Origin of the sequence: Faecalibacterium sp. BIOML-A4, assembly GCF_009679665.1 — a bacterium.
GTDB classification, from domain to species: Bacteria; Bacillota; Clostridia; order Oscillospirales; family Ruminococcaceae; genus Faecalibacterium; species Faecalibacterium taiwanense.
The window spans coordinates 56,345-111,720 of record NZ_WKZG01000007.1; the positions used below are offsets into that span (position 1 = coordinate 56,345).

Annotated in this window: 61 protein-coding genes and 3 pseudogenes (2 of these 64 running past the window's edge); 46 read left to right on the forward strand and 18 right to left on the reverse strand. The window is 53.2% G+C overall.

From position 1 onward, the window contains the following. From GKG34_RS06300 to GKG34_RS06310, 3 genes are all read right to left on the reverse strand, one after another. Positions 1-94 carry the 5' portion of an FMN-binding protein gene (locus GKG34_RS06300; RefSeq protein WP_154255819.1) on the reverse strand. It extends 365 nt beyond the left edge of the window, so the window shows 94 of its 459 coding nt (coding positions 1-94); its start codon is at positions 92-94; its stop codon lies off the left edge, out of view. After that, complete coding sequence (locus GKG34_RS06305; RefSeq protein WP_154255820.1) at positions 91-1,200, reverse strand: FMN-binding protein; 1,110 nt, start codon at positions 1,198-1,200, stop codon at positions 91-93. Before GKG34_RS06305 ends, GKG34_RS06300 begins: the two co-directional genes overlap by 4 nt. Before the next feature lie 102 nt (positions 1,201-1,302). Further along, positions 1,303-2,139 (reverse strand): hypothetical protein, encoded by an 837-nt coding sequence (locus GKG34_RS06310; protein WP_154255821.1) that lies wholly within the window; start codon positions 2,137-2,139, stop codon positions 1,303-1,305. Between the two features lie 289 nt (positions 2,140-2,428). On the opposite strand from GKG34_RS06310, the gene GKG34_RS06315 reads away from it, so the two are divergent. From GKG34_RS06315 to GKG34_RS06325, 3 genes are all read left to right on the forward strand, one after another. Then, on the forward strand, positions 2,429-3,211 hold the full coding sequence (locus GKG34_RS06315) for a ZIP family metal transporter (RefSeq protein WP_154255822.1): 783 nt from the start codon (positions 2,429-2,431) through the stop codon (positions 3,209-3,211). A 246-nt stretch (positions 3,212-3,457) separates the two neighbouring features. Beyond that, positions 3,458-4,069, forward strand: a complete 612-nt coding sequence (locus tag GKG34_RS06320) for a class I SAM-dependent methyltransferase (protein ID WP_044953417.1) — start codon at positions 3,458-3,460, stop codon at positions 4,067-4,069. A gap of 22 nt (positions 4,070-4,091) precedes the next feature. Next, complete coding sequence (locus GKG34_RS06325) at positions 4,092-4,328, forward strand: hypothetical protein (protein ID WP_005939708.1); 237 nt, start codon at positions 4,092-4,094, stop codon at positions 4,326-4,328. A gap of 88 nt (positions 4,329-4,416) precedes the next feature. On the opposite strand, the gene GKG34_RS06330 is transcribed toward GKG34_RS06325, so the two are convergent. The 3 genes from GKG34_RS06330 to GKG34_RS06340 all read right to left on the reverse strand — a co-directional run bounded on the left by GKG34_RS06330 (position 4,417) and on the right by GKG34_RS06340 (position 6,896). Further along, positions 4,417-5,547 carry an SLC13 family permease gene (locus GKG34_RS06330; RefSeq protein ID WP_005939712.1) on the reverse strand — a complete coding sequence of 377 codons (1,131 nt, stop codon included), beginning with the start codon at positions 5,545-5,547 and terminating at the stop codon, positions 4,417-4,419. Positions 5,548-5,670: 123 nt separating this feature from the next. Next, positions 5,671-6,129: a threonine/serine exporter family protein gene (locus GKG34_RS06335; RefSeq protein WP_005939716.1), complete on the reverse strand. Its 459-nt coding sequence runs from the start codon at positions 6,127-6,129 to the stop codon at positions 5,671-5,673. Next, entirely contained in the window at positions 6,126-6,896 is a 771-nt protein-coding gene (locus GKG34_RS06340) for a threonine/serine exporter family protein (RefSeq protein ID WP_005939719.1), read from the reverse strand. Before GKG34_RS06340 ends, GKG34_RS06335 begins: the two co-directional genes overlap by 4 nt. A gap of 425 nt (positions 6,897-7,321) precedes the next feature. On the opposite strand from GKG34_RS06340, the gene GKG34_RS06345 reads away from it, so the two are divergent. Further along, positions 7,322-7,792, forward strand: coding sequence for an Hsp20/alpha crystallin family protein (locus GKG34_RS06345; protein WP_005939725.1), 471 nt, complete (start codon positions 7,322-7,324; stop codon positions 7,790-7,792). A gap of 342 nt (positions 7,793-8,134) precedes the next feature. Here GKG34_RS06345 and GKG34_RS06350 read toward each other — a convergent pair whose 3' ends face one another. Then, positions 8,135-8,263 carry an oxaloacetate decarboxylase gene (locus tag GKG34_RS06350; RefSeq protein WP_097782029.1) on the reverse strand — a complete coding sequence of 43 codons (129 nt, stop codon included), beginning with the start codon at positions 8,261-8,263 and terminating at the stop codon, positions 8,135-8,137. Positions 8,264-8,276: 13 nt separating this feature from the next. Then, on the reverse strand, positions 8,277-9,407 hold the full coding sequence (locus GKG34_RS06355) for a sodium ion-translocating decarboxylase subunit beta (protein WP_005939727.1): 1,131 nt from the start codon (positions 9,405-9,407) through the stop codon (positions 8,277-8,279). A gap of 464 nt (positions 9,408-9,871) precedes the next feature. Here GKG34_RS06355 and GKG34_RS06360 point away from each other — a divergent pair, with 464 nt between their 5' ends. Then, positions 9,872-10,354 (forward strand): peptide-methionine (S)-S-oxide reductase, encoded by a 483-nt coding sequence (locus tag GKG34_RS06360; protein ID WP_154255823.1) that lies wholly within the window; start codon positions 9,872-9,874, stop codon positions 10,352-10,354. A gap of 2 nt (positions 10,355-10,356) precedes the next feature. Continuing rightward, positions 10,357-10,497: a hypothetical protein gene (locus GKG34_RS06365; RefSeq protein ID WP_243139219.1), complete on the forward strand. Its 141-nt coding sequence runs from the start codon at positions 10,357-10,359 to the stop codon at positions 10,495-10,497. A 101-nt stretch (positions 10,498-10,598) separates the two neighbouring features. On the opposite strand, the gene fabZ is transcribed toward GKG34_RS06365, so the two are convergent. The 10 genes from fabZ to acpP form a co-directional block, all read right to left on the reverse strand. Next, the gene (fabZ, locus tag GKG34_RS06370) at positions 10,599-11,069 is read right to left on the reverse strand and encodes a 3-hydroxyacyl-ACP dehydratase FabZ (RefSeq protein ID WP_005939736.1); all 471 of its coding nucleotides are present in this window, start codon (positions 11,067-11,069) and stop codon (positions 10,599-10,601) included. Between the two features lie 3 nt (positions 11,070-11,072). Then, entirely contained in the window at positions 11,073-12,311 is a 1,239-nt protein-coding gene (gene fabF / locus GKG34_RS06375) for a beta-ketoacyl-ACP synthase II (protein WP_154255824.1), read from the reverse strand. 15 nt (positions 12,312-12,326) lie between these two features. Then, positions 12,327-13,076 (reverse strand): 3-oxoacyl-[acyl-carrier-protein] reductase, encoded by a 750-nt coding sequence (gene fabG / locus GKG34_RS06380; protein WP_154255825.1) that lies wholly within the window; start codon positions 13,074-13,076, stop codon positions 12,327-12,329. Continuing rightward, a complete protein-coding gene (fabD, locus tag GKG34_RS06385) occupies positions 13,073-14,005 on the reverse strand; it encodes an ACP S-malonyltransferase (RefSeq protein WP_120080693.1) in 933 nt (310 codons plus the stop codon). The genes fabG and fabD overlap by 4 nt, the downstream gene beginning before the upstream one ends. Continuing rightward, a complete protein-coding gene (locus GKG34_RS06390) occupies positions 14,002-15,069 on the reverse strand; it encodes a nitronate monooxygenase family protein (RefSeq protein ID WP_097774748.1) in 1,068 nt (355 codons plus the stop codon). Before GKG34_RS06390 ends, fabD begins: the two co-directional genes overlap by 4 nt. Next, positions 15,063-15,998 carry a DUF561 domain-containing protein gene (locus GKG34_RS06395; RefSeq protein ID WP_154255826.1) on the reverse strand — a complete coding sequence of 312 codons (936 nt, stop codon included), beginning with the start codon at positions 15,996-15,998 and terminating at the stop codon, positions 15,063-15,065. Before GKG34_RS06395 ends, GKG34_RS06390 begins: the two co-directional genes overlap by 7 nt. Positions 15,999-16,176: 178 nt before the next feature. Continuing rightward, positions 16,177-17,121: a beta-ketoacyl-ACP synthase III gene (locus GKG34_RS06400; protein ID WP_005939758.1), complete on the reverse strand. Its 945-nt coding sequence runs from the start codon at positions 17,119-17,121 to the stop codon at positions 16,177-16,179. Then, entirely contained in the window at positions 17,118-18,071 is a 954-nt protein-coding gene (locus tag GKG34_RS06405) for an acetyl-CoA carboxylase carboxyltransferase subunit alpha (protein ID WP_005939761.1), read from the reverse strand. The genes GKG34_RS06400 and GKG34_RS06405 overlap by 4 nt, the downstream gene beginning before the upstream one ends. Beyond that, the gene (gene accD / locus GKG34_RS06410; protein WP_097774750.1) at positions 18,068-18,940 is read right to left on the reverse strand and encodes an acetyl-CoA carboxylase, carboxyltransferase subunit beta; all 873 of its coding nucleotides are present in this window, start codon (positions 18,938-18,940) and stop codon (positions 18,068-18,070) included. The genes GKG34_RS06405 and accD overlap by 4 nt, the downstream gene beginning before the upstream one ends. A gap of 11 nt (positions 18,941-18,951) precedes the next feature. Beyond that, a complete protein-coding gene (gene acpP / locus GKG34_RS06415; RefSeq protein ID WP_005939770.1) occupies positions 18,952-19,179 on the reverse strand; it encodes an acyl carrier protein in 228 nt (75 codons plus the stop codon). Positions 19,180-19,422: 243 nt separating this feature from the next. Between acpP and GKG34_RS06420 the strand changes: the two genes are divergently transcribed. The 40 genes and pseudogenes from GKG34_RS06420 to GKG34_RS06620 all read left to right on the forward strand — a co-directional run. Then, the gene (locus GKG34_RS06420) at positions 19,423-20,103 is read left to right on the forward strand and encodes a GntR family transcriptional regulator (protein ID WP_097778254.1); all 681 of its coding nucleotides are present in this window, start codon (positions 19,423-19,425) and stop codon (positions 20,101-20,103) included. A gap of 173 nt (positions 20,104-20,276) precedes the next feature. Continuing rightward, positions 20,277-21,737, forward strand: a complete 1,461-nt coding sequence (locus tag GKG34_RS06425) for an NAD(P)/FAD-dependent oxidoreductase (RefSeq protein ID WP_154255827.1) — start codon at positions 20,277-20,279, stop codon at positions 21,735-21,737. Between the two features lie 3 nt (positions 21,738-21,740). Beyond that, the gene (locus GKG34_RS06430) at positions 21,741-22,973 is read left to right on the forward strand and encodes an FAD-dependent oxidoreductase (protein WP_005939784.1); all 1,233 of its coding nucleotides are present in this window, start codon (positions 21,741-21,743) and stop codon (positions 22,971-22,973) included. Then, a complete protein-coding gene (locus GKG34_RS06435; protein WP_005939786.1) occupies positions 22,970-23,332 on the forward strand; it encodes a DUF1667 domain-containing protein in 363 nt (120 codons plus the stop codon). The genes GKG34_RS06430 and GKG34_RS06435 overlap by 4 nt, the downstream gene beginning before the upstream one ends. A 350-nt stretch (positions 23,333-23,682) precedes the next feature. Then, complete coding sequence (locus tag GKG34_RS06440) at positions 23,683-24,162, forward strand: helix-turn-helix domain-containing protein (RefSeq protein WP_005939792.1); 480 nt, start codon at positions 23,683-23,685, stop codon at positions 24,160-24,162. Beyond that, positions 24,149-25,894, forward strand: a complete 1,746-nt coding sequence (locus tag GKG34_RS06445) for an ABC transporter ATP-binding protein (RefSeq protein ID WP_005939795.1) — start codon at positions 24,149-24,151, stop codon at positions 25,892-25,894. Before GKG34_RS06440 ends, GKG34_RS06445 begins: the two co-directional genes overlap by 14 nt. Then, entirely contained in the window at positions 25,884-27,530 is a 1,647-nt protein-coding gene (locus GKG34_RS06450) for an ABC transporter ATP-binding protein (RefSeq protein WP_005939798.1), read from the forward strand. The genes GKG34_RS06445 and GKG34_RS06450 overlap by 11 nt, the downstream gene beginning before the upstream one ends. 370 nt (positions 27,531-27,900) lie before the next feature. Next, entirely contained in the window at positions 27,901-28,812 is a 912-nt protein-coding gene (locus GKG34_RS06455) for a hypothetical protein (RefSeq protein ID WP_005939804.1), read from the forward strand. 121 nt (positions 28,813-28,933) lie between these two features. Further along, positions 28,934-29,182: a hypothetical protein gene (locus tag GKG34_RS06460; protein ID WP_044953420.1), complete on the forward strand. Its 249-nt coding sequence runs from the start codon at positions 28,934-28,936 to the stop codon at positions 29,180-29,182. 39 nt (positions 29,183-29,221) lie between these two features. Further along, positions 29,222-29,389, forward strand: a pseudogene (locus GKG34_RS15850) (TfoX/Sxy family protein); the annotation flags it as partial. Between the two features lie 11 nt (positions 29,390-29,400). After that, a pseudogene (locus tag GKG34_RS15855) lies at positions 29,401-29,631 on the forward strand (RNHCP domain-containing protein); the annotation flags it as partial. A 225-nt stretch (positions 29,632-29,856) separates the two neighbouring features. Further along, positions 29,857-30,597 (forward strand): N-acetyltransferase, encoded by a 741-nt coding sequence (locus tag GKG34_RS06470; RefSeq protein ID WP_005939813.1) that lies wholly within the window; start codon positions 29,857-29,859, stop codon positions 30,595-30,597. A 532-nt stretch (positions 30,598-31,129) separates the two neighbouring features. Further along, positions 31,130-31,318: an antitoxin VbhA family protein gene (locus tag GKG34_RS06475; RefSeq protein WP_005939815.1), complete on the forward strand. Its 189-nt coding sequence runs from the start codon at positions 31,130-31,132 to the stop codon at positions 31,316-31,318. A 2-nt stretch (positions 31,319-31,320) separates the two neighbouring features. After that, positions 31,321-31,791: a Fic family protein gene (locus tag GKG34_RS06480; protein WP_154255828.1), complete on the forward strand. Its 471-nt coding sequence runs from the start codon at positions 31,321-31,323 to the stop codon at positions 31,789-31,791. A 115-nt stretch (positions 31,792-31,906) separates the two neighbouring features. Then, entirely contained in the window at positions 31,907-32,428 is a 522-nt protein-coding gene (locus tag GKG34_RS06485; protein WP_097782017.1) for a DUF5720 family protein, read from the forward strand. Positions 32,429-32,457: 29 nt separating this feature from the next. Continuing rightward, on the forward strand, positions 32,458-33,330 hold the full coding sequence (locus tag GKG34_RS06490; RefSeq protein ID WP_097782016.1) for a DUF6017 domain-containing protein: 873 nt from the start codon (positions 32,458-32,460) through the stop codon (positions 33,328-33,330). 77 nt (positions 33,331-33,407) lie between these two features. Beyond that, on the forward strand, positions 33,408-34,388 hold the full coding sequence (locus tag GKG34_RS06495) for a DUF3991 domain-containing protein (RefSeq protein ID WP_097782015.1): 981 nt from the start codon (positions 33,408-33,410) through the stop codon (positions 34,386-34,388). A gap of 13 nt (positions 34,389-34,401) precedes the next feature. Further along, on the forward strand, positions 34,402-34,626 hold the full coding sequence (locus GKG34_RS06500) for a hypothetical protein (RefSeq protein WP_029731778.1): 225 nt from the start codon (positions 34,402-34,404) through the stop codon (positions 34,624-34,626). A gap of 32 nt (positions 34,627-34,658) precedes the next feature. Beyond that, positions 34,659-34,940, forward strand: coding sequence for an XRE family transcriptional regulator (locus tag GKG34_RS06505; protein WP_097782014.1), 282 nt, complete (start codon positions 34,659-34,661; stop codon positions 34,938-34,940). A 3-nt stretch (positions 34,941-34,943) separates the two neighbouring features. Then, the gene (locus GKG34_RS06510) at positions 34,944-35,714 is read left to right on the forward strand and encodes a DUF6674 family protein (protein WP_097782013.1); all 771 of its coding nucleotides are present in this window, start codon (positions 34,944-34,946) and stop codon (positions 35,712-35,714) included. Between the two features lie 31 nt (positions 35,715-35,745). Beyond that, positions 35,746-36,648 (forward strand): hypothetical protein, encoded by a 903-nt coding sequence (locus GKG34_RS06515; protein ID WP_154255829.1) that lies wholly within the window; start codon positions 35,746-35,748, stop codon positions 36,646-36,648. 126 nt (positions 36,649-36,774) lie between these two features. After that, positions 36,775-38,709 (forward strand): LPD1 domain-containing protein, encoded by a 1,935-nt coding sequence (locus GKG34_RS06520; RefSeq protein WP_243139221.1) that lies wholly within the window; start codon positions 36,775-36,777, stop codon positions 38,707-38,709. A gap of 18 nt (positions 38,710-38,727) precedes the next feature. Next, positions 38,728-39,558, forward strand: a complete 831-nt coding sequence (locus tag GKG34_RS06525) for a hypothetical protein (protein ID WP_097782010.1) — start codon at positions 38,728-38,730, stop codon at positions 39,556-39,558. Beyond that, positions 39,555-39,971, forward strand: a complete 417-nt coding sequence (locus GKG34_RS06530; RefSeq protein WP_029731783.1) for a DUF3846 domain-containing protein — start codon at positions 39,555-39,557, stop codon at positions 39,969-39,971. The genes GKG34_RS06525 and GKG34_RS06530 overlap by 4 nt, the downstream gene beginning before the upstream one ends. Before the next feature lie 17 nt (positions 39,972-39,988). Next, positions 39,989-40,804: a hypothetical protein gene (locus GKG34_RS06535; RefSeq protein WP_154255831.1), complete on the forward strand. Its 816-nt coding sequence runs from the start codon at positions 39,989-39,991 to the stop codon at positions 40,802-40,804. Positions 40,805-40,849: 45 nt separating this feature from the next. Next, a complete protein-coding gene (locus GKG34_RS06540) occupies positions 40,850-41,326 on the forward strand; it encodes a PcfB family protein (protein WP_227274987.1) in 477 nt (158 codons plus the stop codon). Then, entirely contained in the window at positions 41,323-44,316 is a 2,994-nt protein-coding gene (locus GKG34_RS06545; protein ID WP_154255832.1) for a DUF4368 domain-containing protein, read from the forward strand. Before GKG34_RS06540 ends, GKG34_RS06545 begins: the two co-directional genes overlap by 4 nt. Next, positions 44,313-44,657 carry a TnpV protein gene (locus tag GKG34_RS06550; protein ID WP_085533511.1) on the forward strand — a complete coding sequence of 115 codons (345 nt, stop codon included), beginning with the start codon at positions 44,313-44,315 and terminating at the stop codon, positions 44,655-44,657. Before GKG34_RS06545 ends, GKG34_RS06550 begins: the two co-directional genes overlap by 4 nt. Positions 44,658-44,872: 215 nt before the next feature. Beyond that, positions 44,873-46,837: a DUF1430 domain-containing protein gene (locus tag GKG34_RS06560; RefSeq protein ID WP_154255833.1), complete on the forward strand. Its 1,965-nt coding sequence runs from the start codon at positions 44,873-44,875 to the stop codon at positions 46,835-46,837. Continuing rightward, positions 46,834-47,442 carry an ATP-binding cassette domain-containing protein gene (locus tag GKG34_RS06565; protein ID WP_002593328.1) on the forward strand — a complete coding sequence of 203 codons (609 nt, stop codon included), beginning with the start codon at positions 46,834-46,836 and terminating at the stop codon, positions 47,440-47,442. Before GKG34_RS06560 ends, GKG34_RS06565 begins: the two co-directional genes overlap by 4 nt. Positions 47,443-47,824: 382 nt before the next feature. Continuing rightward, complete coding sequence (locus GKG34_RS06575) at positions 47,825-48,184, forward strand: DUF3847 domain-containing protein (RefSeq protein ID WP_002593329.1); 360 nt, start codon at positions 47,825-47,827, stop codon at positions 48,182-48,184. Next, a complete protein-coding gene (gene mobQ / locus GKG34_RS06580; protein ID WP_154255834.1) occupies positions 48,150-49,646 on the forward strand; it encodes a MobQ family relaxase in 1,497 nt (498 codons plus the stop codon). The genes GKG34_RS06575 and mobQ overlap by 35 nt, the downstream gene beginning before the upstream one ends. Further along, the gene (locus tag GKG34_RS06585) at positions 49,643-51,514 is read left to right on the forward strand and encodes an AAA family ATPase (protein ID WP_154255835.1); all 1,872 of its coding nucleotides are present in this window, start codon (positions 49,643-49,645) and stop codon (positions 51,512-51,514) included. Before mobQ ends, GKG34_RS06585 begins: the two co-directional genes overlap by 4 nt. A 142-nt stretch (positions 51,515-51,656) precedes the next feature. Further along, positions 51,657-51,818, forward strand: a complete 162-nt coding sequence (locus GKG34_RS06590) for a transposon-encoded TnpW family protein (RefSeq protein WP_148336321.1) — start codon at positions 51,657-51,659, stop codon at positions 51,816-51,818. 41 nt (positions 51,819-51,859) lie between these two features. Continuing rightward, a pseudogene (locus GKG34_RS06595) lies at positions 51,860-52,690 on the forward strand (TraM recognition domain-containing protein); the annotation flags it as partial. Positions 52,691-52,936: 246 nt separating this feature from the next. After that, a complete protein-coding gene (locus GKG34_RS06600; RefSeq protein ID WP_005361081.1) occupies positions 52,937-53,152 on the forward strand; it encodes a Maff2 family mobile element protein in 216 nt (71 codons plus the stop codon). Between the two features lie 10 nt (positions 53,153-53,162). Further along, a complete protein-coding gene (locus tag GKG34_RS06605; RefSeq protein ID WP_154255836.1) occupies positions 53,163-54,026 on the forward strand; it encodes a VirB6/TrbL-like conjugal transfer protein, CD1112 family in 864 nt (287 codons plus the stop codon). A gap of 38 nt (positions 54,027-54,064) precedes the next feature. Continuing rightward, complete coding sequence (locus tag GKG34_RS06610) at positions 54,065-54,517, forward strand: SpoVG family protein (protein ID WP_015542955.1); 453 nt, start codon at positions 54,065-54,067, stop codon at positions 54,515-54,517. After that, entirely contained in the window at positions 54,517-55,074 is a 558-nt protein-coding gene (locus GKG34_RS06615; RefSeq protein WP_029731790.1) for an MT-A70 family methyltransferase, read from the forward strand. Before GKG34_RS06610 ends, GKG34_RS06615 begins: the two co-directional genes overlap by 1 nt. Then, positions 55,071-55,376, forward strand: the 5' portion of a protein-coding gene (locus GKG34_RS06620; protein WP_265191433.1) for a hypothetical protein. It continues 441 nt past the right edge of the window; the window shows 306 of its 747 coding nt (coding positions 1-306); its start codon is at positions 55,071-55,073; its stop codon lies off the right edge, out of view. The genes GKG34_RS06615 and GKG34_RS06620 overlap by 4 nt, the downstream gene beginning before the upstream one ends.

The window sequence follows — 55,376 nt, forward strand, 5'->3', positions numbered from 1 at the left end:
CCGCCCGGATCAGCGCCACCTGCTGGTATTGCCACAGTACCCCCAAAATTAGCAGCAGGTTCACCGCCCGGAGGAGAAAATTTTTGTATTTCATTCTGCTGCTCCTTCCGTTTCAGATTCAATCCCGGTCTCTTCCGGCGGCAGTGCCGGCTCGGATGTCGGCAGCACTTCCTCAGAAGATGCCGGTTCCGGTTCAGAGGATGCCGGTGCATCTGCCGGGAAAAGCTGCTGCCATACTTCCTTGAGCCACACGGGAACGGCGCTCTTTTCCTCCGGCTGCACCACCTCCACGGTGGGCGCGGTGACCGGCGTTTCCCCAGGCTCTGCTGCTTCAGACGGTGCGGTTTCCTCTGCCGTCTCTTCCGATGCAGTCTGCTCCGGAGCGGTTTTCTCTGCCGGGGCAACAGCGGCCTTTGCCAGTGCCAGCTTGACTGCGTTCAGAATTCCGGTAGAGGAGTAGGTGGCGCCGGAAACAGTATCCACGTTGGGGCTTTGTCCCTTCAGAATGGCGGGGATGACCTGTTTTGCCCGGGAGAGATATTCCTCCTCGTCCTCGGCGCTCAGGATCGTGATATCGGTAATTTTATCCTCTGCCACCGTGACCTGCACTGTGATCTGCCCCTCAAAGCCCATGGCTTCGGCAGTGTAGATGCCGTCCAAGTAGATGGAGGGAGCCGTAAATTCTTCCACCACAAGCGTTGCAGCGGGCTTTGGCTGGGGCGGCAGGGGATTGTTGACCACCTCGCCGGTCAGGGCGTTCTGCACTGCGCCCAGAATGCCCCGGCTGGTGTAGGTGGCCTCGGAAACGGCATCCACCTCCCAGCTCTGAGTCTCCACCACGGTGGTCAAAAGCCGCTTGGCACGCCGCAGAAACTGCTTGGTCTCGTGGGATGCGTCCAAGATCTCCACCTCCGTGATGCTGCCGTTTTCCATGGTGACCTGTACTCGGACGGCACCGCCGTAGCCCCGGGAAGAGCCGACGTAAACGCCGTCGGCATAGGGCAGCTTGGGCAGGGTTTCTTCCTCCGCTTCGGAGGAAGCGGCTTCCACAGGCTGCTCCACCACGGTTGTCAGCTTTTCCGGCACGGCGGCCAGCACCGGAACGGTGCGGGGCAGGGCAAAAAGTACAGCTGCCGCTACCGCCACCGTCGGGAGCAGCTGCACCAGCGGCAGCAGTGTATGGCATCGTTTTTTGTTCATTCCAACTCCTCCTGACACGGAAAAACAAGGCCGCCTGATGCCAAGCGACCTTGCCGTTTTGTACTGTATTTGATTTGCTAAATCAGGCAGCTTTCCGCGACCTCACAGCGCCACATTGACCGGCAGGACATACACGCCGTCGGCGGCGTAGAAGGTGATCTGAGTAATCGTCTTGCCGATGATGGATGCAAAGTAAGAATCATCGGCATTGAAGCCCAGCTTGGTACCATGCCAGATGTTGGTCACATGATGCAGGCCGTACTCACTGCCATCAGCGGTGGTCAGAACTACGCCGTAGACCTTGTTGGCCTTGTAGTCCAGATCAAAACCGGAGATTTTCATCTCGTAGGTGGCGTGGTGACCGTTGGTATTCAGCTCCACAGTGGTGCCCTCTACGGTGGTCTCGGTGGCGTGGACCTTGCCAAACTCCCACTTGCCGCTCAGCAGGTTATACGATGCGGTGATGTAGTAGGCAGGGGTCTCACTGAGCTTGTAGTAAGCGTAGCTCTCGTTCTCAAACAAGGCATCTGCGCCGGTGTAGGTGGTGGTGGATTCCTTGCCCTTCAGGGTAACGGTAATGTCGTAGCTGTCGGCATCGGTGACCTGCTTTGCATTCTTCAGCGCCCACGGGGTCAGCACCTTGACCGGGAAGGAAACGCCGGTGATGTCGGTGCCATCTGCGTTGACGTGGTAGGAACCGGCGGCAAGGTTGCCTGCACGGGTCTTGTTCTTGGTGGCGCTGGTCACAGCGTCGATCTCAGATGCGTTGTCCACACCGGCGGCCTTGTAGAAGTCGGCGTAGGGGATGTTCATCTGGACATAGCTGGAGGTCAGGCAGTTTTCCTGTTCCACCTCTTCCGCAGCGAAGGCCGGGACTGCCACAGCGCATACCAGCATAGCGGCCGCAAGTGCACCTGCAAATACTTTTTTCAATCTCATGGTAACACACCTCTATCTCAGTTTTGAAAAAATAGTTAGCTTTGCCTAACAATTGGTACAAAAAATGCAGGGGAAAAACCCCTCAGATGGTTAGGCAAAACAAATTCGCGAAGTAAAAATAGCACTCCCACCGGGCGTTGTCAAGTAGAAACCGGAAAGTTTGCAGAGGTGAATTTTTCGATGCAGGAAACGATCTGCATCCTCTATACCGCAAAGCCCTTGACCTTTTTGCCGGAGCGCAGTATACTTTTTGCGGAGTTAGCCATGAATAACCACAAGGAGGTACTACATGATACAAGACGCATTCTGGGGGATCCTAATTCCCTTTCTAGGTACAAGCCTTGGGGCAGGCTGTGTGTTCTTTTTAAAAAAGTCCCTGAGCGACGACATCCAGCGGGCGTTGACCGGCTTTGCCGCCGGAGTGATGGTGGCGGCATCGGTATGGAGCTTGCTGATTCCGGCCATGGAACAGGCTGCAGATCTGGGCAAGTTGGCGTTTTTCCCGGCGGCAGCAGGCTTTTGGCTGGGCATCCTGTTTTTGCTGCTGCTGGACCATCTCATCCCACATCTGCACCAGAACAGCTTGCAGGCCGAAGGGCCAAAAAGCCAGCTCCAGCGCACCACTATGATGGTTCTGGCGGTGACGCTGCACAACATCCCGGAGGGTATGGCAGTGGGCGTAGTCTATGCCGGATACCTTGCCGGAACGGCTCAGATCACCGCCGCCGGGGCACTGGCACTTTCCCTTGGCATTGCCATCCAGAACTTTCCGGAGGGGGCCATCATCTCCATGCCCCTGCGGGCGGAAGGAATGAAAAAGGGCCGGGCGTTCTGGGGCGGCGTGCTGTCCGGCATCGTAGAGCCCATCGGGGCAGTGTTGACGATTCTGGCGGCAGGCATCGTGGTGCCCGCGTTGCCCTATCTGCTCAGCTTTGCCGCCGGAGCCATGCTGTATGTTGTGGTAGAGGAACTGATCCCGGAAATGTCGCAGGGGCAGCACTCCAACGTCGGCACGGTGTTTTTTGCGGTGGGCTTCAGCGTGATGATGGTGCTGGACGTAGCACTGGGGTGACGGTTGGAGCCCTCGAAGGCGAAATCTCTTTCGGAATACCCGAAAATGCCTAAACTCCTTGACAGAGGAGACGGCAGGGCGTATTATTTTGGCAGAAGAACCGCTGAGAAGCGGCTTTTTATAGAACAGAAAGTTAGATTTACCTAACTTGCAGCACGAGGAATTGCTGGCCTGTCATCCGGTGCAGTGGGCGCATCTGGTAAATAGTATTGCAATGTGAACGGTAAACAGAAAGAGGGTGGCGTTATGTCCTTTTTTGAAAACACCCGCAAGCCCGTAGGCCTTGGCGGGAAGATCATGGTTGCTATGATGAACCTTGGACACAGCGCAATGGCAGAATGGGGGCTGAGTTTTTTACAGCCTGCCCCGGATGCCATGGTGCTGGACTGCGGCTGCGGCGGTGGAGCGAACATTAAAACGCTGTTGAAACTGTGCCCCAAAGGCAGGGTGCAGGGCATCGACTACTCAGCCGTCAGCGTGGAAAAAGCGCGAAAAGTCAATGCCAGAGCCATTGCGGCAGGACGGTGTACCGTGCAACAGGCAAGTGTGGCAGAGCTTCCGTTTGAAGCGGAGCAGTTTGATGTGGTGACCGCCTTTGAAACGGTCTATTTCTGGCCGGAGCTTGCACAGAATTTCAGAGAGGTTTATCGAGTGCTGAAGCCCGGCGGAATCTTTTTCATCTGTAACGAAGCAAACGGCGAAACGACAAAAGACGACAAATGGACGCAGATCATTGATGGCATGACCATCTATACGGACACTGCACTGAAAGCGTATCTGGAACAAGCAGGATTCTGTCAGATCCAGAGCCACAAAAATAAAAAAGGCTGGCTGTGCGTTACGGCGCAAAAGCGATGAAATAGTGTAAGGAGGACGGAGCATGGAACGAAAAGAAGCAATCCGCAGTGCCTACCGGCTGACAGGCGGCAATAATTTTTATGATGGTATGATCACCTGCTCCACCCTGAGCGGGAAAGCGGTGTGCCGTCTGGTGTGGGACATGAACAAGGCAGAAAATGATGCCTATCTGGAAAAGGCACTGTCCGGCATCCCGAAGCATTTTTCCGGCAAGCTGCTGGAGGTGCCGGTGGGCACCGGCATTCTGACCATACGATAAAACCAAAGGGAGTTCTGCCCGGACCTTCGTCCGTGACGGAACTCCCCTTTTTTAGCTTTATAGAAAAACCATAAGTCATCTGCCACGCTCAGCGGAGCAAAAACCACACACCCAGCAGGATCGCAAGGAAGATCAGGTTGGACAGGGTGAACAGCCCAAAATACCGCTTCTTCCCCTGTGGCAGCTCCCGTGCGATCTGCCGGTAGGAAATAAGACTGGCCATGGATGCGATCAAAGTGCCAAGACCTCCGAGATTGGTGCCGATGATAAGGGCTTGTGTCTCTGCCGTGAACCCGGACAGCAGCAGGGCGGCGGGAACATTACTGGTGACCTGCGAAGCAAGAACCGCCACAAGAACTTCCCGGCCGGTCAGAAACTCCTGCAGCCAGCCGGAAAAGGCCGGAATGCGCCCCAGATTGCCAATGAAGATGAAAAAAGCCACAAAGGTCAGAAGCAGGGAATAGTCCACTGCCCGTAAGGTGTGCGGGTCTGCAAAAAGAACGCAGACGAGTACAGCGGCAAAGGCAATGCCATAGGGCAGTACCCGGATCACGGACAGCAGGCAGACGGCAAACAGAACCAGATACAGCAGGATGATCTTCTGATCTCCCTGAGATGCAGAAGAAGAAACAAGCTCGTCCACGGAAAGGGCGTCAGAGGCTTTCCGGCAGACCAGCGCTGCCCAAGCCAGCAGCAGGAGCAGAGAGACCAGAGTGTAGGGCAGCATAAGAAGAACAAATCCCCCGATGCTCATGCCGCTTTTTCCGTAAAGATAGAGGTTCTGCGGGTTGCCGATGGGGGTCAGCATACTGCCAAGGTTTGCCGCAATGGTCTGCATACAGACCACCGGGATCAGAAGGGAGCGGCGGACATCCGCTCCCAGACGGCTCAGGACCACGAACGTAAAGGGGACGAAGGTCAGCAGGGAAACATCGTTGGTGATGAACATGCTTCCGAAAAAGCACAGCCCGACCAGTACCAGCGTCAGCTGAAAGGTGCTGTGGGTACGGGACAGCAATGCCCGGCCCAGTCCATCAAAAAAGCCCTGCCGCCGCAGCCCGGCCATGACCGTCATCAGGGAAAATAAAATCGCCAGCGTGCGCAGGTCGATGTAGCCGAGATACTGCGCATCCGGCAGAACAAAAAAGGCGGAGACAACGGCCAGCACAGCGGCTGCGGTGAGGACCGTTTCCTGCTGAATGAATTGTTTGAGTTTCATAGAGACACATCCTTGTAATTGTAAAGGCAGCCCTGCTGCGGTGCCGGACGGCCTTTCTTCGTATTTCAGAGCAGCAGCTCAAACGACCCGATCATCAGCGGCATTCTTCAATGTGGAAGATCGCTACTTTCCCGAAGAACGGATTGCAAGTGCGTGCAGCTTCCGGCTCAAATCGGCCAGACACCATGCGATTGCCATACCGCCGGCAATTCCAAGAGCGGCCAGAAAGGTCTGCTCTCCGAAATGCTCTGCAGCAGACAAATCATTGGAGACGACTGCGTTCATGCAGTAGTAGAGGGTGCTTCCGGGAATGAGGGGAATGGCAGCGGTGATGAAGAAAGGCGTAGAGGGTGCATTGCAGCATCGGGCAAGAATTTCGGCATACAGAGCGGCACAGAAACCGGCCAACAGATTGGCAAGAAAGACGCTGTGCAGGGTGTTGGCGGCAAGAAGATAAGCCAGCCATGCCAGAAGTCCGCCTACACCGGCGGCGGGTAAGTAGCGCCGGTTCAGATTGAAGATCAGTCCGAAACCGACCGAACCAAGGGCAGCACTGAGCAACTGCGAAAAAACCTGTATCATGCGGAAATTCCTCCCATCAACCAGATGGCGGCCATCATGCCGAGTGCAAGGGTGGCGGCCATCAGAATGGCTTCCACCAGTCGAAGAGAGCCGGAAATAATGTCCCCAAGTAAGATGTCCCGGATGGAATTTGTCAGCATGATGCCGGGAATCAGCAGCATGATGATACCAATCAGAACTTTATCGGCATGAAACTGCATCCCAAAGCGGCAGAGCAGCAGAGTGGAGACACCGCTGAGAAATGATGCTATAAACTGAAATTCTACGCCATTCATACAAAAAGGCGAGAGATAGCGCTCCATCCAGCAAATCAGAACGGCAATGCCGCCGGCCAGCAGGCCGTCCCAGAGATTTCCACCAAAGAAGATGGCAAAACTGGAAGCAGCCAACACACTGCCGGCAAGATGCAGTCTTGGGTCCGGATGCTGTGCCAGAATGGCATTCAGCTGGCGCTGAAACTCTTCTATGGAAGGAGGTGCTGTGCAGATACGGCGGCTGAGCGCATTGAGCTTTTCCAATGTCAGCAGGTCATTGCTGGCAGCGTGACGCAGGCGGCGGGTCTCGGTCTGCGGCGGCAGCGAGGGCATGGTAAGCGTGACCACGATGCTGGATGTGATCACGAATACATTCACATCTTCTGCCCCATAGGCGATTGCGATCCGGTTCAAAGTGTCCTCAACGCGGAATACTTCTGCGCCGCTGTTTTGTAAAGCTTCGCCCATTCGGACCAGAATGTGGAGAAAATGACTGATCTCGGTCTCTTCCACAATATCACGCTCTTTTCATCTCGGTTTCCACATTATTATAGCGGGTGGATCGGCAGAACGCAAGACGCTGCAAGGACAGAGAGGCTTTTTGATAACTGCATTGTTTACGCGGGCAATGGATCGCCTGGTTCTGAAGAAACGGTTTGCATCCGTTCTGTCACAGCGAAAGACTACGATTGGAGAAGAAAAAATTGAATCCAGTGCAAACGATTTTGCCGAGAATTGCATGAAATATTATAAAAGTATTATTCTTTTATGAATTTTAGCACTCTACTATTGACACTGCTAATAAATGGTGTTATAACAGTGGCGTGCTCAGGAGAAAGGGGCATGAGGGAACCGCAAGGCTCCCGGGAAGACTCCGCTCCTGATGCACGATTTTGATTTTATGCCCGACCCGAACGCCGGGATTGGAGGGTTGTTTTATGTTTATGCCTGCTGTTTTCCATGAAAATCTGTTTGATGATTTCTTTGATCCGTTCTGGAACGACGGTGCGCTGGAGCGTGCAATGAATCGTGAAGAGCGTGAAACCTTCGGCAAGCGCGGCGCAAACATGATGAAAACCGATGTGAAGCAGACCGCCGATGGCAACTATGATGTGGCTGTTGACCTGCCCGGCTGCAAGAAGGAAGACGTTCAGATGGAGCTGAGCGACGGCTACCTGACCATTCAGGCCGTCCGCAACCACTCCAATGACGAGAAGGACAACAATGGCCGTTATCTGCGCCGTGAGACCTTCTCCGGTACCTGTGCCCGCAGCTTCTATGTGGGTGATGCCGTGAAGAAGGAGGACATCCACGCAAAGTTCGAGGATGGCATCCTGCACATCGTACTGCCCGCACCGCAGCAGCAGAAGGCTCTGCCTGCGAATCCCAATCTCATTGAAATCGAATAATGTTTGTGCATCGGTGTGAGGAACACCGGCGCATAGAACCAACCCCCGGAGAACCGCAAAAAGCTCTTCGGGGTTTTTTGTATTCTGACATCTTTTCGGAAGTGAAAAAGCGTGGTACCTACAACACCGACACGCAAGAGGACGCAGCAGTCAATCTTTTTGAAACCGCCGTCAAACACGCGTAAAAGCGAAAAGAACCCGCTTTCGACATCAAATTGAAGTGAAAGCGGGTTCTTTATTGAAGTGACACCAAGTTGTCACAAAATCACAGTTTTAGAAGGCCTGTGCATCATATTTATAGCGATATTTCGCCGTAAATTCGTTTCTACTTGATGGGGTGAATTATTTCCGACTTGTCAGCCGGTTGAGCAGCATCACAGCCAGGACAATGACACCAATGACGAGAAGAATGCCGACCATGCCGATGAGCATCATGGGCAGGGTGGTCATCCACGAAGAAAGATGAAGCATAAGTGTACCTCCGTTAAGCCATCAGGGTCAGAATCAGGCCGCCTGCAATGACGGATGCGATCTGCCCCGAAACGTTGACGCTGATGGAGTACATCAGCAGGAAATTCTGGTTATCTTCTTCCAATCCCATCTTGTTGACCACACGGCCGCTCATGGGGAAGGCGGAGATGCCGGCTGCACCGATCATCGGGTTCAGTTTTTTGCCTTCGGGCAGGAACAGGTTCAGCAGCTTTGCAAACAGCACGCCGCCTGCGGTATCAAAAACGAAGGCTACCAGACCCAGTGCAAGGATGAGCAGGGTATCGGGCCGGACAAACTTGTCAGCGGTCATCTGCCCGGCCACGGTCAGGCCCAGCACGATGGTGATGAGGTTTGCCAGCACATTCTGCGCGGTTTCGCTGAGGGCGTTCAGTACGCCGCACTCCCGCAGCAGGTTGCCGAACATCAGAAAACCAACTAGAGCTACGCTGGCAGGAGCTACCATACCGGCAATGATGGTTACAACAATGGGGAACAGAATCTTCGTCAGCTGGCTGACATTGCCCTTTTCATAGGGCATCCGGATGCGGCGGTCCTTCTGGGTGGTCAGCAGTTTAATGACCGGCGGCTGCACGATGGGCACCAGAGCCATGTAACTGTACGCTGCCACCATGATGGCACCAAGGTACTGGGAGTTGAGGGTGTTAGCTACAAAAATGGCGGTGGGACCGTCCGCTGCACCAATGACAGCGATGGAAGCAGCATCCTTCAAATCAAAGAAGAAGCCTGCCAGAAACAGGGTGAAGAAAATACCAAACTGCGCTGCGGCACCAAAGAGCATGAGCCACGGTTTTTCCAGCAGGGGGCCAAAGTCGATCATAGCACCAATGCCGATGAAAAGCAGCAGGGGAAACAGCTCGTTGGACATGCCTGCTTCAAACAGGGCAGAAATGGGGCCTACGGTATCGCCCTGCGTGATGGCACCGGACAGCGGCAGATTGACCAGAATGGCACCAAAGCCCATGGGTAAAAGCAGGCTCGGCTCCATTTTTTTGGCGATGGCAAGGTAGATGAGCAATGCACCAATGCCCCACATCACCACCATCTGCCAAGTCAGGTTTCCAAAATTGGAAAACAGACTTGCGAATGTGTTCAGAAAGTTCATAGTTTTCTTGCCTCCTATTGTGCTCCGGTACGGTGACAAGAAAAAGAGACTCCTGCCACAGCACCTTGTCTGTGACAAAAGTCTCAAGCGAACACATGACATCGGGCATTTCTGCCGTGATGACGCTGCCATGCAGCAGTCTCCCGAAGAATAAGCCGGAATACTGCCCTTTACTCCCTTTTATCAGATGTATTAAAACAGAATATGGGAAAACTGTCAAGAAAAATACAGAAATCTTTTCTGTATCTTATGAGGGTCCTTCCGCTGTGGTTCACGCAAGCTGATTACAGCAAAGCATTTCTGAAAGCCCATCGAGAGAAAATCACTCTGCACAAGGCGGCCCCGGAGAGCTGCGATAAGCCCTCCGGGGCCATTTTTGTTTTCTGATATCTTTCCGACAGTGGGAAAGCGTGGTAGAATAGGAGCAAAGCTGATATATGATCAACAGGAGGAGGAAAATCAAGATGGAAACGGTCTATATCGCAGGCGGATGCCTTTGGGGCGTACAGCATTTTTTTGACACAGTGCCTGGTGTACAGATGACTGAAGCCGGCAGAGCCAACGGAACAACGAGTTCTCTGGATGGCCCATACGATGGATATGCAGAATGCGTAAAAGTGGTCTATGATGAGAAAAACACAAACATTTCAGAACTGATGGCACACCTGTTTGAGATCATCGACCCCTACAGCCTGAACAAACAGGGCGTGGACGTTGGAAAAAAGTACCGGACAGGGCTGTACAGTACAGATCCCAGACATCTGGAAGAAGCAAGAGCTTTTATAAACGGCCGGGAGGACCGGGACAAGATCATGCTGGAAGTGCTGCCGCTGACAAATTATGTCCGGAGCGCTGAGGAGCATCAGCACCATCTGGAACGGCACCCTGAAGACTGCAGTTACTGCCATATCCCGGATGCTGTCCTGAATAGATACAGAAATCAGTAAATATGCGATCCTACCATTGCAGTAACACCAATGGAAAGTATCAGGAGCAGGAGAGTGCTCCGCTGGTGCGGAAATTTCTGGCGGATACCGGCATGACGGCGGCGCAGATCGAACGGGTGGCCTATCTGGTGGGGCACCACTGATGGTTCTGGATGTGGCGCTTGGCTGAGAGAGCGAAGCGGCTTCTCAATGGCAAAATAACGGAAAACACCCCTGTGAGCTTTTTAAACTCACAGGGGTGTTTTTAGGCGTTGGGGTCGGTCAGCACAAAGGTCAGCTCGGCGGTGGCGGCGCACTTGCCGTCCACCCACGCCGAGGCTTTGCCCACGCCCACCGGGCCGTGCTGCTCTACCAGTTCACAGTGCAGGGTGAGCACATCGCCGGGGGTGACCTGCTTGCGGAAGCGGGCATTCTTGATGCCGCCGAAGAGGGCCAGTTTGCCCTTATTCTCCGGCAGGCTGAGCGCCGCAACGGCACCGGTCTGGGCCAGTGCTTCCAGAATGAGCACTCCCGGCATCACCGGCTGGCCGGGAAAATGTCCGCAGAAAAATTCCTCGTTGCGGCTTACGCACTTGCGGCCGATGGCCCACTGGCCCGGCTCATAGTCCAGAATGCGGTCCACAAGGGCAAAGGGATAGCGGTGCGGCAGAAGCGCCGCGATCTCCTCACTGTTCAGGGCGTTTGCGTCTGCACGCACGGTGCGGGGTTCTGCCATGGGTCAGCCCTCCCATCTGCGCAGGGCGATGCAGGCGTTGTGCCCGCCAAAGCCCAGACTGTTGCTCAGTGCGTAGGTCATGGCCTGCGCACGGCCAGTGTTCGGCACATAGTTCAGATCACATTCGGGATCGGGCTGCTCATAGTGGATGGTGGGCGGCGCAAACTGGTCATGCAGGGCCAGCGCTGTAAATACGGCTTCGATGCCGCCCGCACCGCCCAGCAGATGGCCGGTCATGCTCTTGGTGCTCACCACAGTCAGCTGCTTTGCGTGTTCGCCGAACACCGCATGGATGGCGGCGGTCTCGCAGGCATCGTTCATGTGGGTGCCGGTGCCGTGGGCGTTGATGTGATCCACCTGCTCCGGTGCGATGCCTGCATCCGCCAGCGTCAGCGCCATGCAGTCGATGGCACCTGCGCCGCCGGGAGCGGGGGCGGTGAAGTGGTAGGCATCGCAGTTGGCACCGTAGCCCACCACCTCGGCGTAGATGTGCGCACCGCGGGCACGGGCATGTTCCAGCTCTTCCAGCACCAGCACACCGCTGCCTTCGCCCATCACGAAGCCGCCGCGCCGTGCGTCAAAGGGCAGGCTGGCTGCATCCGGATCGGTCGCGGTGGAAAGCGCTTTCATGCTGGTAAAGCCGCCGATGCCCAGAGGGCTGATGCAGCTCTCTGCACCGCCGCAGACCATGGCGGTCTCGTAGCCGTCACGGATGCGGTGGAAAGCATCGCCTACGGCATTGGTGCCGCCGGCGCAGGCCGTCACCGGGCAGGTGCACATTCCCTTCAGACCAAAGCGGATGGCCACCTGTGCCGCTGCCATGTTGGCAATGGACATGGGCACGAAATAGGGGCTTACCTTTTCCATGCCCTTCTCTTCACCACGGGTGTGCTGCTCCTCAATGGTGGGCAGACCGCCGATGCCGCTGGAAAGGATGACACCGATCTGTTTGGCTTCTACTTCGGTGTCCAGACCGCTGTCTGCAACCGCTTCAGCGGCGGCAGCAAGGGCCAGAACGGTAAAGCGGGCCATCTTGCGGGCTTCCTTTTTGTCCACGATGGTTTCCGGGTCAAAGCCCTTCACCTCGCCTGCCAGCTTACATTTAAAATCGGTGGTATCGAACTGGGTAATGGGGCCGATGCCGCATTTGCCCGCTTTGGCAGCGGCCCAGCTGTCGGCGGTGTTGTTGCCCAGCGGGTTCACGGTGCCAAGGCCGGTGATCACGACTCTGCGTTTTTCCATGAGAGTTTTCTCCTTTTACATTGCCATGCCGCCGTCTGCACAGAGCACCTGCCCGGTGAGATAGCTGCTTTGTTCTGCGGCAAAAAATGCCACTGCATTTGCCACATCCTCCGGCTTTCCTGCGCGGCCTGCGGGGATGCCCTTTGCCATTTCGGCACGGACGGCTTCTGGCAGGGCGGCGGTCATGTCGGTCTCGATAAAGCCCGGCGCGACCGCATTCACGGTCACATTGCGGCTTGCCAGCTCGCGGGCAAGGCTTTTGGTCAGGCCGATCAGGCCCGCCTTGCTGGCGGCGTAATTGGTCTGGCCGGCGTTGCCCCGCAGGGCCACCACACTGGAAAGGTTCACGATGCGGCCCCAGCGCTGGCGCACCATGCGGCGGGCGGCTTCCTTGCAGCAGAGGAACGCACCCTTAAGGTTTGCGTTCAGCACTGCATCGAAGTCCTCTTCGCTCATGCGCAGGATCAGATTATCGCGGGTAATGCCCGCGTTGTTCACAAGGATATCCACCCGGCCAAAGGCGTTCACCGCCTGTTCAAAGAGCGCTTTGCAGCCCTCGGCAGTGGAAACATCGGCCTGCACAGCCACGGCATCTGCGTTTTCGGCCTTGCACAGAGCCACCGTCTCGGCAGCTGCAGCTTCGCCGTGGCAGTAGTTCACCACCACATTGCAGCCCTGCTTTGCCAGCTGGACGCACACAGCCCGGCCAATGCCCCGGCTTCCGCCGGTGACAACGGCGGTGCGGATGATCGTTTCTTCGCTCATAGCTCTTCCTTCCATGCTGTCAGTGCGGCGTTCAGCTGCTCCGGGGTCTCCACCGAAGCGCAGACCACGCCGGGCAGGGTCTTTTTCACAAAGCCAGCCAGAGCACTGCCCGGGCCGACTTCCAGAATATGGTCTACGCCCAGCTCACCGAGGCGGTGGAGCGTATCTTCCATGTAAACGCTGCTCTGCACCTGCTTCACGAGCAGGGCGGGGATGTTGTCCTGCTCAGCTTTTTCACGGCCAAGGCAGTTGAACAGCACCGGCACCTGCATCTCGCCAAAGGGCTCAGACGAAAAACGCTTTGCCAGTGCATCCCCGGCGGGGGCCATGAGGCGGGTGTGGAACGGGCCGCTCACCTTGAGCGGGATGCAGCGGCGGGCACCGGCTTCTTTGGCCAGTGCGGCGGCTTTGTCCACAGCGGCTTTCTCGCCGCCGATGACCAGCTGACCCGGGCAGTTGTAGTTGCAGATCTGCACGCAGCCCAGCTCTGCAGCCTGCTCACAGCAGGCTGCAAGTGCCTGCCGGTCAAGGTTCAGCACGGCGGTCATGCCGCAGTCAATGCCCTTTGCAGCTTCGGCCATGGCTTTGCCGCGGTAAGCGGCCAGCTCGATAGCCTGCTTTGCGGTGAACACCCCGGCAGCTTCCAGCGCGGAGTATTCGCCCAGCGAAAGCCCGGCCACATAAGCGGGTTTCACGCCCTGCTGGGCCAGCACTGCGGTCACGCCGCAGGCAAAGGCCACCATGCAGGGCTGGGTGTATTCGGTCTGATTCAAAAGGCCGTCCGGGTCCTCAAAGCAGACGCGGTGCAGATCGAAGTCCAGCTCTGCACTGTCAAATGCCGCCCGGAACGCGGGAGAGCCTTCGTAAAATTCTTTGCCCATGCCGGGGTGCTGTGCCCCCTGACCGGCATATAAAACGGCAAGCTTCATTGATTTTGCCTCCATTCGGTCACAAGTTCATCCATCAGCTCCTGTACCGTGCGCATCCGGTCCAGCCTGCCCACGTTGGCCCCGCAGAAGAACAGGCCCTCCTCCACATTGCCCTTTACGGCTTCGATGAGCGCGTGGGTGATGCAGTAGGGCACCTTGGCGGGGTCGCAGGTCTTCAGGCAGCGGGCACAGTGCCGGGGAGGGAAGCGGGTCCCCTCTGCCAGCGCCTGCACCAGCGGGGTGTTCAGTGCACGGCCCGGCATTCCCACCGGGCTGTGGATGATCCGTACATCCTCGGGCCGGGCGTTCAGCAGAACGTCCTTGTAGCCCTGGGATGCGTCGCACTCGTAGGTGGTGATAAAGCGGGTGGCAAGCTGTACGCCTGCAGCGCCCATTGCGGTAAAGTGGGCCATGTCGGCACCGGTGTACACGCCGCCTGCCACAAATACAGGGATGCTGTGGCCAAACTGTGCTTCAAAGGGCTTTACCTCGGCCAGCACCTCAGGCAGGATGTCATCGAGGGTCTGGCATTTGCCTGCCAGCAGGTCATCTTCGGCAAAGCCGAGGTGTCCGCCTGCCTTGCAGCCTTCGATCACCACAAAATCAGCGGTGCGGCCAAACTCTTTGGCCCAGCGGCGCAGGATGAGCTTTGCGGCTCTTCCGCTGGAAACGATGGGCGCGATGGCAACATCCGTTGTGCCCACGATGCCGGGCAGCTCCAACGGCAGGCCCGCGCCGGACACCACCGCGTCCACGCCCGCTTCCACAGCGGTGCGGATCGCGGCCGCATAATCCTGCGTTGCCACCATGGCGTTGATGGCTACCATGCCCGCGCCCTTTGCAATCTGCTTTGCTTTTTTAATTTCCACTGTCAGTGCACGGTGGTTGGCGCTTGCCGGGTCGCGGGCAAAGTCCGGCTCCCGGTAGCCTGCATCGGCGGTGGAGATGCACCCCATGCCGCCGCAGGCTGCAACAGCACCGGCCAGCCCGCCGAGGGAAACGCCCACACCCATGCCGCCCTGTAGGATGGGCACAGACAGGGTCTTTCTGCCGAGGGTCAGCATTCGGTGCTCAGCGCGGCAATGCGCTGCCTCCCGCTGTTCCACAGGTCTGCAAGAATATCCGCCACCGGGCGCACCTCGTGCAGCATGCCTGCCACCTGACCGGCCATCAGGCTTCCGGTGGTGGTGTCGCCCTCAAACACGGCGCGGCGCAGGCTGCCAAGGGTGTACTTTTCCAGATCCATCTTGTCGGCACCGGCGTTTTCCTGCCGGACATATTCGCGGCTCATGCGGTTTTTCAGCACCCGCACCGGCGCACCCACGCTGCGGCCGGTCACGATGGTATCGCTGTCTTTGGCCTTGAGCAGGGCGGCTTTGTAGTTTTCATGGATGGGGCACTCCTCGCTCACCAGCAGGCAGGTGCCTACCTGCACGCCGCAGGCACCCAGAGCCAGAGCTGCTGCCAGCTGGCGGCCATCGGCGATGCCGCCAGCCGCAATGACGGGTACATTTACGGCATCCACCACCTGCGGCACCAGCGCCATGGTAGCCATTTCGCCCACATGGCCGCCGCTCTCGGTGCCCTCAGCAATGACAGCATCGATGCCCAGCGGCTCCAGATGCTTTGCCAGCACGGCGGCGGCGACAACCGGGATCACCTTGATGCCTGCCGCTTTCCACGCGGGGATATATTTGCCCGGGTTGCCTGCACCGGTGGTCACAACGGGCACGCCCTCTTCCACCACGATCTTGGCAAACTCATCTGCCTGCGGATGCATGAGCATGATGTTCACGCCAAAAGGCTTGTCGGTCAGCTCTTTACAGCGGCGGATGTTCTGGCGCAGGGTGTCGGCGTTCATGCCGCCCGCACCAATGATGCCCAGCGCACCCGCGTTGGAGCAGGCGGCGGCAAACTCGCCGGTGGCAATGTTGGCCATGCCGCCCTGAATGATGGGGTATTTTGTGCCTAGAATTTCATTTAAAAGTTTCATAGTTTTATCCTATCGGTAAGCGTCCTCGCCCTCTCAGTCTCGCTCTGCTCAACAGCTCTCCCAAGGGGAGAGCCCTTGGCAGTACGGTAAACTTTTCGGTTTTGCCAAAGGCTCCCACTTTGGGGGAGCTGTCACCGAAGGTGACTGAGAGGGCGAGCCCGTTTGCCGAACATGATTTTTACTCTTTGTATTGAAAAATTGCGCCGCCCCATGTCAGGCCGCCGCCAAAGCCGATGCAGGCCAGAAGCTGGCCCGGCTGCAGCTGCCCGTTCTCGGCAAGCTCGTTCAGGGCTACCGGGATGCTGGCGGCGCTGGTGTTGCCGTGGCGGTCCATGTTCTTGTAGAACTTTGCTGGGTCGGCCTTCAGCGCCCGCACGCAGTGGTCGATGATGCGGCTGTTGGCCTGATGGCAGACCACCCACTCAAGATCATCGAGGGTCAGCTGTGTTTCATCCAGCACAGTGTGCAGGCACTTGGGCAGGGCATCCACTGCAAAGCGGAATACGGCCTTGCCGTCCATGGTGATGGGCGCAGAACCTGTGCGGTTCGGCCCGCCCGCATGGAGAACATCGCTGCCGCGCGCGCCCAGCGTCAGAGCAAAGGGAGTGTCCGACAGCTGAAAAATGGCAGCACCGGCTCCATCCCCAAACAGTACACAGGTGGAGCGGTCGGCGGGGTCCATCAGGCGGGAAAGGGCTTCGCACCCAATGACGAGGGCATACTGTCCACCCAAAGTTGTCAGCAGTCCCCGCGCCACGGCTATGCCGTAGAGGAAGCCGGAACAGGCCGCGTTGACATCCAGCGCAGGCCGGTCCTCGGGAAGGCCCAGCGCCGCCTGCACCTGACAGGCTACACTGGGGGTCGCGTCTGGGGCGGACAGGGTGGCACAGATGCAGCACCCGATCTGCGCAGGGGCAAGGCCGCTGCGGGCCAAAGCCTGCTTTGCGGCGGAAATGGCCAGCGTGGCGGCAGATTCATCCTCCGTGCACCAGTGCCGGGTGCGGATGCCGGTGCGGCTGGTGATCCACTCGTCACTGGTATCCACCATGCGGCTCAGATCTTCGTTGGTGACCGTTCGGCCGGGGATGGCCCCGCCGGTGGCGATCAGCTGTAAACCACTCATGCGTTCCTCGTTTCTCCGATCTGGCGGTATTTTTTATAGCGCTGGTCGGCCAGCTGGCGGCCGCTCATGCGGCACAGCTCTTTCAGGTGCACCCGCAAAGCAACATCCAACTGTTCAAACAAGGCTGCGTGGCTGCGCTGTGCGCCGCCCAACGGTTCCGGGATCACCTGCTCCACGATGCCATCGCTGTACAGATCCTGCGCGGTCAGCTTCATCATCTCGCAGGCTTCGCCGCTGCGGGAAGCATCCTTCCACAGAATGCTGGCAAAGCCCTCGGGGCTGAGCACCGAGTAAACGGCATTTTCCAGCATGAGGATGTGGTTTGCCACACCCAGTGCCAGCGCACCGCCGGAAGAGCCTTCGCCGGTGACAACGGCAATGACCGGCACGGTCAGGCCGCTCATTTCCATCAGGTTGCGTGCAATGGCTTCGCCCTGACCGCGCTCCTCGGCATCCTTGCCGGGGTAAGCGCCCGGCGTGTCAATGAAGGTGATGATGGGCCGGCCAAACTTTTCGGCCTGCTTCATCAGGCGCAGGGCCTTGCGGTAGCCCTCCGGCCCCGGCATACCAAAGTTACAGGCCAGATTTTCTTCCAGTGTGCTGCCCTTGCGGTGGCCGATGACCGTCACCGGCAATCCGTGAAAACGGGCGATGCCGCCCAGAATGGCAGGGTCTTCCTTGCACTGACGGTCGCCGCGCTGCTCAAAGAAGTCGGTGAACAGGGCAGAAACGGTCTCATCAATGTGGGGGCGCTCCGGGTGCCGGGCCAGAAACACCCGATCCTCGGCGGTCAGCGGGCCGCAGGTGCGCAGGATCTCGTCCTCTTCCACAGCCAGCTCTGCCAGCTCGGAGGCATGGGCCGTGATGGCATCCATCTCGTTGCCGCTGCCTTTCAGCGCGGCAATCTGGGCATCCAGCGGAGCCAGCTGCTCTAAAATTTCCTTGATCATTCGTGTTTTCCTCCTGCATGGAGCTGCAAGACCTGGATCAGGGTATCCCGCAGCTGGCTGCGGGGCACCACCTGATCCACAAAGCCGTGCTCCATCTGGAACTCGCTGCGCTGGAATCCGGCAGGCAGCTTTTCGCCAATGGTCTGCTCAATGACCCGCGGACCTGCAAAGCCGATCAGCGCGCCAGGCTCTGCCAGCATGATGTCGCCAAGGCTTGCAAAGCTGGCCGTCACACCGCCGGTGGTGGGGTGGGTGAGCACACTGATGTACAACCCGCCCTTTGCCGAAAAGCGCTGGATGGCGGCACTGGTCTTTGCCATCTGCATCAGGCTGAAAATGCCCTCCTGCATCCGCGCGCCGCCGCTGGCCGAAAAAATAACCAGCGGCAGGTGCTTTGCGGCGGCGTACTCGATGGCGCGGGTGATCTTGTCGCCCACGGCAGTGCTCATGCTGCCCATGAAAAAGCGGCTGTCCAGCACGGCAGCCACGCAGGCCACCCCGCCGATGCGGCCGGTGGCCGTTACAGCGGCTTCGCGCAGGCCGGTCTTGTTCTGGGCGGCGGCAAGCTTTTCACGGTAGCCCGGAAAATGCAGCACATCCTGTGGAGCAAGGTCGGCATCCAGTTCCCGGAAGCTGCCGTGGTCCAGCACCAGACTGAGCCGGTAGTACCCGCCAATGGGCATGTGGTAGCCGCAGTTGGGGCAGACGTAAAGGCTTCTTGCCCACAGGGTGCGTGCGGCGCGGCGGCCGCACTGCTTGCACTCCACAAACTGCTGCTCGTGCCAGACGGCACCGGCATCCCGCTTGGCCTTCAGCTGGAAGGTGCGCTCCCGCATTCGGCCGGGGAAAAGATCTCGGATATCGTTCATTGCTTTTTGCCTCAGATATGTGCGGTGATGTAGTTGTAGATATCGCCCACGGTCTTGAGCTTTGCCAGCTCTTCGTCCGGGATGGACACGCCGCAGGCATCTTCCAGAGCCATGTTCAGCTCCACGGCATCCAGACTGTCGGCCTCCAGATCCTCGGTCAGGCTGGCCTCCATGGTCACCTTGTCCTCGTCGCAGTTCAGGGTATCAACAACGATCTTCTTCATTTCTTCAAACGTCATGGTAGTAGTCTCCTTTGATTTGTTTTGAATATCTAAATTTTTTGAAGTTTCTTGCGAACACGACCATTATAGCCGAATCGTTGGATAAGTCAAGAATAATAGTTAAAATATTTTATCTTTTACAATTCTGACACAGTTTCCTTCCTTTTATATATTGTCCTCTTTTACGCCGGTGTGCAGTGTGGTATACTTGACCCAGCAGTCTGAGAACAGTGTTTCCCTGTGAGGGAAAGGAGCCTTCCGATGATTACGATTTCAGAGCGCAGAGAGCATGAATCTGCAAAAAGTTTTGTTCTGCGGGTATTGATCGATAATATTATCAATACCCGTCTGGAGCCGGGTGAAAAACTGAACGAGCCGGAATTGTGCGAACAGCTGGGGGTGAGCCGCACCCCCTTCCGGGAAGCAGAGCTGGAGCTGGCGCAGCGGCGGCTCATTGAGATCCGGCCCAAGATCGGCACCTATGTTTCTCTCATCGATGCAGAGCTGGTGGAAGAAGTGCGCCATCTGCGCGCTGTGCTGGAAGCAGAGATCGCCCGCATGGCGTGCGAAAAGCTGACCCCGGCGGATATCGACCAGCTGTGGGAGAACGTGGCGCTCTGGCGCATGTACATTGAGCGTGCACAGGAAGAAAAGATCTTTGAGCTGGACAAGGGGTTCCACCGGCTGCTTTATGTGCAGTGCGGCTGCCCGTACTGGTACGATCTGGTGGAAAATCTGGCTCCGCATTTTGACCGCACCACCATCCTCAGCTTCCGCTGCAGGCCCGCAAAAACGATCTACGAAGATCACGTCAGCCTGCTGAAAGCCATTGAACAGAAGGATGCGGCGGCAGCACACCGCATTGCCGGGCAGCATATGCAGCGCTACACGGAGAACCTTTCTGCGATCCGGGAAGCATTCCCACACTATTTCAAAGCTTGAAACAACCGTATCACGTTCAGAAATGCCGTATCTATGCCAAAAGATGCGGCATTTTTTTGTGCAGTTTTTTGCCGGAAACGGCTTGACAGAGATTATGAAATGTTATATATTTTAGTCAATGAAATATATAACATAAAAGCCGGATCTCTAAATCAGGAAGAAAGGTGGATACCATGAAAAAACAATACGATGTGGTCATCATCGGTGCGGGTGTCGTGGGCAGCGCCATTGCACGCGAACTTTCGCGCTACAAATTGAGCATTGCAGTGCTGGAAAAAAATCTGGATGTCTGCAACGAGACCAGTGGCCGCAACTCTGCGGTGGTGCACGGCGGCTTTGCCAACCCCATTGGCAGCCTGAAAGCGAAGTGCTGCGTAGAAGGCAACCGCATCATGGATCAGCTGGCCGAAGAGCTGAACTTCCCGTTCAAGCGTTGCGGCAAGGTGCTGGTGGGCAACACCCCCGAGGACATGGAGCAGCTGGAGCGCACCATGAAGCAGGGCGCTGTCAACGGCTGCACCGGCCTTGAGATGATCGATGAAGCAAAGCTGCACGAGCTGGTGCCAGCCGTGGTGGGCAAGTTTGCCATGTGGTCCAAAAACAGCGGCATCATGGACCCGTTCCTGTACACGGTGGCACTGGCCGAGAACGCACACGCCAACGGCGTGGACTTCTTCTTTGACCACAAGGTAGAGGCTATCACCCGGGAAAATGAGCGGTACTACCTGCATACTGCCCATGGCGATTTCTGCACCCGCTGGGTGGTCAACGCCGCTGGTCTGGGCGCAAAGCAGATCTCCGACCTGCTGGGCCTGACCGACTACCGTGTCATCGGCTCCCGCAGCAACTACATCATCCTGCACAAGCGCATGGGCAAGCTGCTGCCCATGCCGGTGTACCCGGTGCCCAGCAACACCTACATGGGCATCCACATCACCCCCACCGTGGACGGCAACGTGACTGTTGGCCCGGACGCGGAGAACACCGATGTGCTGGACGACTACAGCGTGCCGCAGGCCAACATGGACAGTCTGGCCGTGGAGGGCGCAAAGCTGTGGCCCCACATCTTTAAAAAGGATCAGATCCGCACCTTCGCCGGCATCCAGCCCAAGTGGGTGGATGAAAACGGTGCCATTCAGGACTGGAAGGTGGAGATCCGGGACGACGTAGCACCCAATGCCGTCAACCTCGTGGGCATTGAATCCCCGGGCCTGACCGGCAGCGTGCCGCTGGCCCGCTACGTCATCGGTCTGATGCAGGAGCGCGAAAAGTTTGAGGAAAACCCAGACTTTGACCCGCACCACAAGGGCATCGTCAAGTTTGCCGAGTGCACGCCGGAACAGCAGGCAGAGCTCATCGCGCAGGACCCCGATTACGGCGAGATGATCTGCAGCTGTGAGGAAGTGACCAAGGCCGAGATCCTGCAGGCTATCCACAACCCGCTGGGCGTTTCCACCATGACCGGCATCAAGTACCGCACCCGCGCCATGATGGGCGGCTGTCAGGGCGGCTTCTGCCAGATGAAGATCGAACACTTCATTGAGCAGGAGCTGGGCACCGAGCCGGAGAATGTGCGTTACAGCCGTCAGGGGTCATGGGTACTCACCGGCAATATGCGGAAGGAGGAGAACTGAGCGATGGAACAGAAAGACGTTGTGATTATCGGCGGCGGCCCTGCAGGTCTTGCCGCAGCGGTGGAGCTGCACAAGCAGGGCATCCGCAACATGATCATTCTGGAGCGCGAGGCGATGCTGGGCGGCATCCTGCGCCAGTGCATCCATGACGGCTTCGGTCTGGGCCGCTTCGGCGAGAGCCTGTCCGGCCCGGAATATGCACAAGCGTTCATTGATGAAGTGAACAAGCGTGAGATCCCTTACGAGACCAGCGCCACGGTGCTGAGCCTGACGGAGGATCGTGTCGTCACCGCCTCCACCCGCAGCGGCCTGCGCCAGTATCAGGCAAAGGCTGTGGTGCTTGCCATGGGCTGCAAGGAGCGCAGCCGCGGCGCACTGGGCATTCCCGGCGAGCGTCCGGCAGGCGTGTTCACCGCAGGCACCGCGCAGGCTTACATGAACCTCTACAACCGGATGCCCGGCAAGGAGGTCGTCATCCTCGGCTCCGGCGATATCGGCATGATCATGGCACGCCGCATGACGCTGGAAGGCGCTCATGTGCAGGCAGTGTTCGAGCTGATGCCTTACCCCTCCGGCCTGCCGCGCAACATCGTGCAGTGTCTGGATGACTACAATATCCCGCTCTATCTCAGCCACACCGTCACCGAGATCCATGGCCGTGACCGTCTGACCGGCGTGACCATCTCCGAGGTGGACGCGAACCGTCGGCCCATCCCCGGCACCGAGAAGGAGTACAAGTGTGATACGCTGATCCTCTCCGTGGGCCTGATCCCGGAGAACAAGCTGCTGGAGGATGCCGGCATCGCCATTGACCCCCACACCAACGGCGCTGTGGTGGACGAGAACCTGCAGACCAACGTGCCCGGCGTGTTCTCTGCCGGCAATGTGCTGCATGTGCATGATCTGGTGGACTTTGTTTCTATGGAGTCCGAGGCACTGGCACGCCATGCTGCCGCCTACGTTGAGGGCAAGGGCATCGACCCCTGCACGCTAGACGTGAAGTGCGGCGAGGGCGTGGGCCACACCATTCCGCAGAAGGTCAGCGGCAAGAACGACTTTAGCCTGTCGCTGCGCGTGCGGAACCACTACCGTGACTGCCGCATCGTGGTGCGCCAGAACGGTGTGGAAGTTGCTGCCAAGAAGATGAAGAAAGCCATTCCTGCGGAGATGATCCAGTTCAAGGTCTCTGCTGCCAAGCTGCAGGAAACGGGCGCACTGGAGGTGTCGGTGGAATGAAAAAGCAATTTACTTGTATCGTCTGCCCCAACGGCTGCGAGATCGAAGCCGAAGTTGAAAATGGTCAGGTGATCTCGGTCACCGGTCACACCTGCCCCCGCGGCGAACAGTATGTCCGTCAGGAGCTGACTGCGCCCCGTCGCACCATCGCCAGCTCAGTGCTGGTTAAGGGCGGCGAGCTGCCTGTCACCAGCGTCCGCCTGACCAAGGCCATCCCCAAGGATATGATCTTTCCGGTGATGGACGAGATCCGCAAGGTGGTGCTGACCGCCCCCGTCAAGGCGGGCACCATCGTGCTGCACAACGTCTGCGGGCTGGACAGTGACGTGATGGTCACCAAGAATGTGGATGCCTGCTGACCGGCTGAAATAAAGAAATACGGAAAAACAGTCCTGATCGTCTGCCTGCTTTTACAGCGGACACGGTCAGGGCTGTTTTGATGCTATAAACCTGTTGACATGATATGAAAATGGGCTTGTGATGGCCCCGACGTGGGAAAGGACTGCGGCAAACGCCAAAAGCGGGCAATGCCGCAGCACATGGCTGGTCTGTACAGGCGCGGCCCATGCACTGGGTGTGGAGCCTGCCGGCATTGCAAAAATACGGGCACAAAAAGAACTGTTTGCATTTTGGAAACGAGATGCTATACTATTGATTGTACATACAACGATGTAGATACAACTTCCTGCAATGAAGCCCGGAGGAGCCTATGGATATTACGGAACGAAAAATCACAAAGATCGCACGCGAAGCGGAAAAACTGGTCCTGCTCACGATGCGGGAGGAAGGGGTCGGCACAGCAGAGATCGACCTGATCCATGCAGTGCGGCATCACCCCGGCTGCACGCAGGCGCAGCTGGCGGAACTGCTGCACGCAGATAAGGCTGCCATTGCGCGGCGGACAAAAAATCTGGAAGCAAAGGGTCTTCTGATCCGCAGAGATGCCCCCAGCGACCGGCGCAGCCAGCTGCTGTACCCCACCAAAAAGGCGGAAAGCCTGAGATCCTCCAAGGCAGAGATCGAAGCGGCCTTTTACGAATACCTGACCAATGTGCTCACCGCCGAGGAAGCCGCTGCCTTTGCCGCTGCGCTGAACAAGCTGTACACAGCATCCAAGACCGAGAGCCGCGCGGGCTTCCCGCATTTCCGGAAAGCTGCAGGAAGTGAGGCTGCTCATGAAAAAGGATAAAACGTTCCGCCCGGACAGGGTGCTCTCCTATTTCAAAGCAGAGTGGCTCCCGCTGGCCTTTGTCACGCTGTCGGGCCTTGTGTATAACATCGGCCTGCTGGCAACGCCTTGGTTCGAGGGCCGGCTGGCCCAGTGCCTTGCCGACATTCTGGGCGGCAGCGAGACGGCGGCAAAAATGGCCATGCTGGTGCTGGCCTATATCGTGGTCACGCTGGCGGTGCAGGCGGCGCGCTTTATCAAGCGCTTTTATGTCCGCCGCTTTGCCAACAACATCAACCGCCGGATGAAGGGCATCCTGTATGCCAATCTGGTGCGGCAGAGCCGGGCGGCGCTGGAAAAAGAAGGCGCCGGTGAACTGATGACCAAGGCCATCTCGGATGTGGACGACTGCGTAGAGGGGATGCGCAAGTTCACCACCGAGATCTTTGATACCGGCGTGGCGCTGGTGGGCTATGCTGTGATGCTGCTGGTGTACGACTGGCGGCTGGCGCTGCTCAGCCTGCTGTTCACGCCGTTTTCCTACATGTGCGCGGCATGGATGAAAAAGCCGGTGCAGCGCGCCGGTGCGGCGTACAAAAAGGCGGCAAGTGCGCTGAGCGCTGCCACCCTCGACCGCGCCCGGAATGCTGTGACCTACCGCATTTACGGCTGTGAGGATGCCCGCGTAGAAAAGTACGAGGAAGCCCTGAACACCTACGAAAAAACAGCCGTGCGCAACAATGTGTGGCAGTCCGCTCTGCCGCCGCTGTATCTGGCAGCGTCCGAGGCAGGCGTGCTGTTCATTTTGTGGTTCGGCGCTAAAAATGTGCTCGGCTCCGGCTGGAGCACATGGGACATTGCGGCGTTCACCACCTTCCTTTCCTGCTTCACGAAACTGGTGGTCAAATCCTCCAAGGTGGCAAAGCTGTTCAACTCGGTGCAGAAAGCCGAGGTCTCGTGGAAGCGCATCAAGCCGCTGATGAAGCAGCCGGAACAGCTGGAAGCCCTGCATATCCCGGCGGCGCAGGACGTGACGCTGGAAAACCTCTCCTTTTCCTATGGCGAAGGACCCATCTTTTCCGGCCTGAGCCTGACGGCGCACCCCGGCGATATCATTGGTGTCACCGGCCCGGTGGCCTGCGGCAAATCCACCTTCGGCAGGGTGTTCCTGTGCGAAGCACCCTACGGCGGCTCGGCAAAATTTGGCAAAACGGAATTTGCTGCCATGACCCCGCGGCAGATCTCTGCCACCGTTGGTTACTTGGGCCATGATCCGGAGCTGAGCGCCGATACGGTGCAGAACAATGTTCTCTGCGGCAGTGAACAGGATGCCATGCCGTGGCTTGCTGCCGCCGCGTTGGACGGCGAAGTGCTGGCCATGGAAAACGGTGTGGATACCGTCATCGGCCCCAGCGGCACCCGCCTTTCCGGCGGTCAGGCCCAGCGCTTGGCACTGGCAAGAACGCTGGCCCACCCGCGCCCGGTGCTGATCCTGGACGACCCGTTCTCTGCGCTGGACCGCCATACCGAGGATACCGTGTTTGCCGATTTGCAGAGCGATGCAAAGGATAAGGTGGTCTTCTTCATCTCGCACCGGCTGTACCACTTCCCGCAGATGCAGAAAGTGATCTTTATGGACGGCGGTAAAACCACCGTTGGTACCCATGCCCAGCTGATGGAAACGGTTCCGCTGTACCGCCAGCTGTACGAGAGCCAGACGGTGCAGAAAGAAGGCGATCTGGATGAAGAGTAAAAAGGATAACGGCGTATTTGAAACCATCCGCATGGCCGCCATGTCGCATCATCTGCTCACGGCGGGCACCATCCTGTGCGTGGCGGCATCGGTGGTGGCATCACTGCTGCCGCCGCTGCTGCTGGCCGGTATCATTGACCGGCTCACCGCAGGCATCCCGCTCACCTTTGCAGCAGTGCTGCTGTACTTTGGCAGTCTGGCGCTGGAAGGGGGGCTTTCCTCCGCGCAGGAAAGCCTGCTGGTGCTCTTTGGCCAGAAAATGACCCACGCGCTGCGGTCGGAAATGTCCCGGAAGCTTACCCGGCTGCCCGCAAGCACGCTGGCAGGCCAGAACCCCGGCGAGGTGGCGGCACGCTTTTCCGGCGATGTGGACACGGTGGAAGCGCTGTTCACCTCCGGCATCATCAGCATGGCGGCAGATGCCTGCCGCATCATTTCCATCATGGCGGTCATCGCGGTAAAAAACACCGGCATTGCGCTGGTGCTGCTGCTGGTGCTGCCGCTGTTTGCGGTGTTCACCCGCCATGTGCAAAAGCGGATGCTGGCCGCACAACTGGATAACCGCCGTGCCGTTGCGGCTGTCTCCGGTCAGGTGCCGGAGACGCTGCACAACATCCGCACCATCCGGGCGCTGGGGCTGGAAAGCTATAGGGAACGCCGCTATGACCGCTGCATCGGCGAGAGCTACGCCGCTATGGAGCGCACCAATTTTTACGATGCCATCTATTCGCCGGTGGTGCTGGCGCTGAACGCGGTGGTGGCAGGCATCGTGATGCTGCTTTCCGCTTCCGGCAATGCCATGGTGCTTACATTCTTTGGGATGTCGGTGGGTACCTCGGTGGCGATCATCAACTACATTTCCCGCATTTTTGCTCCCATTGAGAGCCTTGGCATGGAGATCCAGACCATCCAGTCGGCCATGGCGGGTGTCAAGCGCATCGATGCCTTTCTCGCTCAGCCGGAACGCACGATCCCTGCCGAGCGCCGGACCGCTGCGCGCGGGGATGTGGAGCTTGCGCATGTGACCTTCGGCTATGGCGAAAAGCCCGTCCTGAGTGATTTCTCCATGACGGTAAAGAAGGGCGGGCAGGTCACGCTGGTGGGCCGCACCGGTGCGGGCAAGAGCACGGTGTTCAAGCTTCTGCTGGGCCTGTACCAGCCGCAGGCGGGCACTGTTACCATTGGCGGCGTGGATGTGGCACGCATCACCGACCGCGAGCGCCGCACTTGCATCGGCTGCGTGGAGCAGCATTTCTCCCGTGTGCCGGGCACCGTGCTGGAGCAGATCACGCTGGGCGATCCGCAGATCACTGCAGAGATGGCACGGAATGCGGCAAAGCTTGCGGGCATTGACGAAGCCATTCAGGCCCTGCCGGAAGGCTGCGACACCGTTTGCAGCGATGGCATGTTCTCGCAGGGCGAGTGGCAGCTGCTGTCTATTGCCCGCGCTGCGGCGGCGGACCCGGCTGTGCTTTTGCTGGACGAGGTCACGGCAAATCTGGACGCTGAAACGGAAGCCCGTGTGCTGGAAGCACTGCGCCGCGCCTCTGCAGGCCGCACGGTGCTCTCAGTCTCCCATCGCATTTACGAAAACCTGGGCGGCAGAACGGTGAAGATCGAGCCGCAGAACATGTGAACCGAAACATTTTTCGCAATGCACGAAAAACGTTTCATCTCTTGACAGAACAGGCGCTGTGCTGTAAAGCAAGGTGCGAAAGCTGGGCAAAGCTCATCTCGTTCTTTCAGGAGTGGTAAGGAAGATCAAAAATCGGTTTTTTCATGTCAGACATGAAGATACTTCTTGTTCTTTCGCAGAGAAAGGAATATAATGGGAGAGATAAGATCACCAGCATGCACATGATAAAACTTGGAGTGAGCTCAAGGTAAGAGGAAGATGATTTCTTTCCCGGCAGGACTGTGCTATACTGACAAAAAGATCTCCGGGTGCAGCGCAAAAGCTGCTGCAGGGAAGCTGAAACTTACAGAAATGAGGAACACACACGGCAATGGCACAGCACGAACGCGGCACGGCATATTATCATCTTCCGGGACTGTTTGAATTTTATGAACTGTACCGTGTGTTTCTGCCGCTGTTCCGTGAACACAGGGAATATTTTTACGACTGGTGCGAGATCGGTTCGGTCTACGGTGCACCGGCCGACTGCATCTGGGGCGGGGGCCGCACTGGCTTTGGCGATGCACAGCCGCACCGGGTGCTTGCACTGATGCAGGAATATGGCATATCGGCCCGGCTCACCTTCAGCAATTCGCTGCTCCGAGAAGAGCACCTTGCAGACCGGAAATGCAATGCCCTCTGTGCGCTGTTTGAAAAAGAAAACCGTGTGCAGAATGGTGTCATCGTCCATTCGGACCTGCTGCTGGACTACCTGAAAAGGCAGTATCCGGGCCTTTATTTCGTGTCCTCCACAACAAAAGTCCTTACAGATTTTCAGCAGCTCCGCAGAGAGACGGAACGGGAAGAGTTCCGCTATGTTGTGCCGGATTTCCGCCTGAACAAGTCGTTTGCAGAGCTGGATACCCTGCCGCAGGATCAGAAGGACAAGGTGGAATTTCTGTGCAACGAATGCTGCTGGTACGGCTGCCGGGACAGAAAGCGCTGCTACGAGAATGTCAGCCGCAAAAATCTGGGCGAGGACTGCCCGGACCACCGCTGCACAGCGCCGGGCGCACAGCAGGGCTATCGTTTTTCAAAGGCAATGGAAAACCCCGGCTTCATCGGGGCCGGGGATATCCGCAAAGTTTATCTGCCCGGCGGCTTTTCCAACTTCAAGATCGAGGGGCGGGGCCTGGGCAGCGCGTTGATACTGGAATTTCTGCTTTACTACATGACAAAGCCTGAGTATCAGCTGCGCGTCCGGGAAGAAATTTATCTGGACAACATGCTGGATCTGTTCTGATGGCCCTGAGCCGCGTTCATATTTGCTTCCGTGATGCATCTTGCCGCCTTCGGGCGGCTTTTGTTTTAGGATGTACTGATTGACACCCTCAAAAGCATCCTGCAGGGAGGTGCGGCCTGCATTGTTCTCGGAACGCTATGTGGACCGTATGATCTCTTACCATGCAGGAATTTTCCGTTCCCTGATCGCAGGCGGCGAAATTCGGGATGAGGACCCGGATACATTGGCATGGATGTACGTTTCCCCGGTCATCACCCTGCTCAGTGTCTGCGACCGCCAGCCGGAACGAGAAGCCGAAAGCCTTGAAAAGTTGGACGCCCATGTAAAGCTGTTCTTCCGTACCTTTAACATTGAACGAGGTGAAAAATGAAATCATCCGATGAATCAATACGAAGGGTGGTGTGAAATAATGGCTTCCAGCAAAGAATATCTTCATTTTATTTTGGAACAGCTATCAGATTTGGATGATATCTCGTATCGGTCTATGATGGGAGAATATATCCTTTATTATCGCGGTAAAATCGTCGGCGGAGTCTATGACGACAGATTGCTTGTAAAGAAAACAAGATCTGCTTTGGAATGTATGCCTGCGGCGGCATCATGGAGCCGGTGGCCGTCTGGGTACGCAAGGGCGGCGAGTGGGCCATCATCCACCGCTGCAAACGCTGCGGAAAGCTCAGCTCCAACCGGGTGGCGGCAGACGACAATCCCATGAAGCTCATGAGCATTGCCATGAAGCCCCTGTGCTCTCCGCCGTTTCCGCTGGACTATCTTGAGGAAATGACCGCCTTGATGGGCGGCGATGGACGGATGCGGTAAGCCGCAGCCAAAAACAAAAAAGTCGCTGTGTCGGAGAAGCGCTCTGCGACACAGCGGCTTTTTACAACTTACTGCACTCATCATGGAACAATCGGGCGTTCTGTGCTATATTCTTTAAAGAGCCTAAAGCATTGCTGCCGGGCAGATCACCGTCAACGGCACGGCAGACGGGAAAATGGAAGAAACTGTGTCGGAGAAGGCATAAGGATATAGGGGGACGCTTCGATGGAGTATATCCGAATCACAAAAGAAAACATCGACAAGGAACACATCTGTTGTGCCATGTCCGGCAAACAGAGCCTTGCCAAGAAGGACTGGCTTAAGCAGCGATTTGAGGAGGGGCTTGTTTTTTACCGCAGTGCGGAGCGCGGCAAATGCTTTATCGAGTACATCCCGGCAGAAAACGCATGGGTGCCCATTGAAGCGGCAGGCTGGCTTTATATCAACTGTCTGTGGGTCTCCGGCTCCTTGAAAGGGCACGGCTATTCCAGCGAGCTGCTGGAAGAATGCCTTCGGGATGCCAAGGCGCAAGGCAAAAACGGCGTTTGTATTCTGTGTGCAGAGGGGCGCAAACGAGAATTCCTTGCTGACCCAAAGTTTTTGAACCATAAGGGCTTTAAGGTTTCGGACATCTCCGATTGCGGGATCAACCTCATGTGCCTGCCCCTTGCAGAGAATGCCCAGCCGCCAAAATTCAAGGCCTGCGCCAAGCATCCCAAGGTGGAGGAAAAAGGCTTTGTCCTCTACTATACCGACCAGTGCCCCTACACCTATTATTGGGTGCCAAAGGTGCAGGAGGCTGCAAGGGAACACGGGATTCCGTTCAATGCCATCCACATCACCGAGAAAGAGACGGCACAGAATGTGCCCGCACCCGTCACAACATACGCGTTGTTCCGGGATGGGAAGTTTGTGACCCAGAGCATCCAGTCGGACAAGAAATTTTTGAAATTGGCGGCAGAATAATTCAATCAAGCAAAACGCCAGACGCTCAGACGCAGTGCAGCCCATAGAATTGGGGTGCGCTGCGTTTTTTATTTTGGAAGATAAAGAATAGAAGTCCCTGCAATGAAAAAAATAAGGACGGCTTCGCTTCTCCTGCTTATGGTTCTGGGAACCGGGCTGGTGCTGATGGCTCCAAGGTGAAGGAAAAGCGGTTCCGTTATAGCTGCCATTATAATGTACGGCATCCGGGTCAATGCGATGGACAGTCCGGCTACGGTGTAACAAAACTGGACGCAATCGTAGAGAGTATCGTATGCACCAAGTTTTCGGAGATTTTAGAGTGTTCCAAAAGCAAGCTGCTTCAGGATATGCTTCGCAAGGACATGGAAGTAGCGCAGAAAGAAGTATCACGTGTAAAGAGTGAACTCGACCTCAAGGACGACGAACGGAATGCATGCACTTTTTATATTTGGCATCAAGTTATAGATTGACAAGAGTACGCATACACGATAAACTTTATATAGTATCATGTGGATTAAAAGGAGACTCAACCATGAGTGTCAAGTATACTACCCCTGCCCAGCACAAGAGCAACCTCCGCAATGTGTATGGAACCTTTGCCATTGAGGGCATGACCATCAGCAAAGATACACGTAGCAACCTTGACCGCATTGGCAGCGGTCAGGCAAGCTATCAGCAGGTCGTGAATGAACTGCGCGCAAAGTACGCGAAGAAGGGCTGATTATGTTCTCAAAGTATGATGTCTACACCACAGTGCAGTCCATGTACTGCTACCCGGATACGGATGTTCTGATCAACAAGTTGAACATTCATGATAAAGCCGAACTCAAACAGGCCGAAGAAGAATTTACGGCTGTAAAACAGATGGCTCTGTTACAGGAGCCAATCAAGGGACGTTTTACCAAAACTCACCTATTTCGGATTCACCGCTTCCTTTTTGAGGATGTGTACCCGTTTGCAGGGCACATCCGCAAGGAGCAAATCAGCAAGGGCGACACGATGTTCTACCCGCCAGACCTGATTGACCGAGAATTAGAGCGGGTGTTCAAAACCATTCACTCCAAGAAGCTGCTTGCCGAACAGGATAAAGAAAAGCAGATTCAAAATCTGTCGCAGACGATGGCCGAACTGAACATCATCCATCCATTCCGTGATGGAAAGGTAACATTGAGATACCAGCAAAATGTGGCATAACAGCGGCAAACTTGCTTTGTATATAAAATTTAATAGTGTATAAGCCAAAGGGCGTTTCACTTTTATAGGTGGGCGCCCTTTTTTCATACCTATTTTCAAGAGAAAGGAGATCCCCATGGAATTAAACGAAATGGAAAAAAAGCTGCTCTTTCAGGTGGAGGGCGATTATCAGACAAAGATCCTGAATGAACTTTATATGACCGTGAGGTATTCAAATAATTCCGAGCAGCGGGAGGCGGCAGAAGGTCTTATGGCAAAACTTCGTGTTCTGTCAAATGCAGAGTGCATGGACTTGGTAAAAGATATTCAGAAGAATTACCGTCTGCCCTATCCAGCCCGGACGATTGGAGAAAAGATCGCCGAGGCCAGACAGCAATCAGGTGCAGAAAAATTGAAGGGGCATGACATCATGGCGCTTGAACGCTTTGACCCGGAGGTAAGGCACATGATCGTTTTTGATGTATTGTCTTACGATTCCCCTGTTGGCGACAAAGGCGATAAGATGCGCTTGTTCCTTACAGATACCGGCTATCAGAAATTTTTAGAGAGTCAGGAACGGGGCGAAGTGAAACTGAAAAACCATGCGAAGGTCTCTGGCGGCCATCTCCATTATGACCACAGGGATCATGTCTTGTAACGGAATAGTCGAAGAAAGGAGGCGATACAATGGCAGTATTCCGTGTAGAGAAAACAAAGGACTTTACGATAATGAGCAATCACCATCTGCGCAATACGGAGTTGTCCTTAAAGGCAAAGGGGCTTTTATCACTTATGTTGTCGCTGCCGGAAGATTGGGATTATACCACAAAGGGACTCGCCCATATCTGCAAGGATGGTGTGGATTCTATCACTACTGCCCTGAAGGAACTGGAGCGGCATGGTTATCTCACCAGACAGCGCCTCCGCTATGATAACGGGCAGTTGGGAGACATTGAATATACGATCCATGAGCAGCCTGTAAGTACCGAAAACACAGGGCTTTCACCTAAACGGGAAAATCCAAGACAGGTAAAACCTGAACAGGCAAAACCTAAACAGGCGGAACCTGAACAGGAAAATCCGGCACAATTAAATACTAATCCATTAAAAACAAAAAAATCAAAAAAAGATAAATCAATAACTTATCCATCAATCTATCCAGCAGAGCCGGAAGCGGCAAGCCGCACGGATGGGATGGATCGGATAGAGCTGATAGAAGCCTATCGTGAAATCATCAAAGAAAATATCGAATATGACTTACTGGTCTTACGGTATGGCAGGGAACGTCTGGACGAAGCCCTTGAACTTATGCTTGAAGTGATTTTGTCTAAACGCCCTTACATTCGCATTGCCGGAGATGATTTTCCGAGGGAGATCGTCAAGAGCCGGTTCCTGAAGATCAATTCCGGTCACTTAGAGTATGTCTTTGACTGTATCGACAAGAACACGACGAAGGTTGGAAACATCAAAGCCTACCTGTTGGCGGCGCTGTATAATGCCCCGGCTACAATGGACAGCTATTACCGTGCCGAGGTCAATCACGACCTGTACGGCTGTTAGACACCTTTGGGTGTCTTTTTTCATTTCATCACAGGAAGGAGGCAAAGCACAATGAAAAGAAACACTGTGCCGGTACTATGCCCGGCGTAACCAAAGAACAGATTCAGGCAGCGCGGGAAGCTGACTTGTTTACTTACCTGCAATTCCATGAACCCGGCGTGCTGAAACGGGATGGACCTAATTTCCGGCATAAGGAGCATGACAGTCTGGTATATGTGACCGGGAAAAGGTACTGGTACTGGAACAGCCGTGGACGGAGTATCAATGCGCTGGACTACCTGATCCAGATTCGGGGATATGGTCTTGTGGATGCGGTTCATGCTCTGGTAGGTGGAGAAATCCGGCAGGAACCGGCCTACCGAAGTACGGCAGAAATACAGGTATCAAAGGAGCCGGAAAAGAAAGCATTCTCTCTCCCCTGGGCCAGACGTTGCGCGACCGCTGCGGTCTCCTATTTGCAGAAACGGGGGATCAGCTCAGAAGTCATTCGCCAGTGTTTACAAGCCGGGATTTTTTACGAAGCCCGGTATCATGGAGAACCGGTTTGTGTGTTTGTAGGGAAAGATGATTCCGGGAAAGCGAAGTTCGCCTGTATGCGCAGTATCGGCGGCAATCTCAAAAAGGATGTCTATGGCAGCGACAAAGGATATAACTTTTGTTATCCCCCGCAAAGTCCGGGCAGCCGGCATGTGGCAGTTTTTGAAGCTCCTATTGATGCGCTTTCCCATGCAACACTTCAAGAGTTGGAGGGATGGAAATGGAATGGTTATCGCTTGTCTTTGGGAGGTACTTCCCATGTGGCGCTGACTTCTTTCCTGGAACGCCACCCGGAGATCCGGCGTGTTACCCTTTATATGGACCGCGACCTTGCCGGATTTGTCAATGCTCGGAAAATCAAGACCATGCTCCACGAGGATAAACGTTTCCGTCATATCCGGGTAAGTGTCAACCCTCCCCGGATGGGAAAAGATTACAATGAGAAATTGCTGCAGGTTCGGGAACAACTGCAAACCAGCCAGCACCAACGCCGCCCAAAAGAGGCGGCTGTTTCAATTTAGGGAGGATTTCAACATGAATGGATCTCAACAAATCTGCTTTACAGACAGTGCCGGAAAAGCGCTGTTTTCCATTCCTGACAATGGTTTACTTTGTCTGTTCTATGGAAACGGGGACAGACACTTTGCTGTTTGCCATCGTCTGGATGATACCCATGCAGAAATTGACGGGGTAAATTATTCGCTGCCGGACTTTGCCAAAAGGATGAAACACAACCAGATCAGCTTTGCCCCGGCATAAGGCTGGAAAACAAATAACAGGAGGATTTGAAAATGAAAAAAATTGAAAATACCGCTTTGCAGATGATTGCCGAGGCTTCCCGGTGTCCAGACTACAGCCCCGATATGGTTAAATCGCTGATGAAAAAGCTGGACATGAACGAAAAGGGCTTTGCGCTTTTGATGAATGTTGCCCCATCCACAGTGCGTCTTTGGACCAGCGGAGCTGCACAGCCCTGCGGCACAGCAAAACGCCTCATGCAGATTTATGAAACCGGTCCGGAGATTGTCGGCAAGATTGCCGGCGGGCCGCTACCGGCAGATGGGAGGGATTGATGAATGACGGAGACAGATAGCCAGCCGATTGCGGAAAATGAGCAGGTCAAAGAACTGCTTGCTCTCCTAAAAGACAACAACACACCGGGATATGAAGAATTTTCCAAGCTGATCGAGCATGTGACCGGGATGGAGCAGCGTCTTTTGGAGGCAACCGAGGAATTAAAGGCAGTGCGTCAGGAAATGCAGGGATTACAGAACCATTCTCTGAAAGATGCTCTCCAAAAGAGCTATACAGCTATGGAGGCGAATATTTCCGTTATGCGTCACCGTCTTTCCGAACTCAAAGGCCAGATCATAAACGGGTGCAGGAATATCCTTGCCGATTTCAGGGAACGCGGTACTGTCGCTTTGAATGGGATCACACAGTTTTTACATGTCAGACCGGTGTTGGAGTCCATTCAAAGTGCAGCAGAAAAAAGTATGCAGGCCAGCAACAGGGCTGTTGCCAGAATTGATGCTTTCAGTACGGAATACCACGAAATGGGGCGGCATTTCAAAAATATGGGCCGTACCCTTCAAGGAAAACCTGCGGAGACAGACGCAAAAGAAAATGGGAAGATTGCCAGAGTGTTCAAAGGTGCTTTCAAAGTGGAGGGCGCCCTTATATCCTCCATTAACCGTAATGCGGAGTGGGCACTTAATACCCTTGCCCGGTTGGAACAGACTACGGAAAGGCGCCCTTCTGTTTTGGAAGCAATGCGGGAACAGGTAGCAAAAACGGAACCGGCAAAAAAGCAGCCGGCACCTTCCCATGATAAGGAAAGCCGGTAATTGTCAGGTTCACATGAAAGGAGGAATTTGATTGAATCAGGAACCACTACCGCAGATTCATTTGATCCGTGATACAGACTTATCCGTCTTTGCGTATGAGCTCCATATTTTTGCCGGAGATTTTCTTAGGGAATGCGAATTTAATATGCGTTCTCTGGTGACAAATACCGGGGCTGATTCCATTGCTATCATGGGGAAAAATCACATGTGGCTTTCCGACACCTTGTTTGCTTATTGTTCTACGGCGGACCTTCATCAAATGATCTCAACAACGGAGTTCATCGGAGCGAGGGCTTTCCTGTTTCATACGGATCGCAGCGAGGGCGGTCACTTGTACGGGGATGTCCTGATGATGGATTTAGACACGCTACGGCAGGATATAAAAAGAAATATCCTCTATCCTTGCGGCGTCAATATCGAACGCAAAGATGGTTCAGCGGCCACGGTCAGCCTGAAAGAATGGACTGAAATGGAGCTTTACGAAAAAGATGCTCTGAAAAGCTGGGGATTTTCTTATGCCACGAATCAAGTTACGGAATGGCAGTACCACTATTCCACGATGTTCAGACAGTGGATGGATCAGGCATTTCGTTATATGCCCCAGGATTTAGAAGAACGCCTGAATATGCAATATATGGAGGCAGCCCAGAACCCGGATATGGATAAGTACCGCATACCACAGGGAACGGCAAAACAGATGCTTCTTTATGACGAAGCCCCTGTGTATCGGCTTCTTCCAGCCGGTTCGGAGAAAATTGCGCCCATCGCAGCAGTCTCTACGGGCCTGTGGTATGAAAATTACCGGGAGTTTGCCATTGCACCGGAGGATTTAGGCGCTCTGGACAAACTGATCCGCAGGGAAACCGACCGGCTCACAGGAAACCTCCCACAACTTCACAAAGACGAAGAACGCCGCCCTGCCCCGGAACGATAAGAATTTTACACTGACTGGAGGTGATGAAGATTGGCAGGAGTGCATGAAGATTTCGGTGAAAAGATCGGCGGTGCGAAAAAAGACCTGTGGAAAGACCGCGGGCTGTATGCGGATGATCTGGAAGCCATGAATGAGCGCGAAGCCGAAAAATTTGTGAAAAAGGATAATGTCTGGAAAAAGCCGGACTATGCAGTCATGCTGGAGGAAGGGATTCCTCTTGGCGTGGTCTATTTTATCAAAAAAGCGAGGGACGGCTTAAACGCTTCCCCTCAGTATTACCGCACGGATGACACCCCGGAAAAACGGACCGCGAGACAAAAGGAATATATAAAAACAGTCCGGGAATTGCAGACAGTGCTTTCAGATGTCCGTACTGTGGAGGATGCTGCGAAAGCCTATGACCGCTTTTTCGTTGACAATGGATATTTAGAAAAAGTACAGGGCTGGGGCTGGGGAAGCGGAATCCACTACCGGGCAACGAAAAAGGGTCAGGACAATCCCGTGATCACAAACAAATTGTCCAATACCATGCTGATTCGCTCGGCTGAATATTTTGAGCGCAACTTTACTCAGAAAGCAAAAAAGGAACAGTTTTGTGTTTCCAAAGAGCAGAAAATACCGAAAGGTTATGCGATCCACTTCAACGACGGGAAACATACCTATTCTAAAAATGAGGACTGGAACCCCGGTACCTACTATGTGACAAAAGGCTATTCGATCCTGCGGACCAATTTTGAGACCAAAGAAGCTGCCCTGAAATGGGTGCAGGAACTTGCCAAAGGCAGGAACAAAAACGGAAAGATCCGGTTTGTCCCTCCCCAGCTCGCCCATGTCAAACGTACCGGGCCGGATTACCGGAATGGTGTGGAGATCACCGGACAGCATTATCTTGATACATTTGGGTTCCGCGGCGGCGAGTTTGGAAACTGGATGAACCAGAACGACCGTCAGACCTCCCTTAACATGGGATTTGAAGCACTAAAGGATCTGGCGTCAGCCCTTAAGATCAGCGATAAAGATATTGCTTATCAGGGTACGCTTGCTATCGCTTTTGGTGCAAGAGGCAGCGGCAATGCTGCGGCTCATTATGAACCTTTGCGTACAGTCATCAATCTTACGAAAATGCACGGGGCCGGTTCCCTGGCACATGAATGGTGGCATGGACTTGACGATTATCTTGGTACAAAGATGGGCACAAAAGGGATGCTGTCAGAACAGCCCCGCCTCTATGCGCCGTTCCAAAAACTCATTGACACCATGAAGTATAAACCGGAAACACCGGAACAGGCAGCAAAGCGCACGGAAGCACAAACAGAACGCACCCGGAAAAATGCGGCAAGCTGGCTGGATTCCTCGGTTCTTGCCTCTCTGAAACGGTATGGCAATGAGGAACAGATGGAAACCTACGCAGTCTTGCGGGAAGCATTTTTGTCCGGCGAACCCGGCTCTGTGGAACAGATCAGCGCATTTAAGAAGAATGTTACCGGCCGGGTAATTCCCAAAAGTGAACGGGAACGGCTGGAAATTTTTGAGCGTATGCTTTCCGGGATGCAGGCGCAGGAAGCTCCGCAGATTGGACGGACGGAAACTGATTTTTACCGTAATTCGGTACGCATGGGAAAAGAATGTGAAAAAGACGGCGGTTATTGGGACAGCAATGTGGAAATGACAGCCAGAGCCTTTGCCTGTTATATCAAGGACAAACTGCCCTACACATCGGATTATCTGGCAGGCCATGCCGACTGTGCCCTTACCCTGGTTTCCGGTAAAGACGGAGAAATGGAGGTATTGAAAGCCTTCCCTGTGGGGGAAGAACGCCGTGCGATCAACGCTGTTTTTGACGAGATCATTCAGGATTTGAAACGGGAACAGCTATTGACCCATGCCGATGTAACGTTTCCCCTCTCTGTTTCTGAACTTCGTGAGGCAGCGGACGGTCAGCTATCCATGTTCGGCGTCGGCCGTCCTTCCGTGATGGATCAGCTTGCGGCAAACAGACCGGCAGATAAAAAATCACCGGCACAGACGGTTTCCAGAAAAAACCATGAGCCGGAAATATAGCAGGAGGTGAACAGCATTTTGGAAGAAAACAGGGATTACCATGCCTACCGGTATGGCGACCACTTGACGCCGGGATCAGAGCTTAAAATTGAGCACAGCGTAGTTTGTGAAAATGTGGATATTTCTACACTGATCACAATGGGAACAGATAGCCTGGAAGCCATGCGCCAGGGAAGTATCGACGGGGAGCAGAAAGCCTATGAAATCGTGGTGGCTGCCGCAAAACAGTGGGAACAGCAGGCAGCGGCAACACAGACGATCAACCGGGCTTTGGAATATCTTCGTACACCGGAGATCGAACATACAGGCAACCAGTGGAAAGACACCGATAACTGGAGGGCAGATCAGAAAATCAGCAACCGGGTCTATCAGATGACCTGCAGTATTTGGGAAGATACGAAATATGACCGGGAAACCAAACAGAGTGTTCCGATTGCCTGGTATGTGACATGGGAAGTCCGTATTCATTCCCCGAAGCAGGGATATGGAGCAAAGATTGCCGGACAAAACCAGAAACGATATACAGATAAGAACGCAGCCATAAAATATCTGGACGGGCGAAAGAAAGCCTATTCCCATTTATTCACGGAAATTTCCCCGCCGATCCCGAAAGAATATGAGCACCATTTTATGGTTCACGGCACTCTTTTACCTGGCTATACGGTTGAAGGACTGGAACAGGCCAAAACGGAACATGCCGCCGCCGAGGTTTCGGAGGGCGGTATTTTTACACCCAAAAACCGGGAGAAGCCTTCCGTCCTGGGGAAGCTCTCTGTGGCAAAAACTCAGGAAAAAACGCCAACCGCTCCCGGTACGGCAATGAAAAAGAAGGAGGATATACAATTATGAAAGTGTTAATGGTAGAGCCGGGCAAGTCCCCTTATGCTGCGGAGATCGAAAGTGGTCTGAAATCCTTGCAGGCGGCAGTGGGCGGAGATATTCAAGCGGTCTATCCGTATGAGGACCCGGTGGCTCTGATCTGTAATGAAGAAGGCAAGCTGATGGGGCTGCCTCTGAACCGAGCTCTCTTTGACGATGACGGCCACATCTATGATATTGTGTCCGGGAATTTTCTGATCGTTGGTCTTGGTGAGGAAGATTTTACAGACCTTTCCCCGGACTTGATGGAGAAATACGGGGAGCAGTTCAAGTACCCTGAAAAATTTGCAAGGATTGCCGGCGAGATCATTGCAGTCAAGCAGCCTGCAACCAATGAACACCGGGAAAAACCGATGATGCACCATTCCGGCCCGGATTTGTAGAAAGAAAGGAGCCAATTATGTTAATGGCAGTAAATGAACCTTATGCCCTTATGGTGCAGCCGGACGATATTCTGATCTCTCCCCGTGAGGTAGATGAACATTTTGGGACGATGGTATGCTTCCATCCCCGCTATGCGCTGGGCGACCATCACAACTATATGGACAAAGACGACTTCCTGCGGGAAATGTATTTAGATACCGTAGGACATGATGAAGCTGGCATGAAACGCTATGAACGGATGGTAAACATTGTAAGCAGCCGTTTCCGGCATGGACCAAAGACAGAGGAACGGGCGATCGATGAAGCAATGCAGAACGTAATTTCGGAAAAGTATCTGATGCTCCCCCTCTATCTCTACGACCACTCCGGTCTTGCCATGAGTACAGAAAGTTTCTCAGGCAGGGCTCCTCATGCAGAATGTGACAGCGGACAGGTCGGCTGGATCTATGTTTCCAAAGAATATGCCCTAAAGGAATTTGACGCTGACAAGATGACCGGTGCTATCCGTCAGAAAGCAGACGCACTGATGCGCAGCGAAGTCGCTGCTTACGATTCCTATCTGCGCGGCGAATGTTATGGGTTTGAGCTTTATAAAAACGGGGAGCTGTCGGATAGCTGCTGGGGCTTTATGGGTAACTTTTCCGATGTGTTGAAAGATATGGCTGAATACCTCCCGGATGAGTGCAAAGGGATGGTCGATCATCTGGAGGAACAGGAACGCCCGGCTACGATCATCAAGACGCTTTTGAAACACGCTAAAATTCAGGTCGATCAGGCAGCAAAAGCCTTTGAACACGCTTCCCGACAGCAGGTTCTTGGGGAAAGCCGGTAAAAAGTTATTTCCATATTATAAATACCGATTTTATCAGAAAGGAGGATGCTCTTGCAGGAAGATCTCGAACAACGAACGGTTTCTGTTTCTATACAGGCAGCAAAACTGTCAGGGCGGGTACTGCGTGCGGCTATTGCTGCGGTACTCCAAAAGATGGAACAGGAACGTACAATGCCAAGAGTCGGACGCAACAGTATGAAGCGGCTGACTTATAAAGACCCCGGAGCTAATACCATTGAAGTTTCAGGACGAATCCGCTCTTTTGAACGGTATGCCAGGAAACATCAGGTACGCTACCATATAGAAAAGGAACTTGGGACCGATCCCCCAAAATGGACGGTATATTTCAAGGCAAACCAGGCGGATGCACTGACGGCAGCATTTAAGGAATATACAAAGAAAGACCTTACACGCAGCACCAGACCGTCGCTGCTTACACAGCTTCATAAGTTCAAAGAACTGGCGCAGTCGCTTGGCCGTGACCGTGTAAAGAACAAAGAACACGGAGGACCGGAACGATGAAGATCGATGCAGAAACAATGAAAAAACAGGTCATTCTCCATCTGCCTTATGTTCTGTTCCTTCTGGTATTTGCCAAGCTGGGCGAGGCGGTGCGTCTGGCTCCCGGAGCGGACGCTTCCCAAAAGCTGTTAGGACTGTCCGAAGGCTTTGCCCTTGCGTTTCAGAGTATGTGGCCGGGGGCGGCAATGGACTGGCTGATCGGTTTATGCGGTGCAGCCATTATGCGGCTGGCAGTCTATCTTAGAGGGAAAGACGCTAAGAAATACCGCAAAAATGTGGAATACGGTTCAGCCCGTTGGGGAAATAAAACCGATATTGCCCCGTTTATGGACCCAAAGCCGGAAAACAATATCATTCTTACCCAAAGTGAAGGACTGATGTTAAACGGAAGGCCCAAAAATCCGGCCAATGCAAGAAATAAAAATGTACTGGTAGTCGGAGGATCAGGTTCGGGAAAAACGCGCTTTTTCATCAAGCCCAATCTGATGCAAATGCACAGTTCCTACGTCGTCACCGATCCGAAAGGTACAGTCCTTGTGGAATGCGGAAAGATGTTGCAGCGAGGCACACCAAAGCTGGACAAGGACGGAAATCCTGTGCGTAATGAAAAAGGAAAGATCATCTATGAGCCCTATAAAATACGGGTATTCAATACGATCAATTTCCAGAAAAGTATGCACTTTAACCCGTTCGCCTACATTCATTCCGAGAAAGATATTCTGAAGATCGTCACTACCCTGATCGCCAATACCAAAGGCGAAGGAAAAGCCGGAGACGATTTCTGGGTCAAGGCAGAAACCCTGCTCTATACGGCACTGATCGGATATATCTATTATGAGGCTCCGGCAAACGAACAGAATTTTGCCACACTGGTAGAAATGCTGAACGCAATGGAAGTCCGTGAGGATGATGAGTCGTTCAAAAATGCCGTTGACCTTCTCTTTGACGCGCTGGAACAGAAAGACCCGGATCATTTTGCCCTGCGTCAATATAAGAAATATAAGCTCGCTGCCGGTGTTGTATGCTCTAAAAGACTTCTTAATCAAGCGGTTGGGAAGTCTCTTAGAACACACAACCTAAAACCGAAGAAAGGAGCGCAAGTTATGAGAAAAAACGAGAAAATCACAGCTCTGTACGAACGACTGAGCCGTGATGACTTTGGCAAAGATGATGACCAACAGCGTGAGAGCAATTCCATATCCAATCAAAAGGCAATGTTGGAGGAGTTCGCCGCACGGCAGGGCTTTACAAACATTGTCCATTTCACGGACGATGGCATTAGTGGTACTTGCTTTGACCGTCCCGGATTTTTAGCAATGATGAAAGAAGTGGAAGCCGGGAATGTGGAGTATTTGTGCATCAAGGACATGAGCCGCATGGGTCGTGACTATCTGAAAGTCGGTCAGATTATGGAAATCCTGCGTCAGCGTGGCGTTCGCCTTATCGCCATCAATGACGGCGTGGACAGTGCCAGAGGGGACGATGATTTTACCCCTTTCCGCAACATTATGAACGAATACTACGCCAGAGACACCAGCCGTAAAATCCGTTCCACTTTCCAGTCCAAAGGCAAGTCCGGCAAGCACCTCACAGGCACGGTCATTTACGGCTATCTTTGGAACGAAGCCAGAGACCAATGGTTGGTTGACCCCGAAGCCGCCGAGGTGGTCAAGCGCATCTTTGCCATGACGATTGACGGCTACGGTCCGTATCAGATCGCCAGCAAGCTGAAAGAAGAAAAAGTCCTCATTCCGTCCGCTTACCTTGCCCGGCACGGCGAGGGCGTGAACAAAAATAAGACCTTCAAAGATGTGTACGGCTGGGGTTCTTCCACCATCTGCAACATTCTTGAAAAGCGTGAATATCTGGGACACACCATCAACTTCAAGACCCGAAAGCACTTCAAGGACAAGAAAAGCCATTATGTCCCGGAGGACGAATGGACAATTTTCGAGAATACCCATGAAGCTATCATTGACCAGCAGACCTTTGACCTTGTGCAGAAAATCCGTGGGAATGTCAGACGCTACCCGGACGGCTGGGGCGAAGCAGCTCCCCTCACAGGCTTGCTTTATTGTGCCGATTGCGGCGGCAAGATGTATGTCCACCGTACCAACAACGGCAAGCGTATTTCTCAATATACCTGCTCCCAATACAGCAAAGTCCCAGTTGGAAAGCTCTGCACGACACAGCACCGTATCAATGAAGATGTGGTACTGTCCCTTGTTTCCGAAATGCTCAAAGCCATTGCAGAATATGCCAAGCATGACCGAGTCGAGTTTGTCCGTGTGGTGCAGGAAGCGCAGTCCAGCCAGCAGACAGCAGAGGTTAAGAAACAGCGCACACGCCTTGCTGCCGCCAAGCAGAGAGTTTCCGAGCTGGAAGTCCTGCTCTGTAAAATCTATGAGGACAACATTTTGGGAAAGCTGTCCGACAGCAGATACGCCACTCTGGACGCTCAATACGAAAAGGAACAGTCCGAGCTTACCGCTGAAATCTCTGTTCTGGAAAAGGCTATCAAGAGCTATGAAACGCACGAAAAGGACGCTGACCGTTTTATCGCTCTGATTGACAAATACGAGAACTTCGACAAGCTGACCATTGCCATGCTCAATGAGTTTATCGAGAAAATCCTTGTGCATGAGCGTGACCGTAAAGGCAGTATACAGACCACACAGGAGGTCGAGATTTATTTCAATTTCGTTGGGCGATTCGTTCCCCCGGCGTTTGGAGAAGTAGAGCTGACCCCGGAGGAATTGGAGGAAATCCGCAAGCGTGAGGAACGCAAGGACAGGCTCCACCAGAACTACTTGAAGCGGAAAGCCAGCGGAGCACAGAAGCGATACGAGGACAAAATCAAAAAGCGGAAAAAGGCAGAAATCGAAGCTAAGAAAGCCGCCATTCGTGCGGAGGACATTGCAAAGGGCGTGTTCGTTCCTGTCAGCAGTTTACCGCAGAGAGAGCCGATGAAAGGAGTACAAACAGCATGAATATCACTTATACACAGAACGGCGATTATCTTATCCCGAACATCGTTATCCGCAAGACCAAACCCCTCGGACACTACGGCAGACTTCGCAAGGCGTATCTGGAAATGCACCGTCCGATACTGTTCAATGAGCTGGTGCTATCCGACAAGCTCTTTGAGCATTGCGCCGAGATTGACGAAGCGGCACGAAATCGCATGGAGCTGATCGTGCCGCAACTGGCAAAGCAGTACGGCGTGACCGAAAGGCTGAAAGCCGAAAACCAAATGGAATGGGTGCGGCAGATGAACGCTTGCAAGGCACAGGCAGAGGAGATTGTGAAAGCGGAATTGATTTACGATTGATCGAGGAAGTCCGGGCAGAAAACTGTTCGGACTTTTCTCATATAGTCCAAAGTTGCGGTAGAAATGTTCACAAGTTTTATGGTACAATTTATGCGAATAAAGAAAACGGAAAATTAGAATCTAACAAGAGAATGTGGTTGTATGAAAAAATCCATATTAGTATTTTGGGCAATCGTGTGTCTGTTACCTATTCAAAGGAGGTTTAAGAATTTTAAATGAAACATATAAGAAATATATTGCTGTTGATTACGATTATTTTTGCTTTTGTTATGCAAGCTGAAGTATATCAAAATATGCTCTGGAACTTTAATGGTGCTTATTATTTATCGTCCAGATACACAACTACTAATGACGATATGGATTCATTTTTAGCCAATGCAGAAGATACAGCTGAGAAGCATGGTGTTCATATTTTTTCGACTTTTAATCAGAGAGTTTCTAATTATCAGACAAGACTTTATATTTATGGTGATGATACCGTTGTTCGGGATAGTCTTAAAAGCACAATGGATATTGAGGAAAAAACATATACGGCTTTGATAGGCGGAATCACCGTAATAGAATTTGAAGATTTTAGAGAAGCAAAAAACACAGGCAATGGACAGGAAATAATGGTCAGCTATATCGGTGACGATGATGACATTATTGCCACATATCAAGATTTGGCAAAAGAATATTCTATATCGCAGCCAGAGTTTTGGCAATCAACCGAAACTGATATGATGTTCATTGTTTGGGGCCTGGTTGCCATATTGATGATTGTACTTAATATGATTGAGGTGATACGCAGACAAAAGGAAGTAGTTGTACGAGCTTCTCTGGGCGAAAATGCTGCTGTGATTGCTCTAAAAGCTGTAGTGGCTGATATGATTTCATATGCTGCATTATTCGTCTTAGCAAAGTTGCTTGTTTCTCAATTTATATCGGGAGCGTATGAAGATCATCTCATTTTGGCAGTGTATTGTGCCGGAGCAGTTCTTTCCGTAATTCCTTATGCTGCTTTTGTCCGCTTTGATGTAAAAAAAGCCTTTGCCAATGCTTCAGATAAAAAAGGTATGTTTTATCTTCTGAACGGTCTTAAAGTATTTGCTACTGCTATGACGATTTTTACAATAACTACAAATCTCAGTAGCATTCAAGGTAATTTACTTACAAACACTACTCTTTTAGAAAATCATTATAATAATTACTATTTTGGAGTTGTGCAGATTGAACCTCCTTTTGAAGAAAATGAGGAGGAATCCAAAGAGAGCGAATTTTGGAATGACCTTTACGAAAATGAATACAACACTATAAATCCGGTGGTCTGCATAGGCAGCCGGATAAGCGATACGGATAATTATATTTTTGTAAATCATAATGCCAGAGATATGCTGCAAGGGTTTTCTGATATGCTTACTGAAGATGATGAAAAAGAGGATATCGTGGTCTTCGTGCCAAAGGGAAAAAATGCGGAATCATACAAAGATATCGCAAAAGAGGAAATTGACTCTCTTACCCAAAATGCAGAAGAACTGCGTGTTGTTTATAAAGAATATTCTGGCAGAGAGCAATTTTATTATCTCAATTCGAACAGAGAAGAGGCTATTGACGGATTGTCAAGAGCAACAAATCCGATTGTTATTTATCAGGCAAATGAGGCTGTTGCTTTGAATGGAAGTTATATCGAAACAGGAACATATAATGGTGAGGTGATCTACGGATGCGATGAAAGCACAATTCGTAATGCTGCGAAAAAATATGCAGAACAGCTTGGTCCACACTATTTTATGCTGACGAATGTCGGGGAGGATTATACTTATAGTCATAGTTTCCTCGTGAAACTGATTGGCTTTATAAGCTCTCTTTGCGTATTAGTATTGCTGTTAGATATCGCTATCATCATATCTGAAGTGAAAATGGAATTTAGACTTAATGCGATGGAAATCTCCCTCAAAAAGGTTTTGGGCTATCGCTTTTATGAAAGGCACAAAAGATTTATTTCCGTTAATCTCTTAGAAAATATAGCCGTTGTGATATTGATTTGCATTGTTTCGCTTTTTATATCTAACGCAAGTGTCGGGATTGCTTTACTGGTTGGAGCATTGCTCACCATTATTGAAATGGCAATCATTTTCACAAATGTTATGTGGGTTGAAAAAACAAATATCTCAAAGTCCTTGAAAGGTGGATGTTTATGATTATAATTCGTGGCTTAAATAAAGCATTTGGAGAGAAAATAATTTTCTCCAACTTTAATTTGGAAATTCCGGATGGAAGTTTTGTAGTAATCAGCGGGGATAGCGGCAGTGGAAAAAGCACTTTGCTCAATATGATTGGTGGTATCGAAAAGCCGGATAGCGGCAGTATCATAATCGAAGGGCTGAATATTACCCGGCTTAAAAATAAAAACAGTTTTTTTGCGGATACAGTGGGGTTTCTTTTTCAGAATTTTGCACTGCTTGAAAATAAGACAGTTAAAGAAAATTTAAGTTTGATTAAAAAATCAAGCCGAACTAAAGTATCACTTAAAGAAGCTCTTAATCGTGTGGGGTTATCAAAGGAAGTTAACAAAAAAGTTTATCAGCTTTCCGGTGGTGAACAACAGAGAGTTGCTTTAGCTCGTCTTATGATGAAAAAATGTTCTGTTGTTTTGGCAGATGAACCTACTGGCTCACTTGACAAGAAAAATAGAGATATTGTTATGAGGTTATTGCACGAACTCAATGAAGAAGGTAAAACGGTTATCATTGTTACCCACGATCAGGGTATTATTGAAGATGAACCTTATGTTGTGAAAATCTGAGAGTACCTCTTAGAAATGTCTTGATCTACATTTTATGTAATTTGGGTCAGAAGAAAATCCCTTTAGGAACTAAAGGGCGCACTTCTATACTCTCCTATCGGGAGTATGTGCGTCCTGCGGAGCTTCATTCCCGGTCAGCAGAGAAAAACTGCTTGACCGAAAATGTTTCGTCACTTCGTTCCGTCAAGGGAGCTACACTCCCTTGCGACGCTTGTGCGTCTATCCCTTGTGGACTTGCCGTCCGCAAACAGCATGAAATGCTGTTCGCCGCCAGCAAGTTTGGAAAAATAAATACCGAAAATCAGACCGTTGACTGGTCGCAATGTGCGAAAAGTTGACGGTCTTTTTTTATCCCAAAAATCAAAAAAGGAGGTCAATCACAATGACAAAACCGAAAACCCTCGATCAGCTTCGAGCCGAAAAGGAACGAGCTGAGACGCAGCTTGCACAGGAGAAGCACAAGCTGGAGCGTCTGGAGAACAGAAAGAAGTATCTGGAGAAAGGCGAACGCACCAAGCGCACCCACCGCCTTTGCAATCTGGGCGGCACGATTGAGAGCCTTGCCCCGGAGGTCAAAGATCTCACACGCACCGAAATGACAGAGCTGATGGAACACATCTTTTCTCTGTCCGAAGTCCAGCGAGCCGTCCGGCACATGGCGATTACTCACACCAACCAAGCGAACAGAGAAAAGGAGCTGAAAGCCGATGGCACTATTTCATCTGAGCGTCACGCAGACTAAGCGAAGCGCAGGACAGTCCGCTATTGCTTCTGCCGCCTACCGTGCCGGGGAGCGATTGTATAGCGAGTATTACGGCGAATACAGCGACTACACCCGCAAGGGCGGCGTGATCTGCTCCGACATTCTCCTGCCGTCCCATGCACCGCCCGAATACGCAGACCGCCAGACCCTATGGAACGCCGTGGAAAAAGCCGAGCGTGGAAAGAACGCCCAGCTTGCATACAGCTTTGACATTGCCTTGCAGAATGAATTTTCCCTTGAGGAAAACATCGCTCTTGCAAGGCAATTTTTATTGGAGAACTTTGTGAGCCGGGGCATGGTGGTTGACTTCGCCGTACACCAGCCAGACCGGGAGGACGGCGGCATACCCAATCCACATTTTCATGTGCTTTGCCCTATCCGCCCCATCGAGCAGAACGGCAAATGGGGGCTAAAGCAACGCCGGGTGTATGAGCTGGACGAGGACGGCAACCGTATCCGGGACCAGAACGGCGAGTTTGTTTTCAACGCCGTTCCCACTACCGACTGGGGCAGTCCCGAAACGCTGGAATACTGGCGGCAGACATGGGCAGAGTTATGCAACGCCAAGTTTGCGGAAAAGGGGCTTGACGTTCGTATCGACCACCGAAGCTATGAGCGTCAGGGCGTAGAGCTTCTTCCCACCGTCCATGAGGGCGCAACCGTCCGGGCAATGGAGAAGAAAGGTATACGCACCGAGAAAGGCGAGTTCAATCGCTGGATCAGAGCGACCAATGCCGTTATCCGGGACATTAAGAAGAAAATCGCTCTCCTGTTTGATTGGATTGCCGAAGCAAAAGCGGAGCTTGCCAAGCCGCAGGCACCCGACCTTGTTTCTCTGCTGAACGCCTATTACACCCAGCGCAGAGCCGGGGCTTATTCGCAGAAAGGCAAGGTCAGCAACCTAAAGGAGATGAACGAAACTTTCAATTATCTCCGGGCAAACGGCATTTACTCCCTTGAAGATTTGGAACACCGTGTCAGCGAACACAGTGCTGCCACAGAGAGCTTGAAGAAAACGCTGGACGAACAGACCGCCCGAATGAAAGCAATTAAGCAGCTCTATGACAGCTCCGCTGCTTTCCAGAGCTTGAAGCCTGTCTATGACGGCTTGCAGAAAATCAAGTTTGAGAAGCCCAGAGCCAAGTACAAGGCAGAGCATGAAACGGAACTGAAACAGTTCTACGCCGCCAGACGCAAGCTGACCGGAGAATTCCCGGACGGCAAGGTGGATATGAAAAAGCTGACCGAAGAGTATGACGAGCTGGAACAGGCGCACAACACCACCTATGGCGAGTTTAAGACCGTCAGAGACGATTTACACCGTCTTTGGAAGGTCAAGTCATGTGTAGATACTGCCGCCCGATTTAACGAGCGTACAGAGGAACAAATGCTCCAAAATCGACCCCAAACACGACACAAAAAGGAGGAACTATCCCGATGAATTATACCCAAGCGCAGATTGACCGGGCAAACGCCGTCAGTCTGGAAGATTTTCTCCGCACACAGGGAGAGACGCTAATCAAAAGCGGACGAGAATACCGCTGGAAAGAACATGACAGCTTGACCGTCCGTGGAAACAAGTGGTTTCGACACAGCCAGAGCAAGGGCGGCTATCCCATTGATTTTGTCATGGAGTTTTACGGCAAGTCCTTTCCCGAAGCCGTCCAGCTTCTGACCGGCGAAAGCGGCGAGGGGCAGACCGAAGCCGCCACAGCACCGCCCACAGCGTTCCACTTGCCCTTGCACAACAGAACAGCCGACAGAGCAATTCAATTTCTTTGCGAAAGCCGAGGTCTCAACAAAACGCTTGTTGAGGCTTTTCTTCTTTCCGGGGATATTTACGAGGAAGCAAAGCGGCACAATGTTGTGTTTGTCGGCAGAGACCGAAGCGGTACGCCGAGATACGCCCATGTGCGAGGAACGGCAGACCCATTCAGACAGGATATTACCGGGTCTGACAAGTCCTATCCGTTCCGCTATGAGGGAAACGGCAACCAGCTTTTTGTCTTTGAAGCGCCGATTGACCTGTTATCGTTCATCTGCCTTTATCCGCAGGACTGGCAGACAAGGAGCTATCTTGCCCTGGGCGGCGTTTCGGGAAAAGCCCTTGACCGTTTTCTTTCTGAACGCAAGGACACCCAAAAAGTGTTCCTCTGCCTTGACAGCGACACCGCAGGAAGCGAAGCCTGTACCCGACTGGCACAGTCCATTCCCAGCGAGATCGCCGTCATTCGCCTTGTCCCGGCAAGGAAAGACTGGAACGATGTTCTCCGTCAGCAAGGGGACATTCCGAGCCGCAAATTTATAGCGGAAACAATCACGCTGCGAGAGCTGCCCACCGCCCAGCCTGTCCCCATGCTCCGTATGGCAGATGTGGAGCTGACGAGCGTGGATTGGCTATGGTTTCCGTATATCCCCTTTGGAAAGCTGACGATTATACAGGGCAACCCCGGCGAGGGCAAGACCTACTTTGCCATGCGTCTTGCGGCGGCTTGCACCAACCGAAAGCCCTTGCCCGGTATGGAAACCCTTGAGCCTTTCAATATCATCTATCAGACCGCCGAGGACGGTCTGGGCGATACTGTTAAGCCCCGACTGATGGAAGCAGACGCAGACCTCGAAAAAGTGCTTGTCATTGATGACAGGGATACGCCGCTGACCCTTGCCGATGAACGCATAGCAAGGGCAATCCGGGAAAACAACGCAAGGCTGGTTATCATTGACCCGGTACAGGCGTTTCTGGGCGCAGATGTGGACATGAACAGGGCAAACGAGGTGCGCCCGATATTCCGCAGTCTGGGAGACATTGCACAGGCTACCGGGTGCGCTATCGTGCTGATTGGACACCTGAACAAAGCCGCAGGAACGCAAAGCACCTATCGGGGATTAGGGTCTATCGACATTACGGCGGCAGTCCGCAGTCTGCTTTTTATCGGCAAGCTGAAGGACAGCCCCACAACGAGGGTGCTTATCCATGAGAAAAGCTCCCTTGCGCCGCCCGGACAGTCCCTTGCCTTTTCTCTGGGAGACGAGAAAGGCTTTGAATGGATAGGAGCTTATGACATTACCGCTGACGAGCTTCTTGCCGGGACAGACACCGCCAAGACCGAAAGCAAGACCGCACAGGCAGAAGCACTGATACTGGAACTGCTGGCAGACGGAAAGCGTATGCCGAGCGCAGAGCTGGAAAAGGCAGTCAATGAGCGTGGGATTTCCTCACGCACCATGAGAACGGCAAAAAGCCGTATCGGAGACAGGCTTGTGACCGAGAAAGACGGCACAGCATGGGTCTGCTATCTCCGAGACTGACAGCAGGAACACGGCAAGCGTGGCAAAGACGGCAAGGTTTTTATAGATACCTTAGTGTTGCCGCCTTGCCTTGTTCCCTCATACCGACACCGCCCGATGATGAACAGTCACCGGGCATTTTTCATTTGCAGGAGGATTTTGAATGAACAACAATACCGCAACCAACACCGCCACTTGCCCGACTGTCAGAAAGCAGATTGGCAAGACCACCTATATCGTCCGTGTTCATTTCAGCGAGACCGCAAAAGAGACGATGGAGGACAAAATCAAACGTCTGCTGCGTGAGGAAGTCCGCAAAATGTGACTTCTTTTTGGATTTGATGAAAAAGTCCTTGACTTTTCGTCTCTGGAAAAACAGCGAAGTCGATCCTTATTTCCTGTGCTTCCAGACTGGCTCCTTTTGACATTAAAGAAGTCAGGGAAATTACCATGTATGACGAACTGGATCTGGATATGCTGGGAGATGAACGGACTGCTCTTTTCCTTATTATGAGTGATACGGACGGAACCTTTGCATTTTTGATCAGTCTGATCTATTCCATTTTGTTTAACCGCTTGTGCGAGCGGGCGGATGATGTGTATGGGGGCAGGCTTCCCATCCATGTGCGCTGCCTGATCGACGAGGCGGCAAATATCGGGCAGATCCCGAATCTGGAGCGTCTTATGGCGACCATCCGAAGCCGTGAGATCTCTGCCTGCCTGGTGCTGCAGGCGCAAAGCCAGCTCAAAGCCCTGTATAAAGACAACATGGACACCATCATCGGTAACTGTGACGCCTCTCTTTTCTTAGGAGGCAAAGAAGAAACCACCTTAAAAAGCTGGAACTCCCTATTGGGGAAAGAGACCATCGACCTGTATAATACCAGTGTCACAAAGGGCAATCAGGAATCCCACGGACAAAATTTTCAAAAGTTGGGAAAGGATCTGATGTCGGTGGATGAACTGGCGGTCATGGACGGGGGTAAATGTCTGCTACAGATCAGGGGTGTGCGGCCGTTCCTCTCCCGGAAATATGATATAACCAAACACCCAAATTACAAACTGCTTTCCGATTTTAATGAGAAGAACGCTTTTAATATCGAAAAGTTTCTTTCTACCCGGATGCCGATGCGTCCCGGTGAACGATACCGCAATTATGAAGTCACAGCCGAAGATCTGGCTTCCCAGACTTTATAGAGTTGTTCCTGCCTGTCAAAGCATGATGCCCCGGCAGGATTTGTTTTTGTCATGATGAAAGGAGGATTTTTTGAGGATTCGTGATTCTCCCTGAAAAGTAAATAACCGCAGGATTCTTCCTGCCCCATGCCGCCGTGCTGTTTGAAACAGATTTTTTTCTAAAAACAGTGCGGCGGCTTTTTTTTGTTTCCGGCCTGATACGGCCATATCACAAATTAAAATTTCTGAAATTAAAGGAGGAACATTATGGCATTTTTTGCAAGCGCGATTGATACTTTGAAGATCCTTGTGATCGCCCTGGGCGCAGGTCTGGGCGCATGGGGTGTTGTAAACCTTCTCGAAGGTTACGGAAATGATAACCCAGGTGCAAAATCCCAGGGGATCAAGCAGCTTATGGCAGGCGGAGGTATCGCTCTGGTTGGTGCAACGCTGATTCCGCTGCTTTCCGGCCTGTTCGGTTAAGGGCTGATTTATGGGCAGTCTGTTTGAACGGATAACAGACTGGATTAAAGAGGGCTTGATCGATGCGATCACCGGACAGTACACCAGCATTTTCAACTCCGTCAACAATCAGGTTGCGGATGTGGCAAATCAAGTAGGACAGACCCCGCAGGGCTGGAATGGCGGCGTATTTTCCATGATCCAAAATCTTTCGGAAACCGTCGTCATTCCCATTGCGGGCATGATCCTGACCTTTGTTCTGGTGTATGAACTGATCCAGATGATTCTCGAAAAGAACAACATGCACGAATTCGATACATTCAACATCTTCAAGTGGATTTTCAAGACTTTTGTTGCCACTTACCTGCTCACCAACTGTTTTACGATTGTGATGGCGGTCTTTGATGTGGCCCAAAATGTGGTGTCGCAAAGTGCCGGTGTCATAAACGGGAACCTGGATGTGCAGGCGGCGTTGTCTGATCTGGAAACCCAGCTTGAAGCAATGGGAATGTGGGAACTGATTGGACTGTGGCTGGAAACCAACATCATCAATCTGTGTATGTGGATACTGTCCATCGTGATCTTTGTCATTGTATATGGCCGTATGATCGAGATTTATTTAACCGTGAGCCTTGCACCGATCCCGTTTTCCACAATGGCAAACCGGGAATGGGGACAAATGGGAACCGGGTATCTGCGTTCCCTTTTTGCCCTGGGTTTTCAGGGTTTTTTGATTCTGATCTGTGTTGCCATTTATGCAGTGCTGGTCCAGTCTATCCCATCGTCCGGCGACGTGCACGGCGCGATCTGGGGAACGGCGGGTTATACGGTACTGCTGGCCTTTGCCCTGTTTAAGACAGGTTCGTTATCCAAATCCATATTTAATGCAAGATAGCATGAACAAAACCAATTCTAAAAAGGAGGATTTTATATATGAGTAAAACCAATACAGAAAAAATGGCGCCGGAGACACAGACGCCGGAAATGACAAACGGCATGAAGCTGGATGTCCGCGTGCGTCCGATCGCCCCAATGGGAAACCTGCTGGCGTTTGCCAATGTTACGATTGGCGGATGCTTTAAGATTGACGGCTTCCGTATCTGTTCCAGTGAAAAGGGGCTGTATGTCAATATGCCCGCAACCCAGGATAAGGGAGGCAACTGGAAAGATGTCTGCTGGCCGGTTACGGCAGAGTTCCGCAAACAGCTTAATGACGCTCTGATCGATGGGTATGGGCAGGCTATTGAAAATTTGCAAGCAACTCTTGAAGCAACAAAGGGAGCTGCGGAAAAACCTTCCCTGACCGGTGCATTGAAGGAAAATGCCGGTAAGGTCAAAGAACAGCCGGCCAAACCTGCCCCATCTAAGAATGAGCAGGCTCGCTAATGCCGGAAACGAAACAGTACGGCATTATCTATGCCGATCCGCCCTGGCGCTATGATAGGAAACATGGAAGCGGCGTTGCGGAAAACCATTACCCCACGATGAGCATTGAAGAAATCTGTGCCCTGCCGGTATCGGAACTTGCCGCAAAAGACAGCGCTCTCTTTCTGTGGGCGACCTTCCCACAGCTCAATGAAGCCTTCCGGGTGATCGACGCCTGGGGGTTCAAATATAAAACGCTGGCTTTTCTATGGCTCAAACAGAACCGGAAAGCGGATAGCTGGTTTTATGGCATGGGCTTTTGGACCCGATCCAATGCGGAGGTCTGCCTGCTGGCAACCAGAGGCCGACCGAAACGCCAGTGTGCGGGAATCCATCAGTTTGTGATCTCCCATATTGAGCAGCACAGCAAGAAACCGGACGAGGTGCGGGATAAGATCGTAAAACTCATGGGCGATCAGCCCAGAGTGGAACTGTTTGCAAGACAAAAGACACCCGGCTGGGATGTATGGGGCAATGAAGTGAACTGTACGCTGACTATGCCGGAGCGAAAGGGGTGATTTTGATAGAACAAGATGCAAAGCCGCTGCTTATGGAACGGTTGGACGAGTGTTTGAAGGTTCATGCGGATATGCTGGATGCACAGAACATCGGCAGTATTTACGAGTTACAGGGACTTTCGGAACTCCACTATTATCTGAAGGTTGAGCATGTATTTACTCCGGCGGAAGTAGAGGCGCTTCTTTCTTTTCAGGACCCGTTGGATGTAGCCCGATGGTGTTGGGAAGAAAATAACCATGAACACAGTTTCCCGATCTGCGATCTTCTCAAAGAAATTGATGCAGAGCAAAAATTTGAACAT

Bases quoted from the DNA above. Each gene is read 5' to 3' on its own strand.
- GKG34_RS06510 (WP_097782013.1), top strand. From the start codon at position 34,944: ATGACGGAGACAGATAGCCAGCCGATTGCGGAAAATGAGCAGGTCAAA.
- GKG34_RS06575 (WP_002593329.1), top strand. From the start codon at position 47,825: ATGACAAAACCGAAAACCCTCGATCAGCTTCGAGCCGAAAAGGAACGA.
- GKG34_RS06475 (WP_005939815.1), top strand. From the start codon at position 31,130: ATGAGTGTCAAGTATACTACCCCTGCCCAGCACAAGAGCAACCTCCGC.
- GKG34_RS06490 (WP_097782016.1), top strand. From the start codon at position 32,458: ATGGCAGTATTCCGTGTAGAGAAAACAAAGGACTTTACGATAATGAGC.
- GKG34_RS06355 (WP_005939727.1), bottom strand. From the start codon at position 9,407: ATGAACTTTCTGAACACATTCGCAAGTCTGTTTTCCAATTTTGGAAAC.
- GKG34_RS06480 (WP_154255828.1), top strand. From the start codon at position 31,321: ATGTTCTCAAAGTATGATGTCTACACCACAGTGCAGTCCATGTACTGC.
- GKG34_RS06560 (WP_154255833.1), top strand. From the start codon at position 44,873: ATGAAACATATAAGAAATATATTGCTGTTGATTACGATTATTTTTGCT.
- GKG34_RS06425 (WP_154255827.1), top strand. From the start codon at position 20,277: ATGAAAAAACAATACGATGTGGTCATCATCGGTGCGGGTGTCGTGGGC.
- GKG34_RS06435 (WP_005939786.1), top strand. From the start codon at position 22,970: ATGAAAAAGCAATTTACTTGTATCGTCTGCCCCAACGGCTGCGAGATC.
- GKG34_RS06450 (WP_005939798.1), top strand. From the start codon at position 25,884: ATGAAGAGTAAAAAGGATAACGGCGTATTTGAAACCATCCGCATGGCC.
- GKG34_RS06400 (WP_005939758.1), bottom strand. From the start codon at position 17,121: ATGAGTGGTTTACAGCTGATCGCCACCGGCGGGGCCATCCCCGGCCGA.
- GKG34_RS06345 (WP_005939725.1), top strand. From the start codon at position 7,322: ATGTTTATGCCTGCTGTTTTCCATGAAAATCTGTTTGATGATTTCTTT.
- GKG34_RS06395 (WP_154255826.1), bottom strand. From the start codon at position 15,998: ATGAAACTTTTAAATGAAATTCTAGGCACAAAATACCCCATCATTCAG.
- GKG34_RS06430 (WP_005939784.1), top strand. From the start codon at position 21,741: ATGGAACAGAAAGACGTTGTGATTATCGGCGGCGGCCCTGCAGGTCTT.
- acpP (WP_005939770.1), bottom strand. From the start codon at position 19,179: ATGACGTTTGAAGAAATGAAGAAGATCGTTGTTGATACCCTGAACTGC.
- accD (WP_097774750.1), bottom strand. From the start codon at position 18,940: ATGAACGATATCCGAGATCTTTTCCCCGGCCGAATGCGGGAGCGCACC.
- GKG34_RS06500 (WP_029731778.1), top strand. From the start codon at position 34,402: ATGAATGGATCTCAACAAATCTGCTTTACAGACAGTGCCGGAAAAGCG.
- GKG34_RS06485 (WP_097782017.1), top strand. From the start codon at position 31,907: ATGGAATTAAACGAAATGGAAAAAAAGCTGCTCTTTCAGGTGGAGGGC.
- GKG34_RS06495 (WP_097782015.1), top strand. From the start codon at position 33,408: ATGCCCGGCGTAACCAAAGAACAGATTCAGGCAGCGCGGGAAGCTGAC.
- GKG34_RS06605 (WP_154255836.1), top strand. From the start codon at position 53,163: ATGGGCAGTCTGTTTGAACGGATAACAGACTGGATTAAAGAGGGCTTG.
- GKG34_RS06305 (WP_154255820.1), bottom strand. From the start codon at position 1,200: ATGAACAAAAAACGATGCCATACACTGCTGCCGCTGGTGCAGCTGCTC.
- fabG (WP_154255825.1), bottom strand. From the start codon at position 13,076: ATGAGCGAAGAAACGATCATCCGCACCGCCGTTGTCACCGGCGGAAGC.
- GKG34_RS06455 (WP_005939804.1), top strand. From the start codon at position 27,901: ATGGCACAGCACGAACGCGGCACGGCATATTATCATCTTCCGGGACTG.
- GKG34_RS06320 (WP_044953417.1), top strand. From the start codon at position 3,458: ATGTCCTTTTTTGAAAACACCCGCAAGCCCGTAGGCCTTGGCGGGAAG.
- GKG34_RS06520 (WP_243139221.1), top strand. From the start codon at position 36,775: ATGAATGAGCGCGAAGCCGAAAAATTTGTGAAAAAGGATAATGTCTGG.
- GKG34_RS06440 (WP_005939792.1), top strand. From the start codon at position 23,683: ATGGATATTACGGAACGAAAAATCACAAAGATCGCACGCGAAGCGGAA.
- GKG34_RS06590 (WP_148336321.1), top strand. From the start codon at position 51,657: ATGAACAACAATACCGCAACCAACACCGCCACTTGCCCGACTGTCAGA.
- GKG34_RS06615 (WP_029731790.1), top strand. From the start codon at position 54,517: ATGCCGGAAACGAAACAGTACGGCATTATCTATGCCGATCCGCCCTGG.
- GKG34_RS06405 (WP_005939761.1), bottom strand. From the start codon at position 18,071: ATGATCAAGGAAATTTTAGAGCAGCTGGCTCCGCTGGATGCCCAGATT.
- GKG34_RS06505 (WP_097782014.1), top strand. From the start codon at position 34,659: ATGAAAAAAATTGAAAATACCGCTTTGCAGATGATTGCCGAGGCTTCC.
- GKG34_RS06325 (WP_005939708.1), top strand. From the start codon at position 4,092: ATGGAACGAAAAGAAGCAATCCGCAGTGCCTACCGGCTGACAGGCGGC.
- GKG34_RS06540 (WP_227274987.1), top strand. From the start codon at position 40,850: ATGCTCTTGCAGGAAGATCTCGAACAACGAACGGTTTCTGTTTCTATA.
- GKG34_RS06420 (WP_097778254.1), top strand. From the start codon at position 19,423: ATGATTACGATTTCAGAGCGCAGAGAGCATGAATCTGCAAAAAGTTTT.
- GKG34_RS06350 (WP_097782029.1), bottom strand. From the start codon at position 8,263: ATGCTTCATCTTTCTTCGTGGATGACCACCCTGCCCATGATGCTCATC.
- GKG34_RS06530 (WP_029731783.1), top strand. From the start codon at position 39,555: ATGAAAGTGTTAATGGTAGAGCCGGGCAAGTCCCCTTATGCTGCGGAG.
- GKG34_RS06315 (WP_154255822.1), top strand. From the start codon at position 2,429: ATGATACAAGACGCATTCTGGGGGATCCTAATTCCCTTTCTAGGTACA.
- GKG34_RS06365 (WP_243139219.1), top strand. From the start codon at position 10,357: ATGCGATCCTACCATTGCAGTAACACCAATGGAAAGTATCAGGAGCAG.
- GKG34_RS06585 (WP_154255835.1), top strand. From the start codon at position 49,643: ATGAATTATACCCAAGCGCAGATTGACCGGGCAAACGCCGTCAGTCTG.
- GKG34_RS06390 (WP_097774748.1), bottom strand. From the start codon at position 15,069: ATGCTGACCCTCGGCAGAAAGACCCTGTCTGTGCCCATCCTACAGGGC.
- GKG34_RS06600 (WP_005361081.1), top strand. From the start codon at position 52,937: ATGGCATTTTTTGCAAGCGCGATTGATACTTTGAAGATCCTTGTGATC.
- GKG34_RS06310 (WP_154255821.1), bottom strand. From the start codon at position 2,139: ATGAGATTGAAAAAAGTATTTGCAGGTGCACTTGCGGCCGCTATGCTG.
- GKG34_RS06330 (WP_005939712.1), bottom strand. From the start codon at position 5,547: ATGAAACTCAAACAATTCATTCAGCAGGAAACGGTCCTCACCGCAGCC.
- GKG34_RS06565 (WP_002593328.1), top strand. From the start codon at position 46,834: ATGATTATAATTCGTGGCTTAAATAAAGCATTTGGAGAGAAAATAATT.
- GKG34_RS06550 (WP_085533511.1), top strand. From the start codon at position 44,313: ATGAATATCACTTATACACAGAACGGCGATTATCTTATCCCGAACATC.
- GKG34_RS06470 (WP_005939813.1), top strand. From the start codon at position 29,857: ATGGAGTATATCCGAATCACAAAAGAAAACATCGACAAGGAACACATC.
- GKG34_RS06610 (WP_015542955.1), top strand. From the start codon at position 54,065: ATGAGTAAAACCAATACAGAAAAAATGGCGCCGGAGACACAGACGCCG.
- GKG34_RS06360 (WP_154255823.1), top strand. From the start codon at position 9,872: ATGGAAACGGTCTATATCGCAGGCGGATGCCTTTGGGGCGTACAGCAT.
- fabF (WP_154255824.1), bottom strand. From the start codon at position 12,311: ATGGAAAAACGCAGAGTCGTGATCACCGGCCTTGGCACCGTGAACCCG.
- fabZ (WP_005939736.1), bottom strand. From the start codon at position 11,069: ATGGCAGAACCCCGCACCGTGCGTGCAGACGCAAACGCCCTGAACAGT.
- GKG34_RS06445 (WP_005939795.1), top strand. From the start codon at position 24,149: ATGAAAAAGGATAAAACGTTCCGCCCGGACAGGGTGCTCTCCTATTTC.
- GKG34_RS06535 (WP_154255831.1), top strand. From the start codon at position 39,989: ATGTTAATGGCAGTAAATGAACCTTATGCCCTTATGGTGCAGCCGGAC.
- mobQ (WP_154255834.1), top strand. From the start codon at position 48,150: ATGGCACTATTTCATCTGAGCGTCACGCAGACTAAGCGAAGCGCAGGA.
- GKG34_RS06545 (WP_154255832.1), top strand. From the start codon at position 41,323: ATGAAGATCGATGCAGAAACAATGAAAAAACAGGTCATTCTCCATCTG.
- fabD (WP_120080693.1), bottom strand. From the start codon at position 14,005: ATGAAGCTTGCCGTTTTATATGCCGGTCAGGGGGCACAGCACCCCGGC.
- GKG34_RS06335 (WP_005939716.1), bottom strand. From the start codon at position 6,129: ATGATACAGGTTTTTTCGCAGTTGCTCAGTGCTGCCCTTGGTTCGGTC.